60 protein-coding genes (1 of these 60 only partly in view) are annotated in these 57,671 nt (G+C 42.7%); 59 read left to right on the forward strand and 1 reads right to left on the reverse strand.

The window, feature by feature from the left end:
- The 14 genes from gmk to spoVM all read left to right on the forward strand — a co-directional run.
- Positions 1–365: the 3' portion of a guanylate kinase gene (gene gmk / locus BQ5796_RS05930; protein WP_071459394.1), read on the forward strand. It extends 250 nt beyond the left edge of the window; only the last 365 of its 615 coding nucleotides appear in the window; its start codon lies beyond the left edge, outside the window; its stop codon occupies positions 363–365.
- Position 366: 1 nt separating this feature from the next.
- Complete coding sequence (rpoZ, locus tag BQ5796_RS05935) at positions 367–579, forward strand: DNA-directed RNA polymerase subunit omega (protein WP_071459395.1); 213 nt, start codon at positions 367–369, stop codon at positions 577–579.
- A 191-nt stretch (positions 580–770) separates the two neighbouring features.
- Complete coding sequence (gene coaBC / locus BQ5796_RS05940) at positions 771–1,982, forward strand: bifunctional phosphopantothenoylcysteine decarboxylase/phosphopantothenate--cysteine ligase CoaBC (RefSeq protein WP_071459396.1); 1,212 nt, start codon at positions 771–773, stop codon at positions 1,980–1,982.
- Positions 1,979–4,393: a primosomal protein N' gene (gene priA / locus BQ5796_RS05945; RefSeq protein WP_071459397.1), complete on the forward strand. Its 2,415-nt coding sequence runs from the start codon at positions 1,979–1,981 to the stop codon at positions 4,391–4,393. Before coaBC ends, priA begins: the two co-directional genes overlap by 4 nt.
- A gap of 62 nt (positions 4,394–4,455) precedes the next feature.
- Entirely contained in the window at positions 4,456–4,941 is a 486-nt protein-coding gene (gene def, locus BQ5796_RS05950) for a peptide deformylase (RefSeq protein ID WP_071459398.1), read from the forward strand.
- Positions 4,938–5,891, forward strand: a complete 954-nt coding sequence (fmt, locus tag BQ5796_RS05955) for a methionyl-tRNA formyltransferase (RefSeq protein ID WP_071459399.1) — start codon at positions 4,938–4,940, stop codon at positions 5,889–5,891. Before def ends, fmt begins: the two co-directional genes overlap by 4 nt.
- Positions 5,884–7,239 carry a 16S rRNA (cytosine(967)-C(5))-methyltransferase RsmB gene (gene rsmB / locus BQ5796_RS05960; RefSeq protein ID WP_071459400.1) on the forward strand — a complete coding sequence of 452 codons (1,356 nt, stop codon included), beginning with the start codon at positions 5,884–5,886 and terminating at the stop codon, positions 7,237–7,239. The genes fmt and rsmB overlap by 8 nt, the downstream gene beginning before the upstream one ends.
- A gap of 1 nt (position 7,240) precedes the next feature.
- Entirely contained in the window at positions 7,241–8,326 is a 1,086-nt protein-coding gene (gene rlmN, locus BQ5796_RS05965) for a dual-specificity RNA methyltransferase RlmN (RefSeq protein ID WP_071461170.1), read from the forward strand.
- Positions 8,327–8,330: 4 nt separating this feature from the next.
- Positions 8,331–9,080: a Stp1/IreP family PP2C-type Ser/Thr phosphatase gene (locus tag BQ5796_RS05970; RefSeq protein WP_071461171.1), complete on the forward strand. Its 750-nt coding sequence runs from the start codon at positions 8,331–8,333 to the stop codon at positions 9,078–9,080.
- A gap of 5 nt (positions 9,081–9,085) precedes the next feature.
- Entirely contained in the window at positions 9,086–11,080 is a 1,995-nt protein-coding gene (pknB, locus tag BQ5796_RS05975) for a Stk1 family PASTA domain-containing Ser/Thr kinase (protein WP_071459401.1), read from the forward strand.
- Between the two features lie 17 nt (positions 11,081–11,097).
- Positions 11,098–11,976: a ribosome small subunit-dependent GTPase A gene (gene rsgA / locus BQ5796_RS05980; protein ID WP_071459402.1), complete on the forward strand. Its 879-nt coding sequence runs from the start codon at positions 11,098–11,100 to the stop codon at positions 11,974–11,976.
- 2 nt (positions 11,977–11,978) lie between these two features.
- Positions 11,979–12,623 (forward strand): ribulose-phosphate 3-epimerase, encoded by a 645-nt coding sequence (gene rpe, locus BQ5796_RS05985; protein WP_071461172.1) that lies wholly within the window; start codon positions 11,979–11,981, stop codon positions 12,621–12,623.
- Positions 12,624–12,664: 41 nt separating this feature from the next.
- Positions 12,665–13,312, forward strand: a complete 648-nt coding sequence (locus BQ5796_RS05990) for a thiamine diphosphokinase (protein WP_071459403.1) — start codon at positions 12,665–12,667, stop codon at positions 13,310–13,312.
- Between the two features lie 89 nt (positions 13,313–13,401).
- Complete coding sequence (gene spoVM, locus BQ5796_RS05995; RefSeq protein WP_071459404.1) at positions 13,402–13,482, forward strand: stage V sporulation protein SpoVM; 81 nt, start codon at positions 13,402–13,404, stop codon at positions 13,480–13,482.
- Positions 13,483–13,632: 150 nt separating this feature from the next.
- Here the strand turns inward: spoVM and rpmB are convergent, their stop codons facing one another.
- The gene (rpmB, locus tag BQ5796_RS06000; RefSeq protein WP_071459405.1) at positions 13,633–13,821 is read right to left on the reverse strand and encodes a 50S ribosomal protein L28; all 189 of its coding nucleotides are present in this window, start codon (positions 13,819–13,821) and stop codon (positions 13,633–13,635) included.
- Between the two features lie 279 nt (positions 13,822–14,100).
- On the opposite strand from rpmB, the gene BQ5796_RS06005 reads away from it, so the two are divergent.
- From BQ5796_RS06005 to BQ5796_RS06225, 45 genes are all read left to right on the forward strand, one after another.
- Positions 14,101–14,463 (forward strand): Asp23/Gls24 family envelope stress response protein, encoded by a 363-nt coding sequence (locus tag BQ5796_RS06005; RefSeq protein WP_071459406.1) that lies wholly within the window; start codon positions 14,101–14,103, stop codon positions 14,461–14,463.
- A gap of 16 nt (positions 14,464–14,479) precedes the next feature.
- On the forward strand, positions 14,480–16,141 hold the full coding sequence (locus BQ5796_RS06010; protein ID WP_071459407.1) for a DAK2 domain-containing protein: 1,662 nt from the start codon (positions 14,480–14,482) through the stop codon (positions 16,139–16,141).
- A gap of 254 nt (positions 16,142–16,395) precedes the next feature.
- A complete protein-coding gene (gene recG, locus BQ5796_RS06015) occupies positions 16,396–18,444 on the forward strand; it encodes an ATP-dependent DNA helicase RecG (protein WP_071459408.1) in 2,049 nt (682 codons plus the stop codon).
- A 141-nt stretch (positions 18,445–18,585) separates the two neighbouring features.
- Positions 18,586–19,161 carry a transcription factor FapR gene (gene fapR, locus BQ5796_RS06020; protein ID WP_071459409.1) on the forward strand — a complete coding sequence of 192 codons (576 nt, stop codon included), beginning with the start codon at positions 18,586–18,588 and terminating at the stop codon, positions 19,159–19,161.
- Between the two features lie 7 nt (positions 19,162–19,168).
- The gene (gene plsX, locus BQ5796_RS06025) at positions 19,169–20,146 is read left to right on the forward strand and encodes a phosphate acyltransferase PlsX (RefSeq protein ID WP_071459410.1); all 978 of its coding nucleotides are present in this window, start codon (positions 19,169–19,171) and stop codon (positions 20,144–20,146) included.
- A 32-nt stretch (positions 20,147–20,178) separates the two neighbouring features.
- Positions 20,179–21,120 carry an ACP S-malonyltransferase gene (gene fabD, locus BQ5796_RS06030; protein WP_071459411.1) on the forward strand — a complete coding sequence of 314 codons (942 nt, stop codon included), beginning with the start codon at positions 20,179–20,181 and terminating at the stop codon, positions 21,118–21,120.
- A 1-nt stretch (position 21,121) separates the two neighbouring features.
- Positions 21,122–21,865: a 3-oxoacyl-[acyl-carrier-protein] reductase gene (gene fabG / locus BQ5796_RS06035; RefSeq protein ID WP_071459412.1), complete on the forward strand. Its 744-nt coding sequence runs from the start codon at positions 21,122–21,124 to the stop codon at positions 21,863–21,865.
- 76 nt (positions 21,866–21,941) lie between these two features.
- On the forward strand, positions 21,942–22,175 hold the full coding sequence (locus BQ5796_RS06040; protein WP_071459413.1) for an acyl carrier protein: 234 nt from the start codon (positions 21,942–21,944) through the stop codon (positions 22,173–22,175).
- A 163-nt stretch (positions 22,176–22,338) separates the two neighbouring features.
- Positions 22,339–23,118: a ribonuclease III gene (gene rnc, locus BQ5796_RS06045; protein WP_071459414.1), complete on the forward strand. Its 780-nt coding sequence runs from the start codon at positions 22,339–22,341 to the stop codon at positions 23,116–23,118.
- Between the two features lie 16 nt (positions 23,119–23,134).
- The gene (gene smc / locus BQ5796_RS06050; protein ID WP_071459415.1) at positions 23,135–26,701 is read left to right on the forward strand and encodes a chromosome segregation protein SMC; all 3,567 of its coding nucleotides are present in this window, start codon (positions 23,135–23,137) and stop codon (positions 26,699–26,701) included.
- 21 nt (positions 26,702–26,722) lie between these two features.
- Complete coding sequence (gene ftsY, locus BQ5796_RS06055; RefSeq protein ID WP_071459416.1) at positions 26,723–27,712, forward strand: signal recognition particle-docking protein FtsY; 990 nt, start codon at positions 26,723–26,725, stop codon at positions 27,710–27,712.
- An 82-nt stretch (positions 27,713–27,794) separates the two neighbouring features.
- Positions 27,795–28,124: a putative DNA-binding protein gene (locus BQ5796_RS06060; RefSeq protein ID WP_071459417.1), complete on the forward strand. Its 330-nt coding sequence runs from the start codon at positions 27,795–27,797 to the stop codon at positions 28,122–28,124.
- 12 nt (positions 28,125–28,136) lie between these two features.
- Complete coding sequence (ffh, locus tag BQ5796_RS06065) at positions 28,137–29,486, forward strand: signal recognition particle protein (RefSeq protein ID WP_071459418.1); 1,350 nt, start codon at positions 28,137–28,139, stop codon at positions 29,484–29,486.
- 132 nt (positions 29,487–29,618) lie between these two features.
- Positions 29,619–29,891, forward strand: a complete 273-nt coding sequence (gene rpsP / locus BQ5796_RS06070) for a 30S ribosomal protein S16 (protein WP_071459419.1) — start codon at positions 29,619–29,621, stop codon at positions 29,889–29,891.
- Positions 29,892–29,902: 11 nt separating this feature from the next.
- Positions 29,903–30,133: a KH domain-containing protein gene (locus tag BQ5796_RS06075; RefSeq protein WP_071459420.1), complete on the forward strand. Its 231-nt coding sequence runs from the start codon at positions 29,903–29,905 to the stop codon at positions 30,131–30,133.
- A 131-nt stretch (positions 30,134–30,264) separates the two neighbouring features.
- Positions 30,265–30,657: a YlqD family protein gene (locus BQ5796_RS06080; protein WP_071459421.1), complete on the forward strand. Its 393-nt coding sequence runs from the start codon at positions 30,265–30,267 to the stop codon at positions 30,655–30,657.
- 5 nt (positions 30,658–30,662) lie between these two features.
- Complete coding sequence (rimM, locus tag BQ5796_RS06085; RefSeq protein ID WP_071459422.1) at positions 30,663–31,181, forward strand: ribosome maturation factor RimM; 519 nt, start codon at positions 30,663–30,665, stop codon at positions 31,179–31,181.
- Positions 31,181–31,915, forward strand: a complete 735-nt coding sequence (trmD, locus tag BQ5796_RS06090) for a tRNA (guanosine(37)-N1)-methyltransferase TrmD (protein ID WP_071461173.1) — start codon at positions 31,181–31,183, stop codon at positions 31,913–31,915. Before rimM ends, trmD begins: the two co-directional genes overlap by 1 nt.
- 130 nt (positions 31,916–32,045) lie before the next feature.
- Positions 32,046–32,390: a 50S ribosomal protein L19 gene (rplS, locus tag BQ5796_RS06095; RefSeq protein WP_071459423.1), complete on the forward strand. Its 345-nt coding sequence runs from the start codon at positions 32,046–32,048 to the stop codon at positions 32,388–32,390.
- Between the two features lie 159 nt (positions 32,391–32,549).
- Complete coding sequence (lepB, locus tag BQ5796_RS06100) at positions 32,550–33,104, forward strand: signal peptidase I (protein ID WP_071459424.1); 555 nt, start codon at positions 32,550–32,552, stop codon at positions 33,102–33,104.
- Positions 33,105–33,176: 72 nt separating this feature from the next.
- Positions 33,177–34,040 carry a ribosome biogenesis GTPase YlqF gene (gene ylqF / locus BQ5796_RS06105; RefSeq protein ID WP_071459425.1) on the forward strand — a complete coding sequence of 288 codons (864 nt, stop codon included), beginning with the start codon at positions 33,177–33,179 and terminating at the stop codon, positions 34,038–34,040.
- Between the two features lie 90 nt (positions 34,041–34,130).
- The gene (locus BQ5796_RS06110; RefSeq protein WP_071459426.1) at positions 34,131–34,901 is read left to right on the forward strand and encodes a ribonuclease HII; all 771 of its coding nucleotides are present in this window, start codon (positions 34,131–34,133) and stop codon (positions 34,899–34,901) included.
- A gap of 17 nt (positions 34,902–34,918) precedes the next feature.
- Positions 34,919–36,547: a hypothetical protein gene (locus tag BQ5796_RS06115; protein ID WP_071459427.1), complete on the forward strand. Its 1,629-nt coding sequence runs from the start codon at positions 34,919–34,921 to the stop codon at positions 36,545–36,547.
- Positions 36,548–36,573: 26 nt separating this feature from the next.
- The gene (locus BQ5796_RS06120) at positions 36,574–36,876 is read left to right on the forward strand and encodes an EscU/YscU/HrcU family type III secretion system export apparatus switch protein (RefSeq protein ID WP_234969313.1); all 303 of its coding nucleotides are present in this window, start codon (positions 36,574–36,576) and stop codon (positions 36,874–36,876) included.
- A gap of 175 nt (positions 36,877–37,051) precedes the next feature.
- Positions 37,052–38,212 (forward strand): ADP-forming succinate--CoA ligase subunit beta, encoded by a 1,161-nt coding sequence (gene sucC, locus BQ5796_RS06125; protein ID WP_071459429.1) that lies wholly within the window; start codon positions 37,052–37,054, stop codon positions 38,210–38,212.
- A gap of 56 nt (positions 38,213–38,268) precedes the next feature.
- Complete coding sequence (gene sucD / locus BQ5796_RS06130; protein ID WP_071459430.1) at positions 38,269–39,171, forward strand: succinate--CoA ligase subunit alpha; 903 nt, start codon at positions 38,269–38,271, stop codon at positions 39,169–39,171.
- A 79-nt stretch (positions 39,172–39,250) separates the two neighbouring features.
- Positions 39,251–40,063 (forward strand): DNA-processing protein DprA, encoded by an 813-nt coding sequence (dprA, locus tag BQ5796_RS06135; RefSeq protein WP_071459431.1) that lies wholly within the window; start codon positions 39,251–39,253, stop codon positions 40,061–40,063.
- A 299-nt stretch (positions 40,064–40,362) separates the two neighbouring features.
- Positions 40,363–42,438 (forward strand): type I DNA topoisomerase, encoded by a 2,076-nt coding sequence (gene topA / locus BQ5796_RS06140; RefSeq protein WP_071459432.1) that lies wholly within the window; start codon positions 40,363–40,365, stop codon positions 42,436–42,438.
- 144 nt (positions 42,439–42,582) lie between these two features.
- Complete coding sequence (gene trmFO / locus BQ5796_RS06145; RefSeq protein WP_071459433.1) at positions 42,583–43,890, forward strand: FADH(2)-oxidizing methylenetetrahydrofolate--tRNA-(uracil(54)-C(5))-methyltransferase TrmFO; 1,308 nt, start codon at positions 42,583–42,585, stop codon at positions 43,888–43,890.
- Between the two features lie 61 nt (positions 43,891–43,951).
- Positions 43,952–44,854, forward strand: coding sequence for a tyrosine recombinase XerC (gene xerC / locus BQ5796_RS06150; RefSeq protein WP_097677981.1), 903 nt, complete (start codon positions 43,952–43,954; stop codon positions 44,852–44,854).
- A gap of 23 nt (positions 44,855–44,877) precedes the next feature.
- On the forward strand, positions 44,878–45,420 hold the full coding sequence (hslV, locus tag BQ5796_RS06155) for an ATP-dependent protease subunit HslV (RefSeq protein ID WP_071459435.1): 543 nt from the start codon (positions 44,878–44,880) through the stop codon (positions 45,418–45,420).
- A 24-nt stretch (positions 45,421–45,444) separates the two neighbouring features.
- On the forward strand, positions 45,445–46,845 hold the full coding sequence (gene hslU / locus BQ5796_RS06160; protein WP_071459436.1) for an ATP-dependent protease ATPase subunit HslU: 1,401 nt from the start codon (positions 45,445–45,447) through the stop codon (positions 46,843–46,845).
- A 139-nt stretch (positions 46,846–46,984) separates the two neighbouring features.
- Positions 46,985–47,764 (forward strand): GTP-sensing pleiotropic transcriptional regulator CodY, encoded by a 780-nt coding sequence (codY, locus tag BQ5796_RS06165; protein ID WP_071459437.1) that lies wholly within the window; start codon positions 46,985–46,987, stop codon positions 47,762–47,764.
- A 633-nt stretch (positions 47,765–48,397) separates the two neighbouring features.
- A complete protein-coding gene (gene flgB / locus BQ5796_RS06170) occupies positions 48,398–48,793 on the forward strand; it encodes a flagellar basal body rod protein FlgB (RefSeq protein WP_071459438.1) in 396 nt (131 codons plus the stop codon).
- A gap of 2 nt (positions 48,794–48,795) precedes the next feature.
- Positions 48,796–49,236, forward strand: coding sequence for a flagellar basal body rod protein FlgC (gene flgC, locus BQ5796_RS06175; protein WP_071459439.1), 441 nt, complete (start codon positions 48,796–48,798; stop codon positions 49,234–49,236).
- Between the two features lie 71 nt (positions 49,237–49,307).
- Entirely contained in the window at positions 49,308–49,559 is a 252-nt protein-coding gene (gene fliE / locus BQ5796_RS06180) for a flagellar hook-basal body complex protein FliE (RefSeq protein ID WP_487246422.1), read from the forward strand.
- A 70-nt stretch (positions 49,560–49,629) separates the two neighbouring features.
- Positions 49,630–51,219, forward strand: a complete 1,590-nt coding sequence (gene fliF / locus BQ5796_RS06185; RefSeq protein WP_071459441.1) for a flagellar basal-body MS-ring/collar protein FliF — start codon at positions 49,630–49,632, stop codon at positions 51,217–51,219.
- An 11-nt stretch (positions 51,220–51,230) separates the two neighbouring features.
- Positions 51,231–52,247, forward strand: coding sequence for a flagellar motor switch protein FliG (fliG, locus tag BQ5796_RS06190; RefSeq protein ID WP_071459442.1), 1,017 nt, complete (start codon positions 51,231–51,233; stop codon positions 52,245–52,247).
- The gene (gene fliH, locus BQ5796_RS06195; RefSeq protein WP_071459443.1) at positions 52,231–52,992 is read left to right on the forward strand and encodes a flagellar assembly protein FliH; all 762 of its coding nucleotides are present in this window, start codon (positions 52,231–52,233) and stop codon (positions 52,990–52,992) included. Before fliG ends, fliH begins: the two co-directional genes overlap by 17 nt.
- A 1-nt stretch (position 52,993) precedes the next feature.
- Positions 52,994–54,307, forward strand: coding sequence for a flagellar protein export ATPase FliI (gene fliI, locus BQ5796_RS06200; protein ID WP_071459444.1), 1,314 nt, complete (start codon positions 52,994–52,996; stop codon positions 54,305–54,307).
- 5 nt (positions 54,308–54,312) lie between these two features.
- A complete protein-coding gene (gene fliJ / locus BQ5796_RS06205) occupies positions 54,313–54,759 on the forward strand; it encodes a flagellar export protein FliJ (RefSeq protein ID WP_071459445.1) in 447 nt (148 codons plus the stop codon).
- Positions 54,760–54,763: 4 nt separating this feature from the next.
- Positions 54,764–55,372 carry a MotE family protein gene (locus BQ5796_RS06210; RefSeq protein ID WP_071459446.1) on the forward strand — a complete coding sequence of 203 codons (609 nt, stop codon included), beginning with the start codon at positions 54,764–54,766 and terminating at the stop codon, positions 55,370–55,372.
- Positions 55,373–55,399: 27 nt separating this feature from the next.
- Entirely contained in the window at positions 55,400–56,614 is a 1,215-nt protein-coding gene (locus BQ5796_RS06215; protein WP_071459447.1) for a flagellar hook-length control protein FliK, read from the forward strand.
- Positions 56,615–56,626: 12 nt separating this feature from the next.
- Positions 56,627–57,262: a flagellar hook assembly protein FlgD gene (gene flgD, locus BQ5796_RS06220; RefSeq protein ID WP_071459448.1), complete on the forward strand. Its 636-nt coding sequence runs from the start codon at positions 56,627–56,629 to the stop codon at positions 57,260–57,262.
- Between the two features lie 13 nt (positions 57,263–57,275).
- A complete protein-coding gene (locus BQ5796_RS06225) occupies positions 57,276–57,662 on the forward strand; it encodes a TIGR02530 family flagellar biosynthesis protein (protein ID WP_071459449.1) in 387 nt (128 codons plus the stop codon).
- Positions 57,663–57,671: the final 9 nt, after the last annotated feature.

The raw sequence follows: 57,671 nt of genomic DNA on the forward strand, positions 1-57,671 counted from the left end.
CGCCGGTTGAATATGTACAAAAAACGCTTGATGCAGGGATAGATGTCTTCCTGGAAATCGAGGTGCAGGGAGCAGGCCAGGTACGAAGCAAGTTTCCAGAAGGCCTTTTTATCTTCCTTGCTCCACCCAGTTTATCCGAATTGGAAAACCGTATTGTAACAAGGGGAACGGAATCGGAAGAAATTGTAAAAAGCAGGATGTCGGCAGCACGCGAAGAAATCGAGATGATGGAACTTTACGATTATGTTGTTGAGAATGACCGGGTTGAATTAGCCTGCGAGCGAATTAAATCCATTGTTGTGGCGGAACACTGCCGCAGGGAAAGAGTGCAATACCGATATAAAAAAATGCTGGAGGTAGATTAATATGCTATACCCTTCTATAGATTCTTTGCTTGATAAGATTGACAGCAAGTACTCTCTAGTTTCCGTGGCGGCAAAAAGAGCGCGGAACATGCAGGTGAAGCATGACAAGCAGCTTGACAAATATGTTTCTCATAAGTTTGTTGGTAAATCTTTAGAGGAAATTTATGCAGATAAGCTGCATTATAAAAATGTGGGACCGAGCGATTCAGAGTAAGGGAAACAAGATGACAACCCATCAAGGGTTGTTATTTTTTATGCAGTGATATTTTCTCGCTAGAAATGAATAGACACATTAGTTTGTATGAGGACTAGAATGGAATTTTGGGTAATCAGAAATAGATGAAAAAATATTTTCTTTGAAGCATAATGGAAATAAAATGATGAGAAGTAATGGGGGTAAGTGCAATGCTGAAAGGGAAGAAGATTTTACTTTGTGTTACAGGTGGAATAGCTGTTTACAAGGCTGCAGCTCTTACAAGTAAACTTACGCAGGCAGGAGCTATTGTGAAAGTCATGCTTAGCGAATCTGCCACCAAGTTTGTCACACCATTGACCTTTCAATCTCTTTCGAGGAACGAAGTATATACAGATACTTTTGATGAAAAGGACCCAGCCAAGATTGCTCATATTAATCTTGCGGATTGGGCAGATTTGATTCTTGTGGCACCTGCAACAGCAAATACAATTGGAAAGCTTGCAAACGGGATAGCAGATAATATGATCGTGACAACGTTGCTTGCTGCAACTGCTCCAGTCTGGATTGCACCGGCGATGAACGTTCATATGTATGCACACCCCTCGGTTGGAAGAAATATGGAAACGTTAAAAGGGTATGGCTATACTTTCATAGAACCTGGAGAAGGTTATCTTGCTTGTGGTTATGTAGGAAAAGGCAGGATGGAGGAACCTGAGAATATTGTTCAAATATTATCATCCTCTTTTTCAACTGAAAACAAAGCGCTCGCTGGGAAGAAAATCATCGTAACAGCTGGTCCAACAAGGGAAAAAATCGATCCGGTGCGCTTTCTGACGAATCGTTCGACCGGAAAGATGGGTTATGCGATTGCGTTAGAGGCAGCCAAAATGGGAGCAGATGTAACCCTTATCTCAGGACCAGTTCACCTCAATCCTCCGAACGGGGTAAAAACAATAATGGTTGAAAGTGCGGAAGAGATGTTTGAAATGGTAGTATCAAGGTTTGAAAGCAGTGATATTGTTATAAAAACTGCTGCTGTCGCGGATTACCGCCCTAAATATGTTCATTTAAATAAAATGAAGAAACAGCAAGGGGAAGCAATGATTGAGCTTGAGCGGACGAAGGATATTCTTTTAGAGCTTGGGAAGAGAAAGTCAAGCCAACTATTGATTGGATTTGCAGCCGAAACGGATAAGGTAGAAGAATATGCTAAGGGAAAACTGGCCAAGAAAAATGCCGATTTCATTGTTGCGAACAATGTTACGAAAGACGGTGCAGGATTCGGAACAGAAACCAATATTGTAACTATCTTTAAAAGAAATGGAGATTCAGTGGAATTGCCGATCATGACGAAGCAAGATGTTGCACGCTGTCTTCTGGAGGAAATTAGCCGTGAGCTTGAGAAGGATGATAGGAAATGAGCATTGCTAGTGTCATTGTGGATGTTCCGGCAAAGCAAACAGACAAGTCTTTCGACTACTTGATACCTGCCCATTTGGAAGGATATATCCAACCCGGCATGCGAGTGAAGGTACCATTTGGACCGAGGCATGTCCAAGGATTTGTCGTTGCTATTAAGGAAGATTCAGATTGGAAACAATTAAAAAAGATAAGTGAAACACTTGATCTGACCCCCGTCCTTAACAAAGAACTGCTAGATTTAGGGGACTGGCTGACGGAAAGAACGTTATGTTATAAAATCTCCGCTTTCCAAGCAATGCTGCCTGCGGCTTTAAAGGCTAAGTATGAAAAAAAGCTCGTTCTGGCAAAAGGAGTCGAGCCTTATGAACTTCAAGAATCATTAAGCATGCTGTTCATGGGAAAAAGCGAAGTAAGGTGGGAGGAATCAAACCTGAAGCCAATTCTTCCGAAAATCTTAAAGGAAGTATCGGAGGGAAGAATTGAGGTTATATATGAAGTAAAAGATAAAGTTAGGAAGAAGAAAGTAAAATATGTTTTGCCTGCACAAGGAAATGAAGTGCTTCAAGCGGAAAAAGAAAATGTAGGAAACAGGGCGAAAGGACAAGCAGCGTTACTGGACTTTTTTCTTCAAGCTCCTCTGCCAATCGAACGCAAAAATTTGACAGGAATTCTTGGATTTTCACCTTCAGCAGTGAAGGCGCTTGTCGACAAAGGGATGCTGAAAGAAAAAATGGTCGAAGTATACAGGGATCCTTTGAAGGATCGTATTTTTAAGAAAAAGGAAGCTTTGCAGTTAACTGTTTTACAGCAGCAAGCAATTCAGCCTATTCTTTCTTCCATTCATGAAGCTAGGCATGAAACTTTCTTGCTCTATGGTATAACCGGGAGCGGGAAGACAGAAATTTATTTGCAATCGATTCAGAAAGTACTAGATCAGGGTAAGGAAGCGATTGTCCTCGTTCCCGAAATTTCTTTAACACCTCAGATGGTGACAAGGTTTAAAGAAAGGTTTGGAGAACTCGTAGCAGTGATGCACAGCGGACTTTCCGCGGGAGAAAAGTATGATGAATGGAGAAAAATTCAACGTCAGGAAGTAAAGGTAGTTGTTGGAGCCCGTTCTGCAGTTTTTGCACCTTTTCAAAATGTCGGTATTATCATTATTGATGAAGAACACGAAACAAGCTATAAACAGGAAGATAATCCAAGATATCATGCGAGGGATGTGGCAATCAAGAGGGCGGAGACCCACAGGTGTCCTGTTGTTTTGGGAAGCGCAACTCCTTCACTCGAATCCTTCGCGCGTGCACAAAAAGAGGTCTATACACTCCTTAAGCTCTCTAAGAGATTAAACGATCAGCCGCTTCCACCTGTCGACATCGTGGATATGAGAGAAGAATTAAGAGAAGGAAACAGATCAATGTTTTCGAGAAATCTTTTTGAGAAGCTTCAGGACAGGCTGGAAAAGGGAGAACAAACGGTATTGTTCTTGAACAGGAGGGGTCACTCTTCTTTCGTCATGTGCAGGGACTGCGGTTATGTTGCTAATTGTCCTCATTGTGAAATCACCCTTACCTACCACCGTTATAATGACAGCATGAAATGTCATTATTGTGGGTATGAAGAGGGGGTTCCGATTGTTTGCCCTGAATGCGGAAGTGAGCATATACGTTACTTTGGAACTGGAACACAAAAGGTAGAAGAAGAAATTGCCAAGCTGCTGCCTCAGGCAAGGGTTATACGCATGGATGTAGATACGACCGGAAGGAAGGGCGCTCATGAAAAGCTTCTGACTGAATTTCAGGAAGGCAAGGCAGATATTCTTTTAGGAACGCAAATGATCGCCAAAGGACTCGACTTTCCTAATATCACGTTAGTTGGTGTCTTAAGCGCTGATACAATGTTGCATTTGCCTGATTTTCGATCTTCTGAGAAAACCTTCCAGCTTCTTACACAGGTAAGCGGAAGGGCAGGGAGGCATAAACTCCCAGGGGAAGTGGTGATTCAAACATACACACCTGAGCATTATAGCATCGTATTAGCAGGACAACAGGATTATGACGCATTTTACCAGCAAGAAATGATATCTCGAAAAATACATCAATATCCGCCCTTTTATTATATTTCTCTTGTAACGGTTAGTCATCCTGAATTGATGAAGGCTGTTTCTGTCACCGAAAAGATAACTGCAAGAATCATATCGAAATTATCTGGAGAAGCGGTGGTTCTTGGCCCTGCGGCATCACCTATCCCCAGGATCAATGATAGATATCGCTATCAATGTTTGATAAAATACAAAAGGGAGCCCGAACTCGAAAGTATACTTAAATCCATACTGGGGCACTATCAACAGGAAGCTGCGTCGGGACAGCTGCAAATATCTGTGGATATGAACCCTTATATACTTATGTAGAAGTATAGTGTATCTTTAGAGCAGAAAATCATGTTAGGTATAGAGAAAATGGAGGAAGAATCTTGTCAATACGCAAAATAGTGGAGTATCCAGCAGAAGTACTGGAACAGCAGTGTGAAAAAGTTTCCGTATTTGATAAAAAGCTTGCAAAGCTACTTGATGATATGTACGAAACAATGGTGGAGTTTGATGGAGTTGGTCTTGCAGCGCCGCAAATTGGAATCAGTAAGCAAATCGCCATCGTTGATATTGAAGATAAACATGGAACGATAGAGCTCATTAATCCTGAAATCATCAGTGCTGCTGGAGAGCAGACAGATCCAGAAGGCTGTCTCAGCTTCCCAGGTCTTTACGGGGAAGTCAGCCGCTCAAACAATATTACTGTCAAGGCATATAACCGAAAAGGGAAGCTTTACGAACTGAAAGCGGAAGGCTTTCTTGCTAGAGCAATTCAGCATGAGATTGACCATCTCCATGGTATTCTATTTACTTCCAAAGTCAGCAGGTACTTGGATGAAAAAGAGTTAGAGGAGTTGGGCACAGAATGACAAAAGTTATATTCATGGGTACGCCAGATTTTTCCGTTCCTGTGTTAAGAAGGCTGGTTGAAGACGGATACGAGGTGGTCGCAGTTGTTACACAGCCTGATCGTCCTGTCGGAAGAAAAAAAGAGATGACACCGCCACCAGTAAAAGTGGAGGCAGAAAAGCATGGAATCCCTGTTTACCAGCCGGAAAAAATCAGGGAGCAGTCAGAACTGGAAAAGATTCTTCGTATTGAGCATGATTTGATTGTGACAGCGGCTTTTGGACAAATTTTACCGAAAGCTCTTTTGAATGCACCTAGGCTTGGCTGTATTAATGTGCATGCATCGCTCTTGCCAAAACTGCGCGGAGGGGCACCGATTCATTATTCTATTATTAGAGGATATGAAAAAACAGGAATTACGATCATGTATATGGCAGAAAAGCTAGATGCAGGTGATATCCTTACGCAGACGGAAGTTATGATAGAGGAAGAGGATAATGTAGGCACACTTCATGACAAGCTGAGCAAAGCAGGAGCGGATTTGCTGTCAGAAACATTGCCAAAGCTGATTGAGGGCAGGATTAACCCTGCACCGCAAAATGATGAAGCTGCCACATATGCATGGAATATTAAAAGAGAAGACGAGCGGATTGATTGGTCCAAAACGGGGAGCGAAATATACAATCATATTCGCGGTTTGAATCCATGGCCTGTAGCCTTTACCACGCTATCAAGTTCTGTCTTGAAGGTTTGGAGAGCGGAAAAGGTTTCGGGACTTGCAAATGGAATACCTGGAACCATTTTAAAGGTGGAAGAGGATGGCTTCATTGTTGCGACAGGCGATGACACCGGGATTAAAATTTTGGAACTTCAGCCTTCCGGGAGGAAAAGAATGTCGGCAGGCCAATACCTCCGTGGAGCAGGCAGCGGCATCAAGCCAGGATTGAAGCTGGGAGAAAGAGATGAATAAACAAAGGAAAAACGTGAGGGAAGCAGCGCTTGATATGCTTGAATCTGTGGAGAAAAACCAGGCATACAGCAATCTTCTCCTCAACAGTATTATAAGTAAGAATCAAATAAGTACAAAGGATACAGGCCTCCTTACAGAGCTAGTATACGGTACTTTACAGCGGAAAATGACTTTGGATTACTATCTTTCTCCTTTTATTAAAAATGCGAAAAAGATGCAAAATTGGGTTTTGCAGCTATTGAGGCTCACTCTATATCAAATGCTTTATCTTGATCGTATACCTGCCCGGGCTGCGATTTTCGAAGCTGTTGAAATCGCCAAACGAAATGGGCATAAAGGGATTGGCGGTATGGTGAACGGTGTCCTGAGAAGCATTCAGCGGGAAGGAGTTCCGTCACTTGACTCCATTAAGGATAAGGCTGAAAGAATTTCTATCGAAACAAGTCATCCGCTATGGCTAGTGAAAAGATGGATTGACCAATTTGGGGCGGAAAAAACGAGAGAACTATGTTTGATTAACCTTTTACCACCAGTTCAAACAGCAAGGGTGAATCTTACAAAGACGACTCGTGAAGAATGTATGGACCTGCTGACGCATGAGAACTTTGCTGTTGAGGAAAGCCCCATGCTTCCGGAAGCAATCAGGTGCCTGAAGGGAAATTTGGCAAATTCAGGAGCTTTCAAAAGTGGGTTGCTCACTATCCAGGATGAAAGCTCTATGTTGGCTGCATATGCACTTGGAGCAGAAAAGGATGAGCAAATATTAGACGCGTGTGCAGCTCCAGGCGGGAAATCTACTCATATTGCCGAGAAGTTAGAGGGGAGCGGTAAGGTTATCTCTCTCGATTTGCACGGACACAAAGTAAAATTGATTGCCAAAAATGCTGAAAGGCTAGGATTACAAAATATAGAACCAAGAGAAATGGACAGCAGGAAGGTTCAAATGTATTTTGAAAAAGGAACTTTTGATCGTATTTTACTCGATGCACCATGTTCTGGTCTCGGTGTGCTTAGAAGAAAACCAGATATGAAGTATTCGAAGCGGGAAGAAGACCTTGACAGGCTTCAGGAAATCCAACTGAGTCTGCTCGATTCGGTTGCCCCTCTGCTGAAGCAGGGAGGGAAATTAGTTTATAGCACATGTACGATTGATCACAGGGAAAATGAAGATACTGTTTTATCATTTCTTTCAAAACATAGTGAATATGAGCCAGACCATTCGTTGGCGGAGAGAATGCCCGAAAGTACAAGGCCATTCATCAATGGATTTTACACTCACATATTGCCACAGTATTTTGGGTCAGACGGTTTTTATATTGCCAGCATGAACAGGAAGGCGGATGATTAAAATGGAAATGAAAAAAACAAATGGCGGCGAAACAGCCGAAAGAAAGCCTTCGATCTATTCTCTTCAGCTTGAAGAATTGAAAAATTGGCTTGAAGAAAATGGAGAAAAGAAGTTTCGTGCTGTCCAGGTTTTCGATTGGCTCTATAAAAAAAGAGCAGTATCCTTTGAGGAAATGTCGAACCTTTCAAAAAGCCTGCGGGTTTTATTAGAGGACAACTTTGTTCTGACAACACTAAAGACTGCTGTAAGGCAAACCTCTTCTGACGGAACTATCAAGTTTTTATTCGAGCTTCATGATGGGTATACGATTGAAACAGTTTTAATGAGACACGACTACGGTAATTCAGTCTGCGTCACAACCCAAGTAGGGTGCAGGATTGGTTGTACCTTTTGTGCTTCAACACTCGGCGGGTTGAAACGAAACTTAGAAGCAGGTGAAATTGTAGCACAGGTCGTGAAAGTGCAGCAGGCACTTGATGAAACAAACGAACGCGTAAGTTCCGTTGTTATCATGGGAATAGGGGAGCCTTTTGACAATTATGACGAGATGATGAGTTTTCTGAGAATCATTAACGATGATGAAGGTTTAAATATTGGAGCGAGACATATTACGGTTTCAACAAGCGGGATAGTCCCGAAGATTTACAAGTTTGCTGACGAGAACATGCAGATAAACTTTGCCATTTCCCTTCATGCGCCAAACACTGAAATTAGGAGCCGGTTAATGCCGATTAACCGAGCCTACAAACTACCTGAACTGATGGAAGCAGTGAAGTATTATACCTCTAAGACAGGAAGAAGGATTAGTTTTGAATATGGTCTTTTCGGAGGCGTAAACGATCAAATCGAACATGCGGAAGAGCTTGCTTCACTCGTAAAAGGCTTAAAATGTCATGTCAATCTCATTCCTGTTAACTATGTACCTGAACGTGATTATGTCCGCACACCGAAGGCGCAGATTTTTAAGTTCGAAAAAGCGCTTAAGGATCGAGGGGTAAACGTGACAATTCGTCGAGAGCAGGGACATGATATCGACGCGGCTTGCGGCCAATTAAGAGCGAAGGAAAGAAAAGAAGAGACGAGGTGAAGTGATGGAAGCCGTTTTCCTGACGGATAAGGGGAGAATTCGTATTCACAATGAAGACAATGGTGGGATATTCTTTAACCAAGCCGGTCAAAACCTAGCCATCGTTGCCGATGGTATGGGAGGGCATAGGGCTGGGGACGTTGCAAGCGAGATGACTGTCAAGAGTCTAAAGGATGCTTGGGAATCTGTTGAAGTCATTGAAACAGCAGAAGATGCAGAGAAATGGCTGAAAGAAACCACTCTTGCCATTAATAAAAATCTTTTTGAGCATTCTAAGAAAAATGCTGAATGCGAGGGAATGGGAACGACTGTCGTAGCCGCAATTGCTACAGAACTGTTTTCCTGTATTGTAAATATCGGCGACAGTCGGTGCTACCTGCTTAATGAATCTGGTTTTAAACAAGTAACCGAAGATCATTCGCTAGTAAACGAGCTAGTAAGATCCGGTCAAATTTCAAAGGAAGATGCAGAACATCATCCGCGAAAAAATGTCCTTCTCCGAGCACTTGGAACAGAAGAAACAGTTGAAATGGATATCAGGACAATCATGTTTGAAGAAGGAGACATCTTGCTGCTCTGTTCAGACGGATTGTCAAACAAGGTTTCTCTCACCGAAATGGAAGAAATCATGAGAAGCGAAGCTACCTTGAAGGATAAGGCATCGGAGTTTGTTACGCGCGCAAACCAGTATGGAGGCGAGGATAATATAACCTTAGCAATTGTACTGTATAAAGAGAGCAGCGAGGGCAGGTGACAGACATGATGATTGGTAAAAGGCTTAGCGGGAGGTATAGAATTCTCGATATGGTTGGCGGAGGCGGAATGGCTAACGTCTATCTTGCCCATGATATGATTCTTGACCGCGATGTGGCTGTCAAAATGCTGCGACTCGATTTTGCGAACGATGAAGAATTCATCCGGAGGTTTCGTCGCGAGGCACAATCCGCTACCAGCCTTGTACACCCTAATATTGTTAGTATTTATGATGTAGGGGAAGAAGATGGTTTATATTATATTGTCATGGAGTATGTGGACGGGCAGACGCTAAAACAATACATACAGCAGCATGCACCTGTCCCTGTTGCTAAGGCAATTGACATTATGAAGCAGCTAGCTTCTGCAATTGCGCATGCCCACCAAAATCATATCATCCATCGCGATATCAAGCCGCATAATATCCTTGTTGATAATGAAGGAAACGTTAAGATTACAGACTTCGGAATTGCGATGGCTTTGAGTGCCACAAGCATCACTCAGACCAATTCTGTTCTTGGCTCTGTTCACTATCTGTCTCCGGAGCAAGCCCGCGGAGGGATGGCGAACAAGAAATCCGATATTTACTCGATTGGCATCGTAATGTTCGAACTTCTCACAGGAAGGCTCCCATTTTCTGGGGAATCTGCTGTTTCGATTGCATTAAAACACTTGCAGTCAGAAACACCTTCTTTGAGGAGGTGGACGCCCTCCATCCCTCAAAGCGTGGAAAATATTGTTCTGAAGGCAACAGCCAAAGATCCATTCCACCGCTATAATGACGTGGATGAAATGGAAGAAGACTTGAGGACAGCACTTCAGCCCGAAAGGTTAAATGAAGCCAAATTCAATGTTCCTCTTGATGACGAGGCGACGAAAGCTATCCCCGTTATAACGGATGATAGGATTGCGGAAAGCTTTGATGAAACAAAAGTGCACGGAGCCGGGGAAAACCCAAAAGAAAGTGACGCAATGCCAGTCAAAAAGACAGGGAAAAATAAGCAGGCAAAAAAGAAATCAAATAAAAAAGAGAAAAAGAGAAAGTGGCCTGTTATCCTTGGCATTTCTACAATGATTGCTGCGCTTCTCGCGGCTTTTGCCATTTTTGTCCTTCCGGGATTGCTAGGCCCTCAAGATAAATCTGTACCAGATGTGAGCGGCAAAGAAGTAGAAGATGCAGTAGCAGATTTGATTTCCGCTGGTTTTAAGATTGATGAAAAGAAAAAGATCCCGAGCGAGGAAGTGGAAGAGGGCCGAATTATCAAGACGAATCCTGAAGCTGGTTCCGTTGCTAAAGAAGGAGCTGAAATCGACCTGTACATCAGTTCGGGTAAAAAGAAGTTTGAACTTGATGACTATACGGGTCGTTCAATAGCGGAAGTGGAACGCCTTCTTGAGAGAAAAGGATTCAAGGAAATTATTAAAAATGAAGAATTTGATGAAAGTGAAGCAGGAACAATCCTTAATCAATATCCTTCCGCAGGCGAAGAAATGGTACCTGACGAAACTGAAATCGAATTTATTATTAGTAAGGGGCCGGATTTAATCGTTCTGAAGGATCTTACGGGATTTAATAAAAAGGGAGTAGAAGATTACGGAGAGACTGCTGGATTCGCTATTGATATTACGGAGGAGTATAGCGAAAGCATAGCAGAAGGCCTTGTTATCAGGCAAAATCCGGCTCCCGGAACGAGCTTGAAAAGAAACAGCCGTATCGCTGTTGTCATTTCGAAAGGAAAAGAGGAACTGCCGCCAAAGACGGTATATGAAGAAATTGTGATTCCGTATGAGCCTGAAATAGAAGGTGATCCACAGGAAGTTCAAATTTTCATTGAAGATGCTGACAGAAGTATGACAGAGCCAGCTGAAACTTTTAAAATAACAGGACAAACAAAGAAACGTCTTCAATTTCGAATTGTACCAGGACAAAAGGCGGGTTACAAAGTAATTAGAGACAATACAGTGATATTGGAAGATGTCAAACCTTATCCTGAGGATTAACAGACAGGGGTGTTGCTATGCCGAAAGGTAAAATTATCAAAGCGTTAAGCGGTTTTTATTATGTACTCGGAGAAAATGGGGTTGTCCAATGCCGCGGTCGAGGTGTTTTCCGAAAAAACAAGATAACCCCTCTTGTTGGCGATGAAGTTGTCTACCAGGCAGAGAATGAAGTTGAAGGGTATATCATGGAAGTACAAGCAAGGAAAAATGAGCTTGTCCGGCCTCCGATAGCAAATGTAGATCAGGCTATTCTAGTTTTTTCAGCTGTTGAACCAAGCTTCAGTACTGTGCTTCTTGATCGTTTCCTCGTTTTAATTGAGTACAATAATATCGAGCCGCTCATTTGTATTACAAAAATGGATCTTGCAGAAGACACGAGTAAAAGGCTAGAACGTTATGTAAATGATTATCGCAATGCCGGCTATCATGTCATCATGACCTCATCTGAAACATTGCTAGGTATTGAAGAACTGACACCGTATCTTGAAGGGAAGATTTCCGTATTTGCAGGTCAGTCAGGTGTTGGTAAATCTTCGCTCTTAAATGCATTGTGCCCAGAACTTGATTTACGAACGGATGATATTTCTGCACATTTGGGGAGAGGAAAGCATACAACCAGACATGTGGAGCTCATTAGAGTAGAAAGCGGACTTGTTGCAGATACACCTGGATTCAGTTCCTTGGAATTTACTGAAATAGATGCTCCTGATTTGAACTATTGTTTTCCGGATATTGAAAAGTGGAGCGAGCATTGTAAATTCAGAGCATGCCAGCATATTGCAGAGCCGAAATGTGCTGTTAAGAAAGCAGTAGAAGATGGCGAATTGCCAGCTTACAGATACGAACATTACAAAGATTTTCTTGAAGAAATTAAAGATAGAAAGCCGAGGTATTGAATATGGTGAAAATCGCACCTTCTATTCTGTCTGCGGATTTTTCCAGGCTAGGAGAAGAAATACAAGATGTAGAGCGTGGAGGAGCGGACCTAATCCATGTGGATGTAATGGATGGGCATTTTGTGCCAAACATTACAATTGGACCCCTTATTGTGGAAGCAATCCGGCCTGTAACAAAGCTGCCGCTCGATGTCCATCTCATGATTGAGAATCCGGACAGCTACATCGAAGCCTTTGCAAAGGCGGGAGCCGACTATATTACTGTACATGTTGAGGCATGCAAACATCTTCACAGGACAATACAGCTCATTAAATCTAATGGAGTAAGAGCAGGAGTTGTATTAAATCCTGCAACTCCGGTTTCCTCTATTGTGCACGTACTCGAAGATCTTGATATGGTCCTGCTTATGTCTGTTAACCCAGGGTTTGGGGGTCAGAAATTCATCCCATCCGTTCTCGGAAAAATTAGAGAAGTAAAAGAGATGGCAGAAAGCATTGGGGCAGAAATTGAAATAGAAGTAGATGGCGGTGTAAATAAAGAAACTGCACCGCTCTGTATTGAAGCAGGTGCAACCATGCTAGTTGCAGGTTCGGCTGTATACAATGAAAGTGACAGGAAAAGGGCAATTGAAGCATTAAAAAGATAATGGCCAGCCTTAGGGCTGGCTTTTTAAGACGGGAGGTTAATATGGTTATTAATATTGTAGCAGGGGGGCCTGATGAGTTTCTACCCGAGTTAAAGTTATATAACGAAAAAGATACCACTTGGGTTGGTGTAGACAGAGGGGTAATCACGCTATTATCAAAAGGAATCCAACCTAAATATGCTTTCGGGGATTTTGATTCAATTGAATCGTCTCAATTGGAGGAAATCAGAAGTAAGGTGGGAGGGGTTCGAAGTTATATTCCGGAAAAAGACGCAACCGACATGGAGCTTGCCTTAGAGTGGGCTTTGACGGTACATCCCGAAAAGATAAGACTTTTCGGAGCCACCGGAGGCAGGATTGACCATATGCTTGCGAATATCCAACTGCTTGTGAGAGGGATTGAACAGAAAAGTCTTGTACCGATTGAAATCATTGATTCCCGTAACAGTGTTTTTGCAGCGAGTCCAGGTGAGCACGAAATCGCTTTTGATGAAAAATATAAATACGTTTCCCTTATTCCCATTACCATGGCGGTGAAAGGCATAACACTAATAGGTTTTAAGTATCCCCTTAAAGATCAAGATATCCGAGTTTCCTCTACTCTGTGTATTAGTAATGAACTCACAGGAAAAACAGGTACTTTTTCTTTTAAGGAAGGCATAGTATTGGTTGTAAGAAGCAGTGATTAAAAAATGCAGGCAAATATTGAACATTCCTGAATAGAATGATAGGGGAGCCGAAAAAACGAAGCTGGGTTTGTGAATGAGGAGGGACACTGATGAAATTTTATACAATCAAACTGCCCAAGTTCCTGGGAGGCATCGTTAGGGCGATGCTTGGAGCTTTAAAAAAAGGCTGAGTGAAGTGAATTGGTAGCGGCCCATAGATAAATGGTTAAATTGAAAAAGGTTGGGCACCCTCGTAATAGGGTGCCTTATTTATGAAGGAAGAAAAAAGACATCCCTGACCGGATGTCTTTTAGAAACGGCGGCGAATTTCGCCCCGCTGATTAAACGCGCTCTACCTTGCCGGATTTAAGAGCCCTTGCAGAAACCCAAACACGTTTAGGTTTGCCGTCTACAAGAATCCTTACTTTTTGAAGGTTTGCACCCCATGTACGCTTGTTGGCATTCATTGCGTGGGAGCGTTTGTTTCCGGAATGGCTTCCTTTGCCTGTCACTACACATTTGCGTGGCATTTGTTTCCCTCCTAACTTACGAAAACTATCCTATTTTACAATGCAAATTAGCATTACTTGTCAGAACAGCAGTTTAAACATGTCTCTGACATCCAAAGATACCTTAATAATTTATCATACAAACATAGGGATTGCAACATTATTCCTTTAAGGTTTCAAGAAAAATCCCTTGACACTTCTCTGCTTTTTAACCTGCTTTATTGGAATAGCTTTTAAAATTGGCCGCTTTATAGTAAAATAATGTAGCCTAATGTAATTTTCCAAAGGGGGAACGATTTTATGTCCATCGAGCTAAAAACCAAGTACGGACAAATTGATATATCGAATGATGTCATTGCTACAGTCGCCGGCGGTGCCGCGGTTGATTGCTACGGTATTGTTGGGATGGCCTCCAAGCAACAGTTGAAAGATGGAATTGCTGAAATTCTGCGCCGGGAAAACTTCACGCGCGGAGTAGTCGTCCGCCAGGAAAACGAAGAGGTACATATCGATATGTATATCATAGTCAGTTACGGAACGAAAATTTCTGAGGTCGCGCATAATGTCCAGTCGAAAGTCAAATACACACTTGATAAAACTGTTGGACTTGCAGTTGACTCGGTCAATATTTACGTTCAAGGAGTTCGTGTGACGAACCCGTAGTGAGGAGGAAGGTTTTGTGTCAATTAAGAATCTAGACGGACAGCGTTTTGCGGAAATGGTGATACAGGGTGCCAGCCACCTGTCTGCCAACGCCAAAATGGTCGATGCCCTTAACGTATTCCCTGTTCCTGATGGAGATACCGGAACGAACATGAACTTGTCAATGACCTCCGGTGCCAAGGAAGTTAAAAACAATGTTCAAGATCACATTGGAAAAGTGGGTGTAGCGCTTTCCAGAGGTCTGCTAATGGGGGCAAGAGGTAATTCGGGCGTCATTCTTTCCCAGCTTTTCCGCGGATTTTCGAAAGCGATTGAACAAAAACATTCAATCAATGCAAAAGAATTCGCAGAGGCGATGGAAGCAGGCGTCAAAACAGCATACAAAGCGGTTATGAAACCGGTCGAGGGTACCATTTTAACTGTGGCAAAAGACGCTGCTAAAAAAGCCGTACATGCTGCTGGCAAACAGGATGATATTGCATTATTGATGGAGGATGTTCTTAGAGAAGCTAAAGCATCATTAAAGAGGACCCCTGATTTGCTACCGGTTTTAAAGGAAGTAGGAGTAGTGGATTCCGGAGGACAAGGACTTGTTCTTGTCTATGAAGGCTTTCTTGCACAATTAAAAGGGGAAAAGCTGCCTCAAACTCCCTCTATGCTTGCTGCAATGGATGACCTTGTCAGTGCAGAGCACCATAAAAATGTGCAGGGGCATATTAATACGGAAGATATCGAGTTTGGATATTGTACAGAATTCATGGTTAGGCTTGAAGGCAAAAGACCTTTCACTGAAGATTCTTTCCGTAATGATTTAAGCGGGTATGGGGATTCCCTACTCGTGATCTCCGACGAGAAAATTGTTAAAGTTCATATTCACTCAGAGCAGCCAGGAGAAGTATTGTCCTATGGACAATCTTATGGAAGCTTAATCAATATGAAGATTGAAAACATGCGTCAGCAACACACAAATATTGTTGGGGAACAAAACAACGCTCCAGTCCAGCCTGTTAGTAAAGAAAAGCAGGAATACGGAATAGTTACCGTATCAATGGGCTCTGGAATCGCAGACCTTTTCCGGAGTATTGGTGCAAACGCAGTAATCGAGGGTGGCCAGACGATGAACCCTAGTACGGAAGATATCGTGAAAGCCATCAAGGAAGTGAATGCAAAGAAAGTGATTATCCTTCCGAATAACAAGAATATTATTATGGCTGCAGAGCAAGCAGCAGAAGTGGCAGAAGAAGAAGTGCTTGTCATCCCTTCTAAAACTGTTCCACAAGGTATGAGTGCGCTTCTAGCATTCAATCCAGGTGCAGATGTTGAGATTAACAAGGGATTCATGATGGAAGCAATGCAGCATGTCAAGACTGGCCAATTAACCTTTGCGGTCCGGGATACGACCATCGATGGCATTGACATAGATAAGGGAGACTTTATGGGCATTGCCGATGGAAAGATTGTATTGAAGAACAAACAATTGCTCTCTGCAGCTAAAGAACTGCTCCAAGCTATGGTTGATGAAAATTCTGAAATCCTTACCATCTTGAAAGGTGAAGACGCTTCGGAAGAAGATGTAGAGGAACTGGAAGGCTTTATTTCCTCTGAATTCAAAGATATCGAAGTGGAAATCCACAATGGTGGACAGCCGTTATATGCGTTCATTTTTGCGATAGAATAAGAAAGTTTATCACTTTGCGATATCTAAAGCATTTATGCTGGACAAACAAATTCATACTGTGTTACTAAGGAATAGAAGGGTTGTTGCCCTTCTATTTCGTTGTTTAAAGAACGCCGATGGTCTTGCATAAGCATGGCTCAGAAGGAGTGGAAAAATGAAGTACAAAAGTGTTTTTGATACGCAGGGAGGTTTAGCGGTTACTCCACCAGGAAAAGAGCTGGAAGCCAACATTTTTGGAATGCCGCTGAGTAAGAGTGAATGATAGACTGAAACAGCCTGTTAATATTTTAAAAGGCATTGGATCCGAAATAGGAGAGACGCTCCACAGTATGGGCATCGATACAATAGGTGATTTATTAGGGCACTTTCCTTATCGTTATGAAGACTATACGCTGAAAGACTTGGCAGAGGCAAAGCACGAGGAAAAAATAACTGTGGAAGGAAAGGTCCATGGTGAGCCTGCCCTTGTCTATTACGGCCGCAAAAAAAATCGGCTTACCGTTAGACTGCTCGTTGGCAGGTATTTGATTTTAGTTGTGTTTTTCAATCAGCCTTACTTGAAACAAAAAATTCATTTGAATGAAACGATTACCGTTACCGGAAAATGGGATCAGCACAGGCAAACGATTTCCGCAACAGAAATGAAACAAGGACCAGGGAGCGAAAGCAATCTTTTTGAACCGATCTATACAGTAAAAGGAAAACTTTCCGTTAAAGCAATCAGAAGGTATATCAAACAAGCTTTTGAACAATATGGCGAAGATATTGAGGAAATTCTTCCGGAAGAGCTCCTATTGCGGTATAGGCTGATGAAGCGAAAGGATGCTTACAGGATGATGCACTTTCCGCAAGCACCTTCCGATTTGAAGCAGGCCCGTCGAAGGCTAGTTTACGAAGAATTCCTTCTCTTTCAGCTAAAAATGCAATCATTGCGAAAACTGGAACGGGAAAATTCACCAGGGCTATCTCAAACATATGATGTAGCAAAAATCAAGCGTTTTACAGATAATCTTCCCTTCCCGCTAACAGGTGCACAAAAGAGAGTTGTCAATGAGATTCTTGAAGATATGAAATCCCCTTATAGAATGAATAGGCTTCTACAAGGAGATGTAGGTTCAGGTAAAACCGTTGTTGCAGCTATAGCGCTATTCGCAAGCATCACTTCGGGATTCCAAGGAGCCCTCATGGTGCCTACTGAAATCCTTGCAGAGCAGCATGCTGTTTCACTCGAAGCACTGCTGTCTCCATTAGGAGTTAAGACTGCAATGCTGACAAGCTCAGTCAAAGGGAAAAAACGCAAAGTAATTCTTGAAGAGCTTAGAAGTGGAGAAATTCATGTAATCATTGGAACGCATGCGTTAATTCAGGACGAGGTGGAATTTAAGCGGCTTGGCCTTGTGATTACAGATGAGCAGCATCGGTTTGGCGTGGAACAGCGGCGAGTGCTTAGGGAAAAGGGAGAGAGTCCAGATGTTTTATTTATGACAGCAACCCCTATTCCGCGAACATTAGCGATCACCGTTTTTGGGGAAATGGATGTTTCCGTTATTGATGAAATGCCAGCTGGAAGGAAGAGCATTGAAACGTATTGGGCGAAACAGGAAATGTTAGAAAGAGTGCTCACGTTCATGGAAAAGGAACTGAGAATGGGGCGTCAGGCTTACGTCATTACTCCGCTGATTGAAGAAAGCGATAAACTTGATGTCCAGAATGCCATTGATGTCTATCAAAATCTATTTTTATACTTCCAGAATCGCTTCAAGGTGGGACTGATGCACGGGCGTCTTCCGGCTGAAGAGAAGGATTCCGTCATGAAAGCTTTCAGTGCAAACGAAATCCAAGTTCTTGTCTCCACAACCGTTGTGGAAGTTGGTGTCAATGTACCGAATGCGACACTTATGCTCATCTATGATGCAGAAAGGTTCGGCTTAGCACAGCTCCACCAGTTGAGAGGACGGGTGGGCAGGGGCAGTGAGCAGTCTTATTGCATCTTGCTCGCCGACCCGAAGAGTGAAGTTGGCAAGGAACGTATGAACATCATGACCGAAACGAATGATGGTTTTGTGGTTAGTGAAAAAGATTTGGAATTAAGAGGCCCCGGCGAGTTTTTCGGAAGGAAACAAAGCGGACTCCCGGAATTCAAGGTTGCCGACATGGTACATGACTATCGTGCACTTGAAACAGCGAGGAGCGATGCATCTGTCCTTGTTCAATCGAAGGCTTTTTGGAAAAGCTCGAAATATCAATTTCTCCGTGAATTTTTGAAAGAGTCCGGAGCGCTTTCTACGGAAAAACTAGACTGAAAAAACAAAGTATTTTGATTAGCGGTGTCTGAAAAAAGGCATTGCTTTCCCTAATATACGTTTCTTCTTGCAATCCCCTTTTATTTTATATATATTACTATTAGTACCTAGTCATAATACTGCGAATGGTAGTGATAATTCGTGAGGAAAAACAAGCGAGAGCGGCAAAGGCTGCTTGCTGAAACAATTAAAGTTAACCCGTTCGTTACGGATGAAGAGCTGGCAGAAACATTTTCTGTCAGCATACAGACAATCAGGCTAGATAGGCTTGAACTTTCCATCCCGGAATTGCGGGAACGGATAAAGAATGTTGCAGAGAAGCGATTCGAAGATGAGGTACGCTCCCTGCCAATCGAGGAAGTAATCGGGGAAATCATTGATATTGAATTAGATCATAATGCTATTTCCATTTTGGATATAAAAGCAGAGCATGTTTTCCGCCGGAATCAAATTGCAAGGGGCCACCATCTTTTTGCCCAGGCTAACTCCTTGGCAGTAGCTGTCATCAATGATGAGCTTGCACTCACGGCAAAAGCAGGAATACAATTTACGAGATCGGTTATCGAGGGTGAAAGGGTTGTTGCTAAAGCAAAGGTGACCAGCATTGACAAGGAAACCGGCAGGACATTTGTCGAGGTAAACAGCTACGTTAATAATGAGCTCGTATTCAAGGGCGATTTTCAAATGTATCGATCAAAAAATGAAAAGAATGGATGACCACCATATGAAAATAGCGATTGACAGCATGGGCGGCGACAATGCGCCAAAGGAAATAGTCCTTGGGGCAATGAGGGCTGTCAGGGAATTTAAGGATATTAAGATGATTCTTGTCGGTGATGAAGAAGAAATAGCGAAACATCTTACAAGCAATGAAAGAATTGAAATAGTACATACGAAAGAAGCAATTCTTGGTACAGACGAACCTGTCAGGGCGGTAAGGAAAAAAAAGGATGCTTCCATGGTGCTTGCGGCTAGATTAGTGGCAGAAGGGAATGCGGACGCTTGTCTTTCGGCTGGTAACACAGGTGCTCTCATGGCATCCGGCCTCTTTGTTGTCGGTCGAATCAAAGGAATTGAAAGGCCGGCGCTCGCCCCGACACTCCCGACAATCGGCGGAGAAGGATTCGTACTTCTTGATGTCGGCGCTAATGCAGATGCCAAACCAGAACACCTTCTACAGTACGCTTTGATGGGTTCTATCTATAGTCAAAAAGCTCGCGGTGTCACGCATCCAAGAGTTGGGCTCCTCAATATTGGAACAGAGGAAAAGAAAGGGAATGACCTAACCAAACAAGCTTATGCATTGTTGAAGGAAGCAGATATCAACTTTATTGGAAACATAGAGGCACGAGACCTTTTGCAAGGAGTAGCAGACGTCGCAGTTACGGATGGTTTTACCGGAAACATGATTCTGAAAACGATTGAAGGCACTGCAATGTCTGTTTTTGGGATGCTGAAAACTGCATTGACTGGCAGTATGAAGAGTAAACTCGCGGCTGCCGTGCTGAAGCCGGACTTGCGCGTTTTGAAAAATAAAATGGACTATACAGAGTATGGTGGAGCTGGTTTGTTCGGATTGAAAGCTCCGGTAATTAAGGCGCATGGATCATCTGATGCTAACGCAATTTTTAATGCAATTCGGCAGGCAAGAGAAATGGTATTACACGATGTTTCCGGCACAATCAGGGATGCTATTGAATAGATTGGAATTTTTATTAAAGTGGGGGTATGAATATGGGGAAAATTGCATTTCTGTTTCCAGGTCAAGGTTCGCAGACTGTTGGAATGGGAAAAACACTGGCACAAAGTGATCAGCGTGTGATGGGGTATTATCAAAAAGCAGATGAAGTGCTGGGATTTTCTCTTTGTGACCTTGTGTTCCATGGACCTCAAGAGAATCTAACTAGAACCATCAATGCTCAGCCTGCACTGCTTGCGACAGGCATAGCGCTTCAGCATTATTTTAGGCGTTCCGGTATTAGGCCTGATTTTGTTGCAGGGCATAGCCTTGGAGAGTATTCTGCACTTGTTGCTGCTAAAGCCTTTTCTTTTGAAGAAGGAATCCTGGCCGTCAGGAAAAGAGGCGAGCTGATGGAAGAAGCGGTACCGCACGGGGAAGGTGCAATGTCTGCCGTTCTTGGCCTGGAGAGAACCAGATTGCAGGAAGTGGTGGAGAAAGTGGATGCAGCTGGGGATCCAGTGCAGCTTGCCAACATGAATTGTCCTGGACAGATTGTTATATCCGGATCTACAACAGGGGTTAAGGAAGCAGGGGAAAAAGCAAAAGAAGCTGGAGCAAAACGAGTCATACCGCTAGATGTCAGCGGCCCGTTCCACTCATCACTCATGAAGCCTGCTGCAGAGCGTTTCGGGGAAGTGCTAGATAGCATGGATATACGTGATGCAGCTATTCCGGTCATTGCCAACGTGAATGCTTCACCAATGACCAATGCAGCTGATATAAGGGAGCTCCTTGTTCAGCAGCTCTACTCTCCGGTCTTATGGGAAGATTCTGTTGTCAAAATGATAGAATCTGGTGTAGATACTTTTATAGAATTCGGCCCAGGAAAGGTGCTATGCGGGCTTGTTAAAAAAGTGGACAGGTCAGCGAAAACATATCCTGTCTTTGATGAAGAAAGCTGCGCGTCTGCCGTGCGAGCAATTAGAGGTGAATAGGATGAAATTACATGGAAAAGCAGTGCTTGTAACAGGTGCGTCAAGGGGAATAGGTAGGGAAATTGCGCTTGAACTTGCAAGGGAAGGTGCTGATATCGCTGTTAACTATTCTGGCAGTGAACAGCGCGCAATCGAAACAGCGGAAGAAATTAAGCGGATGGGAAGGCAAGCAATTGTCGTAAAAGCGGATGTTTCCGATGCTTCCGATGTAGAAAAAATGGTGAAGGATACCATCCAGGCTTTCGGAAAATTAGATATCCTTGTAAACAACGCAGGTATTACGAGAGACAATCTTTTGATGAGGATGAAAGAGAGCGATTGGGATGATGTCATGAACATCAACCTCAAGGGCGTTTTTCTCTGCACAAAAGCGGTAACAAGGCAAATGATGAAGCAGCGCAGCGGCAGGATCATCAATATTTCATCTATTGTTGGTGTGATGGGCAATGCGGGACAGGCAAACTATGTTGCCGCTAAAGCAGGCGTTATTGGTCTAACTAAGACAGCTGCAAAAGAGCTGGCTTCGAGAGGGATTACCGTGAACGCCATTGCCCCCGGTTTTATTACAACAGACATGACGGATAAACTCCCGGATGAGGTTAAAGAAGGAATGCTGAAAACTATTCCGTTGGCAAGATTGGGAGAACCATCAGACATTGCCAAGACTGTTCTCTTCCTTGCATCCGAAGACAGCCGATACATAACTGGGCAGACTCTGCATGTTGATGGCGGAATGGTCATGTAAATTTCCGTTGCAAATTTTTTAACATTTATTATTGCTTTGCAATCTACTATAATGACTTGAGGGGAGGTGAACAAACATGGCAGACGTATTAGAACGTGTTACGAAAATTATCGTAGACCGCTTAGGTGTGGAAGAGTCCCAAGTGAATTTAGAGGCTTCTTTCAAAGACGACCTCGGCGCCGATTCCCTTGATGTAGTAGAATTGGTGATGGAACTGGAAGATGAATTCAGCATGGAAATCTCTGATGATGATGCGGAAAAAATCGGTACAGTCGGTGATGCTGTAAATTACATAAACGGCAAAATGTAATTCGGCTAATTTTTGAAGCTCCGTTCCTTAACGGGGCTTTCTTCTATTTAAATGAAAGGAAGGAATATTTTGTTTTAAAAAATGTTAAGGTTTTTTTGCGTTTAGGTGGTTATTTTTTGTAAACTTACAGTAGTGTGTAAATTTTGAGCAAGGTGGAGTCATAATGCGCTATTCCGGAAGGGAAAAAGAACGAAAATCAATTCGAGCAATAGAACTGAAATTTAAAGAATTTCAAGATGCACTCGGTTTGAAATTTAATAATGAAAAACTTTTGAAGCAGGCTTTCACGCATTCATCCTATGTGAATGAGCATCGGCGCAAACCATATGAGGATAACGAGAGGCTAGAATTTCTCGGTGATGCTGTGTTGGAATTGACAGTTTCCCGATTCTTATTCATGAAATATCCAATGATGAGCGAAGGAGAACTGACGAAACTCAGGGCAGCGGTAGTTTGTGAACCTTCTCTTGTCTCTTTTGCAAATGAACTGTCATTCGGCAAGTTTATCCTTCTTGGAAAAGGGGAGGAAATGACAGGAGGGCGCTCACGTCCCGCATTGCTTGCCGACGTGTTTGAAGCATTTATTGGAGCGCTTTATCTTGATCAGGGAATTGACATAGTAACAGCTTTTCTAAAGAAAGTGGTTTTCCCTAAAATTGATGCGGGTGCTTTTTCTCATGTGATGGATTTCAAAAGTCAGCTGCAAGAGCTAGTACAACGAGACGGGACCGGTGTGCTCGTATACAAGATCATGGAAGAGACGGGACCGGCGCACAATAGAGTGTTTGAATCGAGAGTTACATTGGACGGAAGAGAGCTGGGAACAGGCAAGGGCCGTTCGAAAAAAGAAGCAGAACAGCATGCTGCCCAAAAGGGGCTTGAGAAATTAAAAGCGCATATGGAAACCGTTGCGTCGCCCAATAAACAACAGGAAGCTGAATGACAAAGGGGGGATCGCAGTGTATTTAAAGCGGCTGGATGTTATAGGGTTTAAATCTTTTGCTGAAAGGGTCGCTGTTGAGTTTGTTCCAGGTGTTACTGCCGTAGTCGGTCCAAACGGCAGTGGGAAGAGCAATATCACAGATGCAGTTCGCTGGGTTTTGGGAGAACAATCGGCCAAATCACTCCGAGGTGCAAAGATGGAGGACATCATTTTTGCAGGCAGTGATTCAAGGAAAGCGCTGAATTTTGCCGAGGTTACCTTAACGCTTGATAATGAGGACCAGGCGCTTCCGCTTGAATATAATGAAGTCAGCGTAACAAGGAGAGTCTATCGTTCTGGAGACAGTGAGTATTTAATCAACGGGAGAACTTGCCGATTAAAGGATATTATCGACCTTTTCATGGACTCTGGTCTTGGGAGAGAAGCCTTCTCTATCATCAGCCAAGGGAAGGTAGAGGAGATCCTTAATAGTAAACCGGAAGACAGACGGACTATTTTCGAAGAAGCTGCAGGGGTCCTTAAATATAAGACAAGGAAGAAAAAAGCGGAATCAAAGCTTTTGGAAACACAGGAGAACTTGAACAGGGTCTCTGATATCCTCCATGAGCTTGAATCCCAAGTAGAACCTTTAAAAATGCAGGCATCCATTGCCCGTGATTATCTGGCGCAAAAAGAGGAACTTGAGAGAATTGAAGTTGCGCTCACTGCTTATGAAATTGAAGAGCTTCACGAAAGATGGAAGGCATTGTCGGATGAACTGGAAGACAACAGGAAAAAAGAGTTGGCAATGTCATCGGAATTGCAGAAAAAAGAGGCCGAAATAGAGCAGTACCGGGACCAGTTAACAGCTCTTGATGAGTCGGTCAGCAACCTTCAAAATGTCTTGCTTGCGACAAGTGAAGAGCTGGAAAAGCTTGAAGGTAGAAAGGAAGTCTTAAAAGAACGGAAGAAAAATGCATCTCAAAATAGAGAGCAGCTAGAAAAAAACATATTAGAAATAACAGGTAAAACAAAAATACTCCAAGCTGATGCAAAAAGCCAGGAAAACACCCTTCAGTTGTTGGAGAGAGAAACACGTAAACTGGAAGAAAGCTTGCGTAAGAAATTGGAGGAGCATAAATTATACAGCGAAGATATCGAATCCAAAATCGATTCGCTGAAGAGTGAGTATATCGATCTCTTAAATCGCCAGGCAAGTGCAAGAAATGAACTTGCATTGATTGACCGGCAATTGGGGCAGGATGATGCTAAAAGTGCAAGGCTGAAAGAAGAAAACGCTAAGTTCCTTGAAAGCAGGGAGGATATTGGCAATAAAAAGGAAGCGTTAACTGCAAAGCTCCATAAAACTTCAAAAGAGTTAGCAGTTCAGGCAAGTCGTTATCGTGACGGTCAGGAAAAACTTCAAAAGCTCAAGCTGCGTTGTGAAGAACAGGAAAACACCTTATACAAAGCATATCAGTTCCTCCAACAAACAAAGTCGAGGAAAGAGGCCCTTGAAGATATGCAGGAAGATTATTCAGGGTTTTTCCAGGGAGTGAAGGAAGTCCTGAAAGCGCGAGGGAAGAAACTTGATGGGATAGAAGGGGCTATTGCTGAGCTAGTGAAGGTTCCTAAAGAAATGGAAACCGCTTTGGAAACTGCGCTGGCAGGTGCGATGCAGCATATTGTGGTGGAGAAAGAAGAAAATGCCCGTGCCGCAATTGCATACTTGAAAAAGGAATCCTTTGGCAGGGCGACTTTCCTTCCACTCTCTGTTATTCGCGGTAAAGCAATCGCTTCATCGATGCTCATGACGATTGCCTCTCATCCTTCCTACATTGGCTGTGCAGCCGACCTTATTGAATATGACCATCGTTATGAGAATATTATGAAGAACCTGCTTGGCAATGTGGTGATTGCTAAAGATTTGAAAGGTGCGAATGAGATCGCTCGTCTTCTTCAATACCGCAGCAGGGTGGTCACGCTTGATGGCGACGTTGTAAATCCAGGTGGATCTATGTCTGGCGGTGCAGTGAAGCAAAAGTCATCATCGCTTTTAAGTCGAAAAAGCGAGCTTGAAGAGCTGAAGGCAAAGCTTTCTGATATGGAATCAAAAACGGCAGTGCTCGAAAACTCTGTCAAAAAGACAAAGGCAGCACTGTCGGAAATGGAAGAGTCGCTTGACGCTATGAGAAAAGCGGGAGAAATGCTCAGGATGGAAGAACAGGAAGCGAAGAGCGGCCTGCGCGAAGTGGAAATAGAAGAGCGAAATATCAATGACAGGCTCGCTGTCTATGATTCGGAAAAGAAGCAAGTCGACCAGGATAGAAAAAGCCAGCATGCTAGAAAAGAATCGCTTAAGAGTGAATTAGAAAAAGTCAGTGAGGAAATCAGCAGGCTTGATAAGGAAATTAATAGGCTGACTGAAAGAAAGAATACAAATTCCGCTTCAAAGGAAACAACTGCTGCCGAAATAAGCGAACTAAAGATCGGTCTTACGGCTAAAAGAGAGCAGCTCCACGCACTCAGCGAAAAACATGATTATACGCTCGCTGAACTGGATAATCACCAATCTAAGCTTGATTCTATGACGGAGGATCTCAACTTTTTGCGTCTTGAGATGCAAGACAGCTTTTCAGGTGAAAACACGCTTGAAGAAGCCGCGAAAAATAAGCTGCGTGATAAGAACAATACAATTGAACTAATCGCAGAAAGAAGAAAAGAACGTGTTGCTCTGCAATCGAAGCTGGAAGAAAGTGAAATTGAGGGGAAAGAACTTAAGCGGCAGTATAGAGGCATGACGGAGATTTTGAAGGACGAAGAAGTAAAAATCAACAGGCTGGAAGTGGAACTTGATAACCGTATTGCCCATCTCCGGGAGGAATATTTACTATCATATGAAGCAGCAAGAGAACAATATCCGCTGCAAATTCCTCCGGATGATGCCAGAAGAAAGGTCAGGCTAATCAAGCTGGCAATCGAGGAGCTTGGACCTGTAAACCTTGGGGCGATTGACGAGTACGAGAGAATCTCTGGACGTTATGAATTTCTTCTTGGACAAAGAGAAGATTTACAGGAAGCGAAGGATACGCTGTTTACTGTAATAGGGGAAATGGATGAAGAAATGAGGAGTCGGTTTAGCCATACTTTCAAAGAAATTCGCTCTCACTTCGATCCTGTATTCAGGTCGCTGTTCGGTGGAGGAAGAGCGGATTTAAAGCTGACCAACCCAGACGATTTGCTGAATACCGGAGTGGAGCTTGTTGCACAGCCACCAGGGAAAAAACTGCAAAACCTTGGTCTGTTATCCGGCGGAGAACGCGCGTTGACTGCAATCGCTTTGCTTTTTTCCATTCTTAAAGTCCGCCCTGTACCTTTTTGTATACTTGATGAAGTGGAAGCTGCGCTAGATGAGGCTAACGTTTCAAGGTTCAGTCAATACTTAAAAGGGTACAGCGGTGAAACGCAGTTCATCGTTATTACACATAGAAAAGGAACAATGGAAGGTGCGGATGTTCTGTATGGTGTGACAATGCAGGAAAGCGGAGTATCTAAGGTTGTTTCTGTAAGACTCGAAGAAACGAAGGAACTGGTAAAAAACTAACAAATAGGGGTAGTGATCGTTTTGAGTTTTTTTAAGAAATTGAAAGAGAAGATTACACATCAGACAGAAAGTGTAACAGATAAATTTAAGGATGGACTGACAAAAACCCGGAATAGTTTCTCTGGCCGCATGAATGACCTTGTCGCACGTTACCGCAAAGTGGATGAGGATTTTTTCGAAGAACTGGAAGAGATACTGATCCAGGCAGACGTTGGATTTGACACGGTAATGGAATTGATCGAGGAACTGAAAATGGAAGTCAAACGCAGGAATATTAAGGATTCCTCGGAGGTTAAGTCTGTCATTTCAGAGAAGCTTGTGGAAATCTATAATGGGAACGAAAAGGAAGATTCCAGCCTGCGGTACGGGAAAGATGGCCTTACAGTTATCTTGTTTGTTGGAGTGAATGGTGTAGGAAAAACAACAACAATCGGCAAGCTTGCACATCGTTTTAAATCAGATGGAAAGTCTGTTATGATGGCCGCCGGAGACACTTTCCGCGCAGGTGCAATCGACCAGTTGGAAGTGTGGGGCGAGCGTGTGGGCGTTCCGGTTATTAAGCAAGCAGAAGGTTCAGATCCAGCGGCAGTTATGTATGATGCAATCAGAGCAGCTAAATCTAGGGGGGCGGATATTTTGCTCTGCGATACGGCTGGAAGACTGCAGAATAAAGTGAATTTGATGAAGGAGCTTGAAAAAGTCAAACGTGTTATTGAGCGGGAAGTACCTGGCGCACCACATGAGGTTTTGCTCGTTCTTGATGCCACAACAGGTCAGAATGCTCTTATTCAGGCGAAAACTTTCAAAGAAGCGACAGACGTGAGCGGCATCGTATTGACAAAGCTGGACGGAACCGCAAAGGGCGGTATCGTGCTCGCGATTCGAAAAGAACTGAACATTCCTGTGAAATATGTAGGGCTTGGTGAAAAAATGGATGATCTCCAGCAATTTGATGCGGATCGGTATGTATATGGTTTGTTCGCTGATGCAATCGAGGAAGAAGCGGAATAGCCCCTTGTTGCCTTGACATAGGAAGATTTCGTGTGTACACTATTTTTATGTAAAGGAATTTCACTTAACACGGGGGTGCAATATGCTTGAAAAAACGACCCGTATCAATTATCTATACGATTTTTATCAGGCATTGCTGACTCCTAAACAGCGAAGCTATATGTCCCTATATTATCTTGATGATTACTCTCTCGGTGAAATTGCGGATGAGTATGATGTCAGCAGGCAGGCAGTCTACGACAATATCAAGCGGACAGAGGCAATGCTGGAGGAATACGAGGAAAAACTTCGTCTTTTCAGGAGATTTGAAGACAGAAACATAATCCTTCAAAGCATGAAGGAAAACCTTGAAGCTGGCGGCAGCCGGGCAGAGCTTCTCGGGATGCTGGAAGCGCTGGAGAAACTAGATTAGGAGGCGGCAAATATGGCATTCGAAGGATTGGCCGACCGACTGCAAAGCACCATGCAAAAAATCCGCGGGAAGGGCAAGGTTTCCGAAGCGGATGTGAAAGAAATGATGCGTGAAGTCCGTCTGGCCCTGCTTGAGGCAGACGTCAATTTTAAAGTGGTGAAAGAATTTGTCAAGAAGGTAAGTGAGCGTGCAGTTGGACAGGAAGTGATGAAAAGTCTGACTCCTGGTCAACAAGTCATCAAAGTGGTTAAGGAAGAACTAACCGAACTGATGGGCGGGGAACAAAGCAGGATTGCTGTTTCTAATAGACCACCGACAGTCATTATGATGGTTGGGCTTCAAGGTGCGGGTAAAACAACAACTACTGGCAAGCTTGCCAATCTCCTTCGCAAGAAGTACAACCGAAAGCCACTGTTAGTAGCTGGAGATATTTACAGGCCAGCTGCTATCAAACAGCTGGAAACGTTGGGCAAACAGCTGAGCATGCCTGTCTTTTCTCTCGGTGACAAAATCAGCCCTGTGGAGATTGCGAGACAGGCCTTGGAAAAAGCGAAAGAAGACCACCACGATTATGTTCTCATTGATACTGCCGGAAGGCTTCATGTTGATGAAAAGCTGATGGATGAGCTAAAAGACATTAAAGAATTGGCAAAGCCAGACGAAATTTTTCTAGTGGTGGATGCCATGACTGGGCAAGATGCCGTCAATGTTGCTCAAAGCTTTAATGAACAGCTTGGCGTTACGGGCGTAGTCCTTACAAAACTTGATGGAGACACTCGTGGGGGGGCGGCGCTCTCTATTCGTTCCGTGACAAATACCCCAATTAAATTTGTCGGTTTAGGCGAGAAGCTGGATGCTCTTGAGGCGTTCCACCCAGAAAGGATGGCGTCAAGAATCCTTGGAATGGGAGATGTCATGACGCTGATTGAAAAAGCGCAGGCGAACGTGGATGAAGAGAAGGCGAAAGAGCTCGAAAAGAAAATGAGAACAGCAAGCTTTACTCTTGACGACTTCCTTGACCAGCTAGGACAAGTGCGGCAAATGGGTCCGCTAGACGAACTTTTGAAAATGATGCCTGGTGCGAACAAGATTAAAGGGATGAACAACCTGCAAATCGATGAAAAGCAAATCTCGCATGTTGAGGCAATCATTCAGTCAATGACAAGCGATGAAAAAACCCACCCGGAAATCATTAACGCAAACAGACGGAAGCGGATTGCCAAAGGGAGCGGTACAAGCATCCAAGAAGTCAACAGACTTTTAAAGCAGTTTGAGGACATGAAAAAAATGATGAAGCAAATGACTGGATTCCAGCAAAAAGGGAAGAAAAAAGGATTTAAGCTTCCATTCAACCCTTTTTAAGGTGATTTAACTCGTTCATTCTGTCCCGGAAGTAATATTTTTTTAACGTGTAAAGAAAAAAACCTTTACAACCTAAAGCAGATTTGTTATTATTCTATCTTGTGTGAAACTATTCGGAGGTGCTTATTTAAAATGGCAGTAAAAATTCGTTTAAAACGTATGGGAGCAAAAAAATCTCCTTTCTATCGTATTGTAGTAGCTGATTCCCGTTCACCACGTGACGGACGCTTCATCGAGACAGTTGGAACTTACAACCCTGTTGCTAATCCAGCAATTGTTGAAATCAACGAAGAGCGTGCTCTTGAGTGGATGCAGAACGGTGCGAAACCATCTGACACAGTCCGCAACTTGTTCTCAAACGAAGGCATCATGGAAAAATTCCATAATGCTAAACATAGTAAGTAATAGTGAATAGTATGAAGGAATTAATTGAGACGATCGTGAAGCCTCTCGTCGAATTTCCAGAGGACGTTAGAGTGAGCTCCCAAGAGGAGGATCACCGTATCATCTATCAACTTTCCGTCAATAAGAGTGATATGGGAAAAGTCATCGGAAAACAGGGGCGCGTGGCAAAGGCAATCAGAACCGTTGTATACGCAGCAGGATCATCACAGGCTAAAAAAATATTCCTTGAAATAGTTGAATAAGTTCCAGGGGGCTTTCTCCTGAACAGAAAAAATGGAGGGGAAACCCTCCGTTTTTTCTATTTAATGACATCTTCCTTTATAATGAATATGGAATGGAATCAAGAGTTTGGCATGGATGGGGAGGAATGAACGTGAAAGTGCTTCAAACGGTCATTGTGAAACAGGTCCTGACAGAGAATAGCAGGAACAAACTGCTTGATCAATACGTTGGGCGGAAGCGGCAGCTAAAGAAGGAGTGCGAACAGTTGAAGTTTGAAAGCAAACGCCTTGAAAAGACGAGGAAATTCCCGCCGGAAAGCCTTAAAAGGCATTTTGACCATGAGATTCGAATCCATATGGAAAAAATAAAACTGCTGGAGTTCCAAATCGAACAGCTCCATATTCTCTCGATAGGAAGTGAGCTAAAAGAAGCCGAACTCCAGGGAATTGTGGAAGTCAATGAAGGGGACAATTGGGATGAGTTTTTGGCAGGTAAAACAGTTGTGGTGAAAGACGGCATCGTAACCGAAATACGCGAGAGGTGATAGTGATGGAAAAATGGCTGAATATCGGGAAGATTGTTAATACTCACGGGATCAAAGGGGAAGTTAGAGTGATTTCCAGGACGGACTTTCCTGAAGAAAGGTATCGGAGTGGAAATAAACTTTACTTATTCCTGCCTAGCGAAAAAAAACCAATGGAACTGATTGTAACGAATCATAGGAAACATAAAAATTTTGATTTGCTGTTATTTGAAGGTTATGGAAATGTAAATGATGTTGAGAAGTTTCGAGATGGCATACTGAAGGTTCCTTCGAGTGATAGGGGGACACTTAAAGAAGGTGAATACTACTTTCAAGACATCATTGGCTGTACGGTTTCCACTCTTGAGGGTGCAACGCTCGGGAAGGTTTCGGAAATACTGACACCTGGAGCAAATGACGTTTGGGTTGTGAAGGGAAATGGCGGGAAGGATATACTGATTCCCTATATTGAAGATGTTGTAAGGAAAGTAGACGTAAAAACCAAGGAAATTTTCATCGAGCCGATGGAGGGACTTCTTCCGTGATGAAGATAAATGTGCTGTCCATTTTTCCGGAAATGTTTGAAGGCGTTCTTGGACACTCGATCTTAAACAAAGCGAGAGAAAAAGGCGCTGTGGAATACAGTCTTGTTAACTTTAGAGAATATGCCGATAACCGGCATAAAACAGTCGATGACTATCCATACGGCGGAGGAGCGGGCATGGTATTGAAGCCACAGCCGATTTTTGATGCTGTTGATGACTTGGTAAAGAATGCTGAGGGAAAGAAACCGCGCGTTATTCTCATGTGTCCCCAGGGGGAGCGCTATACGCAGCGAAAGGCAGAAGAACTAGCGCAGGAAAATCATTTAATTTTCATCTGCGGTCATTATGAAGGATATGATGAAAGAATTCGGGAACATCTTGTGACAGATGAAATATCCATCGGTGATTACGTTTTAACAGGTGGAGAGCTAGGTGCGATGGTCGTAATCGATAGTGTTGTTCGCCTTTTGCCTGGTGTCCTAGGCAAAGAAGAATCCCATATTCAGGATTCGTTCAGCACAGGATTGTTAGAGCACCCTCATTACACTCGGCCAGCGGATTTCAGGGGAATGAAAGTGCCGGATGTTCTCGTTTCCGGAAACCACAAACATATTGACGAATGGCGGATGAGGGAATCACTTAGAAGGACATTTGAACGCAGGCCAGACTTGTTAGAAACATTTCAACTGCCGGAAATGCAAAAAAAATGGCTGGAAGAGTTTAAAAAACAATGATGAAGCTGTTGCAGGAAGCCTTTCTTTGTGGTATGATATTTTTTGTGGCTCGGCCTTGATGCTAGAGCTTTATAACGATGTTCCGCTGCACCAAGTGATGCAAGAGCATCCGTAGGAGGAGTTGAAAACGATGCAACAATTGATTGAAGAAATCACAAAAGACCAGCTTCGAGCAGATTTGCCATCGTTCCGCCCTGGTGATACTGTACGTGTACACGTAAAAGTTATCGAGGGAACACGCGAACGTATCCAGATCTTCGAAGGTGTTGTCATCAAACGCCGTGGCGGCGGAATCAGCGAAACATTCACAGTCCGTAAGATTTCTTATGGTGTGGGTGTTGAACGTACATTCCCTGTTCACACACCAAAAATTGCGAAACTTGAAGTACTTCGCCGTGGTAAAGTACGTCGTGCGAAGCTTTACTACCTACGCAGCTTGCGTGGTAAAAAAGCACGTATCAAAGAAATTCGCTAAGAAAAATGATCAAAAAAGGAGCTGCTTGTTCAAGCAAGCTCCTTTTTCTTAGGAAAAAAGAACGATGCAAGCCAATTAACCGCTCTAGGGGTTTAACTGGCGAAAAATCTGTTAATAAATCAATGTGTTATACTTAATTCCTAGATTGGTGGGGAGAGAATGGCGAAAAACAAAAGTGAATTGTGGGAATGGATAAAGGCGCTATTAATAGCAGTTGTACTTGCAGCTGTTATAAGGTATTTTCTTTTTGCGCCCATAGTAGTTGATGGCCTTTCCATGATGCCGACACTTCATGACCAAGACCGAATGATTGTCAACAAACTTAGCTATAAAATTGGTGAACCCGAAAGGTTCGATATTATCGTCTTTCATGCACCCGAAAACAAAGATTACATAAAGAGAGTGATTGGTTTGCCCGGCGATACTGTAGAGTATAAAGATGATACACTATATATTAATGGGAAAGCATACGAAGAACCTTATTTGGAAAAGTATAAGAAAGAAGCACTAGACGGTCCATTAACTGATCCATTTACATTAGAGGAGAAAATTGGCAGAAAAACGGTGCCGGAGGGACACCTTTTTGTGATGGGGGATAATCGCCGCTTCAGTAAGGATAGCAGGCATATTGGAACAGTTCCAATGAAGAAAGTGCTTGGGAAGACGAGCATAATTTATTGGCCGATAAGTGATATTCGGTCTGTCAATCAGTGATGGCGCTTAGCTGACTCCTATTTTCATAAGGGGAAAGCAGGCGCTTGATATTTTTTAGGACGGTGAGTATACATGACAATACAATGGTTTCCTGGACATATGGCAAAAGCAAGAAGGGAAGTAACAGAGAAGCTTAAGCTTGTTGATATTATTTTTGAATTGGTAGATGCAAGAATTCCTCAATCTTCCAGGAATCCGATGATTGATGAAATCATCCAGCATAAACCGAGGATCGTACTGCTTAATAAAGCTGACATGGCTGATAGGGATGTAACAGCCCAATGGATCAAGTATTTTAATGATCAAGGCATTACCGCCTTAGCAATCAATTCTCAGGCTGGGACAGGCTTAAAACAAATTGTGACGGAAGCAAAAAAGCTTTTGGCTGAAAAATTTGACCGGCTCAGGTCAAAAGGTGTCAAGGCGAGGGCTATTAGAGCAATGATCGTTGGTATTCCAAATGCCGGGAAGTCTACGCTGATTAATCGGCTAGCTGGAAAGAATTTGGCTAAGACAGGGAATATGCCTGGTGTTACGAAGGCACAACAGTGGATAAAAGTGGGCAAAGAACTCGAGTTATTAGATACGCCGGGTATTCTTTGGCCGAAATTTGAAGACCAAGAGGTTGGTTTAAAGCTTGCTGTCACTGGTGCCATCAAGGACGCAATCCTTAATTTGCAGGATGTAGCAGTGTATGCGATAAGATTCCTAGATGAACACTATCCTGGCCGTCTTGAAGACCGCTATGAAGTTGATCTCATATCGGAAGAAATTGCTGAAGTTTTTGATGCTATTGGCGGGTCCAGAGGCGCGAAGATGTCAGGTGGAGAGACAGATTATGATAAAGTGGCTGAACTTGTAATTAGAGATTTAAGAGGCGAAAAGCTAGGTGCTGTTTCCTTTGAGAGACCACTTAATAAGAACAGTGCAGAATAATTCTTTGGGCCCGTATAACGGGCCTTTATTATGATGATAAAACTGCCGATACATATAAAAAGCGATGTGTATGGAGAGGAATAAGGCAAAATGAAATTGACGATCGAAGAGATTGGAAAGCGTCTTGCGGGGAATTCAGACCCTGACTCGGAATTTATCAGGGAAATTAGCCAAGATGAACGGGCAGGTGTCCAACGTGTGCTGAAAAAATGGATGAAGCTCCGGGAGCTTGAAAAACATCAAAATGAAAAGTTTCTCGAAATGTCTCAATTCGAATTAGATTTAAGGAATAAAGGTTATAGGAACATTGCGGGAATCGATGAAGCTGGTAGAGGTCCTCTAGCAGGTCCTGTTGTGGCTGCAGCCGTAATCTTACCGGAACAGTTCTTTCTGCCAGGCATTGATGATTCGAAGAAATTGACCAAGGTAAAGCGGGAATCATTTTGTAAGATAATCAAGGAGAAAGCTGTAGCGTGGGGAGTCGGAATTGTGAGCCCTGCAGAAATAGACTGCATCAACATTTTGAATGCGGCTAAGAAAGCTATGGTCCAAGCTGTAGGTAATCTTGAAGTTGTTCCAGACTTTCTGTTAATCGATGCGGTGCAGATTGCTACACCATACCCTTATGAAGCATTGATCAAAGGGGATGCAAGAAGTGTTTCCATTGCTGCTGCATCTATTATCGCAAAGGTAACACGGGACAATCTGATGGAGGAGCTTGATGCTCTGCATCCAAAGTATGGTTTTGCTAAAAATCAAGGCTATGGAACGCAAGAACATATTGATGCTATCAAAAAGTACGGGATTACATCATTTCATCGAAAAAGCTTTGAACCAGTAAAATCATTAGTGGCAGACTAATTTAGGGGGATAAAGAGATGGAGATTCAGTTTGGAATAGGTTCCTTCCTTGGCAGTCAAAATCAGTGCAATAAAGCGCCTAGTCTCCATTCAGGTCAGATGGTCTATGCAAAAATAGCAAAGCTTTTTCCCGGGCAAAAGGCTCTTGTTATGATTGGGGGCCAAACGATCATAGCGAGGGTGGAAGCGCAGCTTTCTGCAGGGCAAGATTATTGGTTTAAGGTAGACCGGAGCAATGGAGAAATTCGTTTAAGAATTGTTAGCGGCAATAATACGATTCTGAGCAGCCTGCCCTCTGAAATGCTCTCAGAGCTATCCTTGCCGGCGGGAAAAGGAAGTGAGGAACTCATTCGGTGTTTCCTTCGTAATAAACTACCAATATCAAGTGAAACTGTTATTTTTGGTAAAGAAATGGTGATAAACGGAAAATTTGGAACTACCGATGACGTTCTGAAAACGATGAAATGTCTATTGGATCGTGCGCTTCCCCTTAAGCAAGAGGTCTTTTCTGCGGTCCATCAAGCCATGAAGGGCAAAAACCTCATAGAACTGTTACAGGAACTAAGAGAGGCTGTCAGAGGATCAGCGTATGAGCCGAGGGTTGGCCAAATAAATGATAGATTGATCAACCATCCTCCATATAAAGGGGATCAGGTTTATCGGAGAAATCCAATAGGTGCTAGCTTGATAAAGGCAATATCAGGACAAGAAGCGCCTTTATTTCCCATAGATTCAGAACGTTTTTCCTTGATGGGCAGGATACGCAGTGAACTAATGGCAGGCCGGTTAGAAGACGTGCTTCAAATTTTGCAAGAGAATCATCATAAAGGCAATAAACCAATTTACCTTGAAAAACAAGATTTGCAACTTTGGCAAACGAGGATTACTGATAGTGACTCTCTCCGTTTTAATAATATTGAAGCTAGGCATTCGTTAATAGCAGAAAACGACAATATTGCTTTAATCAATGAGGAAGCGGAGTATATACAAGAGGCTGCGAAAGTTCCGTTGGAAAACCTCCATGCAGGGGAATTAGCATCGAAGATAAAAGGGGTCTTGGCAACTATAGGCTATTTGCACAAACATACATTACCTGAAATAGCCGGGGCAGAATCCAGGATGGCACAAACAAACTTGAAAACGGAACTGTTCCAACTTCTTTCAAGCAACCCTCCGCAAGGAATAAAGGAGTCAGCCGAAGCTTGTTACGAAAAGATAGTTGGTTTGCAGCTCCTAAGTGAGGATGGTCCAATCCAACAAATGTGCTTTCAGCTGCCGTTTCCTTTGCCAGGAAACCATAGTGGTGTCACGATGCAGTGGAGCGGGAAAAAAAGAGAGGATGGTTCCATTGATCCTGGCTATTGCAGTGTCTCATTTTATTTAAGGCTCGAACATTTGGGTGACACGATGATAGATATGCAGGTGCAGAACCATATAGTCGGACTGACGGTATACAACGAAAGAGACTTAGGGGATGCAGCGATCCCTTATATAAAATTATTGAAAAATGCACTATCGCAAAATCATTATAAATTATCTTCTGTAAAATTTAGAACTACGAGCAGTGATGCTGTAAACGGGGAGCGAATGAATACCGAACATCTTATGCACAAAGAAAAGTATAGTGGGGTGGATTTGAAAATATGAAGGAAAAAGGGTGCAAAGAGGACATAATGGCCGCTGTGGCTCTAGGTTATACGCCTGGAACTGAGGATGCTCCAAAAATCTTGGCATCCGGAAAGGCGCTTGTAGCTGATAATATCATTGAGACAGCCAAAAAAAACCATATTCCTATTAAAAAAGATAGCAGTCTAGTAGAGCTTTTGAGCCAACTCAATATCAATGAAAATATACCGGAAGAACTTTATGAGGCTGTTGCAGAGGTATTCGCCTTTATATATAGGTTGGATAGAAGGGCTGGCAATGAGAAAACGGTATATCAGAATAACGGAAATCCTCCGTTTCATCATACTTGAATATTGAAAAAGCCTCAACAATTAAATCTTATTGGTAGACAATGATTATATCATTATATACAATGAAAGCGCAGTCTATTTTAAATATTGAATCGAGAGAGCTGTCGGTTGCAAAATAGCGAAAGCATTTCAAGCTTTTAAGCAGCGGCGCTTTTCTATGACAGGAGGATGGGACATGAATATCCATGAGTATCAGGGAAAAGAGATCCTCAGAAGATATGGGGTAACTGTACCAAATGGAAAAGTCGCTTTTTCCGTGGAAGAAGCGGTAGAAGCAGCAAAAGAACTTGGCACCCAAGTGTGTGTCGTCAAAGCACAAATCCATGCTGGGGGTAGGGGAAAAGCAGGCGGTGTTAAAGTCGCCAAGAATCTTGAAGAAGTACGTACATATGCAAGTGAAATCCTTGGCAAAACGCTTGTCACTCATCAGACAGGACCTGACGGCCAGGAGGTCAAACGCCTGCTGATAGAAGAAGGCTGTGACATCAAGAAAGAATACTACGTAGGATTAGTCCTCGATCGCGCAACTTCAAGGGTCGTCCTGATGGCTTCTGAAGAAGGCGGTACGGAAATTGAAGAAGTGGCAGAAAAAACACCGGAGAAAATCTTTAAAGAAGAAATCGATCCGGTTATCGGCCTTTCTCCATTCCAGGCTCGCAGAATCGCTTTTAATATCAATATTCCAAAAGAACTGGTAAATCAGGCTGTTAAATTTATGATGGGCCTATACCGTGCATATATGGAAAAAGACTGTTCAATCGCGGAAATCAACCCGCTTGTTGTTACTGGAGACGGCAAGGTGATGGCACTTGATGCGAAATTGAACTTTGATGATAATGCGCTATTCCGTCAGAAAGATATCCTAGAATACAGGGATCTGGAGGAAGAGGATCCAAAAGAAGTGGAAGCATCTAAATACGATTTAAGCTATATCTCCCTTGATGGAAATATCGGTTGCATGGTGAACGGTGCCGGTCTTGCGATGGCGACGATGGATATCGTTAAGCATTATGGCGGAGATCCTGCAAACTTCCTTGATGTTGGGGGCGGTGCTACTGCAGAAAAAGTAACCGAAGCTTTCAAAATTATTTTATCCGATTCGAACGTGAAAGGAATCTTTGTCAATATCTTTGGCGGAATCATGAAATGCGATGTTATCGCGACAGGTGTCGTCGAAGCTGCCAAGCAAATTGGCCTAGAAGTTCCGCTCGTAGTACGACTTGAAGGTACAAATGTCGAAATCGGCAAGAAAATTTTGAACGAATCCGGCCTTAATATCATTGCAGCCGAATCCATGGCGGACGGCGCCCAAAAAATCGTCTCGCTGGTAAAATAAGTAATAAAATGCAGGCATATATAGTCCTGCGCCCAGCCAAGGAAGGAGAATAGAACGTGAGCGTATTTATCAATAAGGATACAAAAGTTATTGTCCAGGGTATTACTGGATCTACAGCCCTGTTCCATACAAAACAAATGCTTGAATACGGTACGAAGATAGTTGCAGGTACAACCCCTGGAAAAGGCGGGCAGGAAGTGGAAGGCGTTCCTGTTTTCAATACCGTCAAAGAAGCAGTAGAAGCAACTGGTGCCACTGCATCGGTCATTTATGTTCCTGCGCCGTTTGCAGCAGATGCAATCATTGAGGCCGTCGATGCGGAGCTTGACCTCGCCATCTGTATCACAGAGCACATTCCGGTCCTTGACATGGTGAAAGTGAAACGGTACATGGAAGGCAAGAAGACACGCCTTGTAGGTCCTAACTGCCCAGGCGTTATCACTCCAGAAGAGTGCAAAATTGGTATCATGCCTGGCTACATCCATACAAAAGGGCATGTTGGTGTAGTTTCCCGTTCTGGAACTTTGACTTACGAAGCGGTACATCAATTAACCCAAGCTGGAATCGGACAGACAACCGCAGTAGGAATCGGCGGAGACCCTGTTAACGGTACAAACTTCATCGACGTTCTCAAAGCTTTTAACGAAGACCCTGAAACTTATGCTGTCATCATGATCGGCGAAATCGGCGGAACAGCAGAAGAAGAAGCTGCAGAATGGGTTAAAGCAAATATGACAAAACCTGTTGTAGGCTTTATCGGCGGACGCACTGCACCTCCAGGAAAGCGTATGGGCCATGCTGGTGCCATCATTTCAGGAGGTAAAGGAACAGCAGACGAAAAAATCCGTGTCATGAATGAATGTGGAATCAAAGTTGCTGACACTCCATCCGTAATGGGTGAAACTCTGATTGAAGTATTAAAAGAAAAAGGGCTTTACGACAAGTGTAAAACCCACTAATTTCTTATTTGGAACAGTCCCTCTTTTGAGGGACTGTTTGGCTTGGTTTTATCTATATTGATAATAAGGAGGCCGTCTAGTGCACGATTGGAATAGAAAACTAATTTTGCTGGCACATATAAAAGGAGTAAGCTGGAAAGCAATTTGGCGCACAATGAAGGAAGAAAGTGAATTTCGGCATATAGAAACATTTTCCCCCAATGCTGTCCCCCTAAGCGAAATCCTCGCCAACTATGAAGAAAACCACATCGAAGTAATCACCATCTTTGATAAAAAGTATCCAAAGCAACTGAAAACGATTTATCAACCACCATGGGTGCTCTTCGCAAAAGGCAATCTATCCATGCTTGAAGATACCTTTCTTTTAGGGGTGGTAGGCAGCAGAAATGCAAGCTGCTATGCTAACAAAGCGTTAGCGCGAGTCCTCCCGGGTATTATAGAAGCCAAAGGAAGCATTGTCAGCGGCCTTGCCAGAGGTGTAGATACAATTGCCCATAAAGAGACAATAAGACTGGGTGGAAAGACTATTGCAGTGATCGCAGGCGGTTTTCAGCACATTTATCCTAAGGAAAACAAGGGGTTGGCTGAGTATATGATGCAAAAGCATTTGCTGTTGTCTGAGTATCCTCCAGATACAAGGCCGGAAAAGTGGCATTTTCCGCAGCGAAACAGAATTATCAGCGGCCTCTCAAGAGGAGTATTGGTAGTCGAAGCCGGAAGGAGAAGTGGCTCCCTTATTACCGCCGATTTTGCACTCTCTGAAGGAAGAGAAGTTTTTGCCATTCCGGGTACCATTGATGATGCACGCTCGCTTGGAGCAAACTGGCTTATTCAGCAAGGTGCGAAGCTTGTAGCAAGCCATGACGATATACTGGAAGAAATAAAATTATAGTGATACTTTTTTTCCGTAAATCCCCTAAGTTTTGAGTCGGTTTGAAAGAAATTGTTACAAAATGGTTGAAATTCTTCGGAAACTGTTATACATTTTTGCAACAGGAATAAAAATTTGGAAGTAATCCCGTCTCCAATTACTAGACGATTAATATTAAGGTTAATAACAAGGAAATCAGGCGTAAAAAAGTGATGAGGATTAATCCCTGTAACCGCTTACTTGCATGCCTGGATTGACAACAGGGATTTCTATACTTAATAATAGTGGTAATTTGAATCCCTCTAAGGAGGATAAACGGAATGTCGGAATTTTTAGTCATCGTTGAATCGCCTGCAAAGGCCAAGACGATTGAGCGCTATCTTGGTAAGAAATATAAAGTGAAAGCCTCTATGGGCCATGTCCGCGACTTGCCGAAAAGTCAAATGGGAGTTGATGTGGAAAATCATTTTGAACCTAAGTATATCACCATCAGAGGAAAAGGGCCTGTCTTAAAAGAACTTAAGACAGCCGCAAAAAAAGCAACAAAAGTTTTCCTCGCAGCTGACCCTGATCGTGAAGGGGAAGCAATAGCATGGCACTTGGCGCATAGCCTTGATGTCGATATTCACTCCGACTGCCGTGTCGTTTTTAACGAAATCACGAAGGATGCGATCAAAGAATCCTTCAAATATCCACGACCAATCAATACGGATTTAGTAGATGCCCAGCAAGCACGCAGGGTTCTTGACAGGCTTGTCGGCTACAATATAAGCCCGTTGCTATGGAAAAAGGTAAAGAAGGGTCTAAGTGCAGGAAGAGTGCAATCTGTTGCCTTGCGACTGATTATTGATAGAGAAAATGAAATAAAGGCTTTTGAGCCGGAAGAGTACTGGAGCATTACCGGAGAATTTATGAAAGGGAAAGCTGTCTTCGAAGCAGGTTTCTATGGAATGGATGGAGAAAAGGCGGAGTTAAAGTCAGAGGATGATGTGAAGAATATTCTCCAAAGACTTAATAGCAATGAATTTTTTGTTAAGTCGGTGACGAAGAAGGAACGTAAGCGAAACGCAGCACCTCCGTTCATTACCTCATCGCTGCAGCAGGAGGCTGCCAGGAAGCTGAACTATCGTGCCAAGAAGACAATGATGCTTGCCCAGCAGCTCTATGAAGGGATAGATTTAGGAAAAGAAGGAACAGTCGGTTTAATAACCTATATGAGGACCGACTCTACAAGAATATCTGAAACCGCCCAGACTGAAGCCGAGGGGTATATTGAAAAAGTATACGGTAAAGAATACTTGCCGACAGAAGCAAGGAAGGAAAAGAAAAAGGGAAACTCCCAAGATGCACACGAAGCGATTAGACCGACAGGTATTTTAAGGGAGCCAAACAGTTTAAAGGAGTTTCTTAGCAAAGATCAATTCAGGCTCTATAAGCTTATATGGGAACGTTTCATTGCAAGTCAAATGGCACCAGCGGTTATGGATACAATGAGTGTTGATTTAGAGAACACTGGAGTTATATTCAGGGCAACAGGATCGAAAGTGAAATTTCCCGGCTTTATGAAGGTTTATGTGGAGAGCAGTGATGACCAAGTTGAAGAAAAAGACAGGATGCTGCCAGACCTTCGAGAAGGGGATAAGGTTATTAAGAAAGATTTCAATCCTAAACAGCATTTTACCCAACCGCCTCCGCGTTATACGGAAGCAAGGCTGGTCAGGACCCTGGAAGAACTGGGAATTGGGAGGCCTTCCACTTATGCACCTACCCTTGATACGATCCAGAAGAGAGGTTACGTTGCCCTCGATAATAAGCGGTTTGTCCCGACAGAACTGGGAGAGATTGTCCATATTCTAATGCTAGAATTCTTTCCGGATATCCTCAATGTCGACTTTACCGTGAAAATGGAACAGGACCTTGATGATATTGAAGATGGAAAAGTAGCGTGGGTAAATGTTATCAAAGATTTTTACAAAGATTTTGAGAAGCACTTGGATAAAGCAGAACAGGAAATGGAGCATGTGGAGATTAAGGATGAACCTGCTGGGGAAGACTGTGATCAATGTGGGAACCCAATGGTTTATAAAATGGGCAGGTACGGCAAGTTCATGGCTTGCAGTAATTTCCCTGACTGCCGAAACACAAAGGCAATTGTGAAAGAAATTGGCGTGAAGTGTCCAAAGTGTAAGGAAGGCAACATTATTGAACGAAAGAGCAAAAAACGCCGTATTTTTTACGGCTGTGATACTTATCCTTCATGCGACTTTCTCTCATGGGATAAGCCGATTGCAAGACCATGTCCGAAATGCGAATCGCTTCTTGTGGAGAAAAAGCTTAAAAAAGGGGTGCAAGTCAGCTGTACAGAATGTGATTACAAAGAAGCCCCTCAGTCTTAGAGTGAGCAATTAGCTCACTCTTTTGCATGCAGCGACAAAAGAGGAGTTGAAACTTTTCTCTTTACATAACGTATGTTAAAGTGCAATATAGAAAAGCGAAAGCGCCGTCATGATGGCGCCACGAAAAGTAATGGAGGCACGAAAATGACAGAAACGATGGTAACGGTTGTAGGCGCTGGCCTTGCTGGAAGTGAAGCTGCCTGGCAACTGGCAAATAGAGGTGTAAAGGTAAAACTTTATGAGATGAGGCCAGTAAAACAAACACCGGCACATCACACGGATAAATTTGCTGAGCTGGTCTGCAGCAATTCACTAAGGGCTAACACGCTAACAAATGCAGTTGGTGTATTAAAGGAAGAAATGCGGAAACTTAACTCGGTTATTATTGGAGCAGCAGATGCATGCGCAGTTCCTGCCGGAGGAGCTTTAGCAGTGGACAGGCATGAGTTTGCCGCAAGAGTAACAAGCATGGTAAAAGAGCATCCAAATGTCACTGTTGTTAATGAAGAAATTACGGAAATACCGGAAGGAACTGCTGTCATTGCTACCGGTCCGCTCACAAGTGAAAGACTTGGAAGCAGGCTAAAGGAATTGACTGGGGAGGAGTACCTCTACTTCTATGATGCCGCTGCTCCAATTATTGAGAAAGACAGTATAGATAGGGAGAAGGTTTATCTCAAATCTAGATATGATAAAGGAGAAGCTGCGTATCTTAACTGTCCGATGACGGAGGAAGAATTTGATCGATTTTACGAAGCGTTGCTTGCTGCTGAAACAGTCCCTCTAAAGGAATTTGAAAAAGAGATTTTCTTTGAAGGCTGCATGCCGATAGAAGTTATGGCAGGCAGAGGGAAAAAAACAATGCTTTTTGGCCCCATGAAACCTGTAGGTTTGGAAGATCCAAAAACAGGAAAACGGCCGTATGCGGTGGTGCAGCTGAGACAGGATGATGCAGCAGGAACGCTTTACAATATTGTTGGTTTTCAGACACATCTTAAATGGGGGCCGCAAAAAGAAGTAATCAGGTTGATACCTGGGCTGGAAAATGTAGAAATCGTTCGCTATGGTGTTATGCATCGAAATACTTTCATCAATTCCCCAAAAGTTCTAAAAGCAACATACCAGTTTAAAGATAGAAGTGATTTATTTTTTGCAGGACAGATGACGGGTGTGGAAGGCTATGTGGAGTCTGCTGCAAGCGGGCTGATTGCCGGAATAAATGCTGCTAGGCTTGCATTAGGAAAACACCCTGTGGAATTTCCTTTTGAAACAGCGATGGGAAGTATGGCTAGGTACATTACCACAACCAACGCTAAAAATTTTCAGCCGATGAATGCAAACTTTGGTCTTTTTCCTGATTTGCCGGTTAAGATTAGGGGTAAGCAAGAAAGAAATGAGCAACATGCAACAAGAGCATTAGAAACAATTCAGAACTTTGTGAAAAATTTGTAAATAGTGTTGCGAGAGCTGCTTTAATATGATACTATTTAGTAGCCCTTGTGAGGTGAGCGATTTGAAAGCAGATGTGAACAATTTTTTAACTTTATTTATTGAATATTTACAAATAGAAAAAAACTATTCACAATATACAGTTGAGCATTATCATCATGATATTAGTGACTTTTTTTTGTTCATGTCTGAACAAGCAATTCCCGGGATTGCAGACGTTAGGTTCCAAGACGTCCGGATATACCTGACAAAACTCTACGAAAACCGGCTCTCAAGAAAGTCTGTTGCGAGAAAGGTTTCCTGTTTGCGTACTTTTTATAAGTTTCTTCTCCGGGAGAACTTAGCACAGGAAAACCCTTTTTCGCTTATATCCATCCCCAAATCTGAAAAGAGACTGCCGGGTTTCTTTTATGAAGAAGAGCTGCAATTAGTATTTGAGGCATGCGAAACTGACACGCCACTAGGGATAAGAAACCTTGCCATTCTTGAAATTCTTTATGGTACAGGGATGCGTGTTGGGGAGTGTGTGAATGTCCGAGTAACGGATATTGATTTTCACATGTCAACGGTACTTGTTCACGGCAAGCGAAATAAAGAGCGATATATACCTTTCGGCGAATATGCCCATCAAGCCCTCGAACAATACATAGCAACAGCAAGGTGCGAGCTTCTGAAAGGGAAGCAGGATCATGGCATGCTATTCGTCAACCATAGGGGTGGGCCGCTGACGGACAGGGGCGTACGTGAAGTTTTAAACAAGCTTATGGAAAAGTCGGCAATTAACGGAAAAATCCACCCACATAAGCTTAGGCACAGCTTTGCAACCCATCTGCTTAACAATGGAGCGGATATGAGGACCGTTCAGGAACTACTTGGACATTCCTTTTTATCTTCGACTCAAGTTTATACGCATGTGACCAATGAACATTTGCGGAACACTTATCGATCCCATCATCCCAGGGCTTAGTCTCCAAAGGAGGTAATTTCTCAATGTCGCAATTTCACGCAACGACGATATTTGCTGTACGCCATAATGGTGAATATGCAATGGCGGGTGATGGCCAAGTCACATTTGGCAATGCCGTAGTGATGAAACATACTGCTCGGAAGGTTAGAAAGCTGTTTAATGGAAAAGTTATCGCAGGATTTGCCGGTTCGGTCGCAGATGCCTTTACCTTATTTGAGATGTTTGAAGGGAAGCTTGAGGAATATAACGGCAACCTTCAAAGGGCAGCAGTGGAGCTTGCCAAACAATGGCGAAGCGACAAAATGTTAAGGCAGCTTGAAGCCATGCTCATTGTAATGGATAAGGAAGATATGCTTCTTGTTTCCGGTACAGGTGAAGTCATTGAACCAGACGACGGTATCCTGTCGATTGGCTCAGGAGGCAATTATGCTCTATCTGCCGGACGGGCTTTGAAGGAATTTTCGGGGAACAACCTTTCTGCAAGGGAAATAGCAGGTGCTGCGTTGAAAATAGCAGCGGATATTTGCGTTTATACCAACTCAAACATCATTGTGGAAGAACTTTAACTTTAAATGGGGGGCTATTTTTGAATGAAAGACAATAGCAGCTTGACTCCAAGGCAAATCGTTGAGCGTCTCGATCAATATATCATCGGGCAAAAGGAAGCGAAAAAAGCGGTTGCGGTAGCTTTAAGGAATCGTTACAGGAGAAGCCTTCTTCCGGAAAAATTAAAGGATGAAGTTATCCCGAAAAATATCCTGATGATTGGACCGACAGGCGTGGGCAAAACAGAAATTGCAAGAAGGATAGCAAAGCTGGTCAAGGCGCCTTTTGTTAAAGTGGAAGCCACAAAGTTTACGGAAGTAGGTTATGTTGGGCGAGATGTTGAATCTATGGTCCGCGATTTAACAGAAACTTCTATCCGAATTGTCAAAGAAGAAAAAATGGTGGAAGTAAAGGATCGAGCCGAAGAAAATGCAAACCAGCGTTTGGTAGAACTGCTTGTCCCGTCATTAAAGAAGCAGTCATTCAAAAACCCGCTTGATATGCTATTCGGGGGGAATGGGCAGCAGCAACAAGAAACACCGCCTCAAGAAGAAAGTGGGATTGCTGAAAAGCGAACTGCTATTTCACGCAAGCTTGCAGCAGGTGAGCTTGAAAATGAAATGATCACGATTGAAGTGGAAGAACAGGCTCCTTCGATGTTCGATATGCTACAAGGATCAGGCATGGAGCAAATGGGGATGAACATGCAGGATGCGCTAGGTGGCTTAATGCCGAAGAAGCGAAAGAAACGAAAGCTGAAAGTGAAAGAAGCTAGAAAAGTGCTTGCAATGGAAGAAGCACAAAAGCTGATCGACATGGACGAAGTCTCCCAGGAAGCGGTTTATCGAGCAGAGCAGGCAGGTATTATTTTCATTGATGAAATTGATAAAATCGCAAGCAAGAATTCGGGCGGGTCTTCTGCTGATGTTTCCCGAGAAGGAGTACAGCGTGATATCCTTCCTGTTGTGGAAGGTTCTACTGTTGTTACAAAATATGGACCTGTTAAAACAGATCATATTTTGTTTATTGCTGCAGGTGCTTTTCATATTGCTAAGCCATCGGATTTAATTCCAGAGCTTCAAGGCCGTTTTCCAATCAGGGTTGAACTGACAAAGCTTACTGTCGAGGATTTTTACAGAATTCTCGTTGAACCTGATAATGCCTTAACGAAACAATATGAAGCATTATTGGAAACGGAAGGTATACAAATTGAATTTTCTGACGAAGCTATTCGTAAGATTGCCGAAGTTGCTTATGAGGTGAATCAAAACACGGATAATATTGGGGCACGACGTCTTCAGACTATCCTTGAGAAGTTGCTGGAAGATTTAAGCTTCGAAGCGCCGGATATTAACCTTGAGAGGATTTCAATCACACCGCAATATGTCGAAGAGAAGCTTGGTGCTATTTCCCGAAACAAAGATTTAAGCAGATTTATTCTATAGGCCTTTGTTTCATCATTCTCCTGTGAGGGTAGAGAGGGAATGGGCCTCTGCGATGCCGGATTTCAATCAAACACTCACAATAAATCTACAACAAGGAAATAAATATTTAGTTGCTTTTACCATTAGGAGGAAGAATCAAATGGATTTACTAACAAAAACAAGAAAGATCAATGCAATGCTGCAAAAAGCTGCAGGAAAGCCTGTTAACTTCAAGGAAATGGCAGAAACGCTAAGTGATGTTATTGAAGCGAATACTTTTGTTGTTAGCCGTCGCGGTAAGCTTCTTGGTTATTCGATTAACCAACAGATTGAAAATGAGCGAATGAAAAAAATGCTTGAAGATCGCCAGTTCCCTGAAGAGTATACGAAGAGCCTTTTCAACATCCAGGAAACTTCTCCAAACCTTGATGTTGAGAGTGTATATAGTGCATTTCCTGTGGAAAATCGCGATTTGTTCAAAACGGGCTTAACTACTGTCGTTCCAATTATTGGTGGTGGTGAAAGGCTGGGAACTTTAATTCTTGCACGTGTTGAAGAGCAATTCCATGATGACGAACTCATTCTTGGTGAATACGGTGCGACGGTTGTTGGAATGGAAATTCTTCGTGAAAAAGCTGAGGAAATTGAAGAAGAAGCAAGAAGCAAAGCTGTTGTACAAATGGCAATAAGCTCTCTTTCCTACAGTGAATTGGAAGCAATTGAACATATCTTTGAAGAGTTGAATGGAAAAGAAGGTCTTCTTGTAGCTTCAAAAATTGCTGACCGAGTAGGTATTACGCGATCTGTTATCGTCAATGCACTCCGCAAGCTGGAGAGTGCAGGAGTCATTGAATCTAGGTCACTAGGAATGAAAGGGACATACATTAAAGTATTGAATGATAAGTTCCTTCTAGAACTAGAAAAGCTTAAAACAAACTAATGTCAAAAACCCGCTATTTTAGCGGGTTTTTTTTGCCTGAAGAATGAAAGGGAAATAATTCCAAACCCTTTTTTTAGAGCTGTAAAAAGCAAAATTTTTCTGTACTAAAGAATGGCTTTGGAAAGCAAGTCGTCTGGAAAATAGTATTATAAATACTTCAGAATTTTCGCTATTTTTTGCGGTTTTTTGCTTGATTTCTAAAGAAATTATAGAATAGGCAGGGAACGAGTAATTTAAATCATAAATTGTGACAATTATGTTACAAAGCTGATATAGCAATCGCTTTAATATCACAAAAATGCCATAATTATCATGGTAGTCTATTAGGTTCGGTTTTTGTATATAAAAGGGTAAAAAGAAGGATATAAAGAGTTTTTAAATAATGTAAAACAAGGATAATATACCTATTTATTGGAATAAAAATACTATAAGAGGAATGTATATCCAGTGTTTATAGGGGAAAATGGAAAATAGGTATTTTGCCCCTGCAAATAAAATGAGCATATGGCACGAGGAAAAATAACAGAAAGGACATAGACAGATTTTTGCAGATTCATTACAATGAGATAGAAATCCACAAATACCAACAAATTTTTACATGCCTATAATTTTCCATGAAAGAAGGTGTATGTTTTGAAGCTTTTTTCCGATACTTTTTCCATCCTTGAAAAAGGAATGGATTACTCTTCTCTTCAGCAGAAAGTGATTTCGCAAAACATTGCGAATGCGGATACACCAAATTACAAACCGAAAGGCGTAGCTTTTAAATCCTTTTATGAGGAAGCACTGAGAAATCCAATGGAAGCGTATAAGACGAATGTTAAGCATTTTGATTTTCAAGGAACGAGTGCACAATCAAGGAAAATAATAACAAGGAGTAATGTGAATTATAATGCGAATGGAAATGGAGTGGATTTGGATAAGGAAATGTCCAATCTGGCGGGGAATCAAATCTACTTTAATGCTCTGACAGATAGAATAAGCGGAAAATTCAATTCCCTGCAAACAGTTATAAGAGGTGGAAAATAATAATGACGATTTTTCATAGCATGAATACGACCTCTTCTGCACTTACGGCCCAACGTATGCGCATGGATATTATTTCATCCAATATGGCCAATGTCGACTCGACGAGAGGGGCAAACGGAGAGCCATACCGCCGGAAACTGGCAGTGCTTCAGCCGAAAGAAAATGGATTTTCATCATTTCTTGACAAAGCAATTGGCAAAGAAGCCTCAGGTGATGGCGTGAAAATTGCACGAATTGCAGAAGACACACGCACACCATTAAAGCTTGTATATGACCCAGAACATCCTGACGCCGGAAAGGATGGATATGTGAGGTATCCAAACGTGGACCCGCTAAGAGAAATGGTTGACCTTGTAAGTGCTACCAGGTCGTATGAAGCTAATGTTACTGTTTTCAATGCTTCTAAAGGCATGATGATGAAAGCCCTCGAAATCGGCAAGTAAGGGAGGATACCATGGAGAGCATTTCATTTAAACCAACGGAAGGTTTAATAAAACCATTAGAAAATAGAACGATGAATAATTCCGCTACAGTATTCGATACGCAAAAAAGTTTTTCGTCCGTCTTAAAGCAAGAAATTAATAAAATTAATGATACGCAAATAAAGGCTGATAGACTGACAGAACAGCTAGCAACTGGTGGAAATGTCGACTTGCATCAAGTAATGATTGCTTCACAAAAAGCAAGTATCACAATGCAAGCTGCCCTTGAAATAAGGAATAAAGCTGTAGAGGCTTACCAGGAAATGATGAGAATGCAAGTGTAGTAGAGCTAAAACTGCTGAATGGACGGTTATTAGCCATTACCACAGATGAAATAATAACCGGGGGATTGTGATGAAAGAAACATTTTTAAAATATATGGACAAATTCAAAAACTACTGGAGCAAAAGGGGGAAGAAAAGTAAAATCATTACTATTTCCGTCATCTTCTTCGTGCTTTTGACTGGGGTACTTACTGGGTTATTCATGAATAGAACAACATTCGTACCTCTCTATAGCAATCTGTCTCCGACTGAAACAGGGGCAATTAAGGAAAACTTGGATGGCCGTGGTATTCCTTCAGAGATTGCTGATGGGGGGGCAACCATTAAAGTCCCAGAGGAATCCGTTGATACTTTAAAGGTTGAACTTGCTGCTGAAGGACTCCCTAAATCCGGAAGCATCGACTACTCCTTTTTTAGTCAGAATGCGGGAATGGGAATGACGGATAATGAATTCAATGTTTTAAAGGTAGAAGCAATGCAAACAGAACTTGCTAACCTGATGAAAGGTGTAGAAGGTGTCAAGGATGCAAAAGTAATGATCAATTTACCAGAAAAGAGCATTTTTGTAAACGATGCTCCTGAGAAGGCTTCAGCATCCATTGTGCTGAATACTGTTCCCGGTGTTGAGCTTGGAGAGCCGCAAGTACAGGCATTATACCGATTGGTTGAAAAAAGCGTTCCGAACCTGCCGCCTGAAAACATTGTTATCATGAATCAGTATTCCGAGTATTTCGATCTTAAAAATAAGAGTAATTCAGCTCAAGATACGTTTGCTTCGCAACACGAAGTAAAACAACAAGTTCAAAAAGATATTCAGCGCCAAGTTCAGTCCATGCTAGGAACGTTAATGGGACAAAATAAAGCCATAGTTTCAGTTACTGCAGATATTGATTTCACCCAGGAAAAAAGAGAAGAGAATTTAGTTGAGCCAGTTGATAAAGAAAATATGGAAGGGATTGAAATAAGTGCCCAAAAGCTAACTGAAACCTTCTCTGGAAACGGAAAGCAGGCTGGTGGCGTCCCATCAAGTCAGGATCCTGCAGATTCTCTTGGTTCGCAATATTTAGAATCAGCAGATAGCAACGGCGATTATGAAAAGAAAGAAGAAACCATTAACAAGGAAGTTAATCGAATCAGGAAAGAGATAGTAGAGAGTCCTTATAGAATAAAAGATCTTGGCATCCAAGTAATGGTTGAACCGCCTAAACCGAATGATCCCAATTCTCTTCCACAGGAGCGAATTGACGATATAACAAAGATTCTTGGCACGATAGTTCGAACCACTATTGCTGATAAAGAAGGAACCGAACTGACGGATGACGCAATTGAAGATAAAATCGCTGTCTCCATTCAACCGTTTGCTGGAAAAGTTCAGTTTAATGAAACAGCAAAGACATCATTGCCATGGTGGGCTTATGTCATAGGTGTAATACTCATGGCGGCAGTCCTTATCCTTCTGTTCTTCTTCATCAAATCCCGCAGGAACAAAATAAATGACGAAGAGGAAATGGCTTCAGAAGAAATACCGGTATATGTTCCTGACGTAAATAATGAAATTGAGAACGAAGGATCTTTAAAAAAGAAGCAGCTTGAAAAAATGGCCAAAGAGAAGCCGGAGGATTTCGCCAAGCTTCTCAGGACATGGCTCAGTGAAGAATAGGGGGCAGTAGCATGGTAAAAAGAGAAAATAGGCAGCTTACTGGAAAGCAAAAGGCAGCCATCCTCCTAATTTCCATGGGTCCGGATGTCTCGGCGTCGGTCTATAAACATTTAAGTGAAGAAGAAATCGAAAAATTGACATTGGAAATATCAGGAGTCAGGAAGGTTGATTCGGCAGCAAAAGAGGAAATAGTGGAAGAATTCCATAATATCGCATTAGCTCAGGATTATATTTCGCAAGGTGGAATTGGTTATGCGAAAACGATTCTTGAGAAGGCACTTGGTCCTGATCAGGCTTCAGTGATTATCAACAGGTTGACATCCTCCCTGCAAGTCAGGCCGTTTGACTTTGCAAGAAAAGCGGATCCGGGACAAATTCTTAATTTTATTCAAAATGAACACCCGCAAACGATTGCATTAATCCTTTCATACCTCGATTCTAGCCAAGCTGGACAAATTCTTTCAGAATTGCCGCAAGAAATGCAAGCGGACATTGCTAGGAGGATCGCGATGATGGACAGCACCTCTCCTGAAATAATCAGCGACGTAGAGCAGGTGCTGGAAAGGAAGTTATCTTCAACGGTCACACAGGACTATACTCAAACAGGAGGCATTGAGTCAGTCGTAGAGGTGTTAAACGGTGTGGATCGATCGACAGAAAGAACAATTCTTGATGCCTTAGAAATACAAGATCCAGAGCTTGCGGAAGAAATTAAGAAACGGATGTTTGTATTTGAAGATATTGTTACATTGGATGCCCGTGCAATTCAGCGTGTTATTAGAGATAGCGAAAATGAGGATCTTATGCTCTCGCTTAAAGTTTCTAGCGAGGAAGTGAAAGAGATTGTCTTCAAGAATATGTCCCAACGCATGGCAGAGACTTTCAAAGATGAAATGGAATATATCGGACCAGTCCGTCTCAGGGATGTGGAAGAGGCACAATCTAGAATCGTTTCTACAATCAGGCGTCTTGAGGATGCTGGTGAAATTGTCGTAGCCCGTGGGGGAGGGGATGACATTATTGTCTAGGCTTTTCAAATCACCTAAAGAAATGCAGAGCGGAAAAGTCATCGGTATTCGTCATGTCGGATTTCCAGTAACAGTAACAGAAGGTATAGAGGACAGAGAATGTCATGTTGCAACAGAGACAATGGAATTGGCAGAAGCGAAAGCAAAAGAATTAATCAATGCCGCAAAAATGGAAGCTGATTCTATCCGAACCGCTATCAATGCGGAAAAACAGGTATGGGAAACAAAGCAGGCTAAGGCTTTCGAGGAGGCAAAGGAAGCTGGATATGAGGCAGGCTTAATAGAAGGGCGTCGAGTTGGTCATGAGGAGTATCGGGAAAACATCGACTTTGCGAGAAATTTAGTCGATTCCGCTAGGAAGGACTATGGCGATAAAATTCAAGATGCTGAAGGCGTCATACTTGATTTGTCGTTAAAGGTTGCCGGGAAAATTATCGGACAAGCGTTAAAGGAGGATAAAGATTACTATATTACCTTTGTCAAACGAGCGCTTAAAACGGCAAGAGACCAAAAAGAAGTAGAGCTTCATATCCATCCGGACCACTACGACTTCCTTCTTTCACACAAAGAAGAATTAGAAGCTGTTTTTCCAAGAGATACTGATTTCTTTATTTACCCTAATGAAGAATTGGAGGATTCGAGCTGTCTGATTGAATCAGCAAACGGCAGGATTGATGCAACTGTTGATAGTCAATTGGCCGAAATAAAACAAAAACTGTTGGATTTGCTGGAGAGTGAGGATTAAGTTGAACGCACGAAAATTAATTGATCATGTGGATTCTGTAGATTCCTTCAAGCGTTACGGAAGAGTCAATAAGGTTGTTGGGCTTATGATCGAATCCCAAGGCCCGGAAAGCTCAATTGGCGACGTGTGTTATATCCATGTGGGTTCAAGGGTTAAAAGAAAAATCATGGCGGAGGTAGTAGGTTTTAAAGATTCTAATGTTATCCTGATGCCATATACTGCCACACATAATATATCTCCGGGAAGCCTTGTTGAAACCACCTCCAAGCCATTGGAAATAAAGACAGGGCAAGCGCTGATCGGAAAAGTAGTTGATTCTCTGGGAAGGCCGCTAGATGGTTCCCCAGTTCCAAAGGGACTTGCTTCTGCACCGACAGATCAAGATCCTCCTAATCCTTTAAGCCGTCCACCTATCTCCGAGCCTATTGAAGTAGGAGTGACGATGATTGACAGTCTATTAACGGTAGGGAAAGGACAGCGTGTAGGAATTTTCGCCGGTAGCGGCGTGGGCAAGAGCACATTGATGGGGATGATTGCAAGGAATACGACCGCAGACCTGAATGTCATCGGGCTAATTGGAGAGCGAGGCAGGGAAGTTCGGGAGTTCATTGAACGGGACCTTGGAACTGAAGGTTTGAAAAGATCGATTGTTGTGGTTGCTACTTCTGATCAGCCTGCATTAATGAGGATAAAAGGCGCTTTAACTGCAACGGCTATCGCAGAGTATTTCAGAGACAAGGGATTAAATGTCATGCTGATGATGGACTCGGTTACACGAGTTGCAATGGCTCAGCGAGAAGTGGGCCTTGCAATCGGGGAGCCGCCCACCACTAAAGGTTATACTCCTTCCGTTTTTGCTGTACTATCAAGGCTGCTTGAAAGAACAGGAACAAATATAGCTGGATCAATCACGGCATTCTATACGGTACTCGTCGATGGCGACGATATGAATGAGCCGATTGCTGATACAGTTAGAGGAATATTGGATGGCCACTTTGTGCTCGATCGGGATCTTGCGAACAAAGGACAGTACCCTGCTGTTAATGTGCTGAAAAGCATCAGCAGAATCATGAACAATATTGTCGATGAAAAGCATAGACAAGCGGCGGAACGGTTAAGAGATTACTTAGGGACTTATTTGAAGTCCGAAGACTTAATCAATATTGGAGCCTACAAAAAAGGCACATCAAAAGAAATAGATGAAGCGATTTTGCTTTATCCCGAAATCATTCGTTTCCTGAAACAAGGGACAGAAGAAAAGGTTTCGATGCCTGAAAGTATCGAAAAATTGTTAGGACTAACATCCAGAGGGTGATGAGCATGCATTATCAGTTCAAATTCGCCAAAATCCTGTCGCTGAAAGACAAGGAGAAAGAGGAAGCGCTTGCAGTCTACCAGGAAACCGTCAAAAGGTTTGAAGATGCGGCAGAACACCTATACAGCCTGTTAAAAAAGAAAGAAAACCTTGAATTATATCAAGCTGAAAGGCTCCATGCCGGCCTGCCAATACAGGAAATCAGACATCATCAACAGTTTGTCGGCAACCTTGAAAAGACGATTGAACATTATCAAAAAATTGTATATAACGCTAGAAAGCATATGAGTTTTCAGCAGGATAAACTGATGGAAAAGAATATGGAAGTAAAAAAGTACGAAAAAATGAAAGAGAATCATTATTTGCGATTTCTTTCCGATGAAAAGCATGAAGAAGGAAAACTGATGGATGAAATCTCGATTCAGCAATATATGAACCGGGAAGCTAGGTGAAAAAATGAGCAAATTGGCAGAAGAAAAAGAAATAGAAGGTCGCGGGCGTCTGAGGAGAATCCTTTCTTTCGTTATTTTGCCCGCATTATTCGCTGTCACCCTTGCGCTAATTGTTATGAGTTTTGCGGGTATCAATATTTTTGATAGCGCCAGGGAAATAGGTGCTAGGATTCCGGGAATCAAGCAACTGGTACAAAAGAGTGAAACTCCTTCTATTAAGGAAGCGGAAAAGAGAATGATCGGGTTGGAAGCGGAGATTAAAAATCAAGAAGCAAAAATGGAGCAATTGCAATCGAAGCTTGACAACAAAGAGAAAGAGAATGACCGAATCCAGCTTGAAAAACAGCAGCTCGAAGAACAAATCGATGAGCTTGCTGCTATACAGGCAGAGAACAAACGGGCGTTCAAAGATATTGTTAGAACCTATGAAACAATGTCACCAAAAAGTGCTGCCCCCATTATAGCTAAAATGGAAGATGGAGAAGCGCTCAAAATTCTGAAGAATGTCAAACCCGATTCGCTTTCAGCCATCATGGAAAAAATGGTACCTGAAGATGCAGCCAAATATACTGAATTGCTTACAAGCGATAGTAATACTTCAGAAAAAGACTGAGATTCCTTCAGCAAAGGAGGTGAGAAAATGGAAATGGGAGGATTAGGAAGACTAAACTCTCTCGTTCAAAACAAAAGCCTTTTACAGTCAGAAACTAAACCAACAGGTTTTGCCGCATTATTCTGCACGGTCACTCAAGACATTTCTCCTAGCAACCTGGCCGAATGTGTTTCCGGAGTGATAGATTCAAATAATGTAAATGATACTATCAAATTTTTAAAGCAGTCAGATTTGTTAGGCATGGAAGAGGGATTCAAGCTGGCGGATATTGCAATGACAACAGAATTGGAAAGCCTCTTTAAAGCAGCATTAAAAGTAGTGGGAATGGAATCAGAGCAGCTGGAAGGCTTCACTTTTCCTGATTTGGTTGATCTAAATGAAGCGGATGTTGAAAAACAATTGGAAGATATGACAGCTTTTCTAGGTGCTCTCTTGTTAATGCCGGAAAAACAGCTGGTCATGTCAATGGATAAACAGCAACAAGCGGTTTTAAAAGCAATCAAGCTTTTCGATTTGCTTTCCCAATATAAAGCTGGCGATGGGAGCGAAGGAAAGCTCAAGGACGCATTGCTGAAAATAGCTGACAAGCTGGAAGCAGCCGTGCAGAACAAGGATGCAGGAAGAATGGAATCTATTCAAGCTAAGTTTAAAGATACTGCAGCCCAAATCAATGACCGGCTGTCGAAAGAATCAATCCAAAGTAAGTATAGTGGAGCAGTTAGAAGCGGGGCAGGTGAAGATGGGAAACTAATTCTTCATGGTCAGTTCCTTTCAAGACCAGAACAGTTGCAGCTTATGCAAGGAAATGCAAGCAAGCTGGTAGATCCGCAACAGCTGCTCCGGCAATTTGAATCCGCCTTGGCGAGCTCAAAGTTCAGTAACGATGGCGGAATCCAAAAGCTTGCTTTTAGACTGTTTCCAGAGCACCTGGGGAGTATCCGGATTGAATTGATTCAAAAAGAACATGGATTTATCGCAAGGATTATCACAACTACCAGTACAGCCAAGGAAACGCTTGATGCTCACTTAAATGGTTTGAAAACGGCATTTACATCGCAAAACCTGCAAATTGACAAAATTGAAGTTACTCAACCTGAATCAAGTCAGCAACGCCCTTCTCATAGGGAATCTGGACAGGAAAAGGAAAACAGAGAGCAAAACAGACCAAGAACCGAACAAGAACAGGAAGAGGTTGAACCAATTTCCTCTTTTGATGAAATTCTTACGCATCTAAAAGTATAGGAGTGACTGCAAATGGCTGGTGCAATCGATACAAAATATTTGTTGTCTTCCGTCCAGGAAAGGATGGGAACAGGAAAAAGTGAATTAGGAAAAGACGATTTTCTTCAGCTTCTAATGACCCAGCTGCAAAATCAGGATCCAATGAATCCCCTTCAGGATAAAGATTTCATTGCGCAGATGGCTACATTTTCATCGCTTGAACAAATGACCAATGTTGCGAAATCAATGGAGAATCTTCTTCAATCACAGGAACAAAACAAAATGATTGCATATTCCCATTTTGTTGGGAAGCAAGTGAAGTGGCATAAACTTGAAGAAGGAGAAGTAGGTTCCACACCCGCTTTGAAAGAAGGAAGCGGTAAGGTCGAAAGAATTGAATTTACCGGCGACAGTGTCTCCTTCCATTTAGAAGATGGTACTAAATTAGAGCCTGCGAACATTTCTGAAATCGGTCATGACACTGTAGAAAATACCATTATTCAGGCAAGCCAATTGATTGGAAGGACTTTCACTTATGTTGACGGAAATGGGACTGAAAAATCAGCAACAGTGAAGTCTGTCTCCTTTAAAAATGGCAAAGCAGAATTCATTTTGAATAATGAAGAAGGAACAAAAATTGATGCTTCCCAAATAGTACAAATACAGTAAAGGATGTGGGGAGATGGATTCAATTATTTATCGCCCGCTTCATCCTTATCCAGCTAGGGACCTTAGGAAAAACATTGTTCAGGAGAAAAGTACAACACCAAGTTTTTCAGAAAAACTAAAGGAAGAACTTGGACAGGTAAAGAAGCTTGAGCTGAGTAAACACGCAGAGCAAAGGCTAATACAGCGGGGGATAAGCATACCATCTGATCAATGGCATAGTATTGAAGCGAAAATTAGTCAGGCTAGGGAAATGGGAATCAACGATTCTCTCGTACTTCTAAAAGAAGCGGCACTTATTGTCAGTGTGAAAAATAGTATTGTCATTACGGCTATTGATCGTAAAGAAGTTGATGGACATATTTTTTCGAATATTGACGGAACCATCATGTTGGATTCTTGAACAAAAATA

Source organism: Bacillus massilinigeriensis (genome assembly GCF_900111815.1).
Taxonomy (GTDB): Bacteria; Bacillota; Bacilli; order Bacillales; family Cytobacillaceae; genus Mesobacillus_C; species Mesobacillus_C mediterraneensis.

What these genes read in the sequence shown, in the direction of transcription:
- rpoZ (WP_071459395.1), top strand. Translation starts at nt 367, where the DNA reads ATGCTATACCCTTCTATAGATTCTTTGCTTGATAAGATTGACAGCAAG.
- coaBC (WP_071459396.1), top strand. Translation starts at nt 771, where the DNA reads ATGCTGAAAGGGAAGAAGATTTTACTTTGTGTTACAGGTGGAATAGCT.
- priA (WP_071459397.1), top strand. Translation starts at nt 1,979, where the DNA reads ATGAGCATTGCTAGTGTCATTGTGGATGTTCCGGCAAAGCAAACAGAC.
- fmt (WP_071459399.1), top strand. Translation starts at nt 4,938, where the DNA reads ATGACAAAAGTTATATTCATGGGTACGCCAGATTTTTCCGTTCCTGTG.
- rsmB (WP_071459400.1), top strand. Translation starts at nt 5,884, where the DNA reads ATGAATAAACAAAGGAAAAACGTGAGGGAAGCAGCGCTTGATATGCTT.
- rlmN (WP_071461170.1), top strand. Translation starts at nt 7,241, where the DNA reads ATGGAAATGAAAAAAACAAATGGCGGCGAAACAGCCGAAAGAAAGCCT.
- BQ5796_RS05970 (WP_071461171.1), top strand. Translation starts at nt 8,331, where the DNA reads ATGGAAGCCGTTTTCCTGACGGATAAGGGGAGAATTCGTATTCACAAT.
- pknB (WP_071459401.1), top strand. Translation starts at nt 9,086, where the DNA reads ATGATGATTGGTAAAAGGCTTAGCGGGAGGTATAGAATTCTCGATATG.
- rsgA (WP_071459402.1), top strand. Translation starts at nt 11,098, where the DNA reads ATGCCGAAAGGTAAAATTATCAAAGCGTTAAGCGGTTTTTATTATGTA.
- rpe (WP_071461172.1), top strand. Translation starts at nt 11,979, where the DNA reads ATGGTGAAAATCGCACCTTCTATTCTGTCTGCGGATTTTTCCAGGCTA.
- BQ5796_RS05990 (WP_071459403.1), top strand. Translation starts at nt 12,665, where the DNA reads ATGGTTATTAATATTGTAGCAGGGGGGCCTGATGAGTTTCTACCCGAG.
- spoVM (WP_071459404.1), top strand. Translation starts at nt 13,402, where the DNA reads ATGAAATTTTATACAATCAAACTGCCCAAGTTCCTGGGAGGCATCGTT.
- rpmB (WP_071459405.1), bottom strand. Translation starts at nt 13,821, where the DNA reads ATGCCACGCAAATGTGTAGTGACAGGCAAAGGAAGCCATTCCGGAAAC.
- BQ5796_RS06005 (WP_071459406.1), top strand. Translation starts at nt 14,101, where the DNA reads ATGTCCATCGAGCTAAAAACCAAGTACGGACAAATTGATATATCGAAT.
- plsX (WP_071459410.1), top strand. Translation starts at nt 19,169, where the DNA reads ATGAAAATAGCGATTGACAGCATGGGCGGCGACAATGCGCCAAAGGAA.
- fabD (WP_071459411.1), top strand. Translation starts at nt 20,179, where the DNA reads ATGGGGAAAATTGCATTTCTGTTTCCAGGTCAAGGTTCGCAGACTGTT.
- fabG (WP_071459412.1), top strand. Translation starts at nt 21,122, where the DNA reads ATGAAATTACATGGAAAAGCAGTGCTTGTAACAGGTGCGTCAAGGGGA.
- BQ5796_RS06040 (WP_071459413.1), top strand. Translation starts at nt 21,942, where the DNA reads ATGGCAGACGTATTAGAACGTGTTACGAAAATTATCGTAGACCGCTTA.
- rnc (WP_071459414.1), top strand. Translation starts at nt 22,339, where the DNA reads ATGCGCTATTCCGGAAGGGAAAAAGAACGAAAATCAATTCGAGCAATA.
- BQ5796_RS06060 (WP_071459417.1), top strand. Translation starts at nt 27,795, where the DNA reads ATGCTTGAAAAAACGACCCGTATCAATTATCTATACGATTTTTATCAG.
- ffh (WP_071459418.1), top strand. Translation starts at nt 28,137, where the DNA reads ATGGCATTCGAAGGATTGGCCGACCGACTGCAAAGCACCATGCAAAAA.
- rpsP (WP_071459419.1), top strand. Translation starts at nt 29,619, where the DNA reads ATGGCAGTAAAAATTCGTTTAAAACGTATGGGAGCAAAAAAATCTCCT.
- BQ5796_RS06075 (WP_071459420.1), top strand. Translation starts at nt 29,903, where the DNA reads ATGAAGGAATTAATTGAGACGATCGTGAAGCCTCTCGTCGAATTTCCA.
- rimM (WP_071459422.1), top strand. Translation starts at nt 30,663, where the DNA reads ATGGAAAAATGGCTGAATATCGGGAAGATTGTTAATACTCACGGGATC.
- trmD (WP_071461173.1), top strand. Translation starts at nt 31,181, where the DNA reads ATGAAGATAAATGTGCTGTCCATTTTTCCGGAAATGTTTGAAGGCGTT.
- rplS (WP_071459423.1), top strand. Translation starts at nt 32,046, where the DNA reads ATGCAACAATTGATTGAAGAAATCACAAAAGACCAGCTTCGAGCAGAT.
- lepB (WP_071459424.1), top strand. Translation starts at nt 32,550, where the DNA reads ATGGCGAAAAACAAAAGTGAATTGTGGGAATGGATAAAGGCGCTATTA.
- ylqF (WP_071459425.1), top strand. Translation starts at nt 33,177, where the DNA reads ATGACAATACAATGGTTTCCTGGACATATGGCAAAAGCAAGAAGGGAA.
- BQ5796_RS06110 (WP_071459426.1), top strand. Translation starts at nt 34,131, where the DNA reads ATGAAATTGACGATCGAAGAGATTGGAAAGCGTCTTGCGGGGAATTCA.
- BQ5796_RS06115 (WP_071459427.1), top strand. Translation starts at nt 34,919, where the DNA reads ATGGAGATTCAGTTTGGAATAGGTTCCTTCCTTGGCAGTCAAAATCAG.
- BQ5796_RS06120 (WP_234969313.1), top strand. Translation starts at nt 36,574, where the DNA reads ATGGCCGCTGTGGCTCTAGGTTATACGCCTGGAACTGAGGATGCTCCA.
- sucC (WP_071459429.1), top strand. Translation starts at nt 37,052, where the DNA reads ATGAATATCCATGAGTATCAGGGAAAAGAGATCCTCAGAAGATATGGG.
- topA (WP_071459432.1), top strand. Translation starts at nt 40,363, where the DNA reads ATGTCGGAATTTTTAGTCATCGTTGAATCGCCTGCAAAGGCCAAGACG.
- trmFO (WP_071459433.1), top strand. Translation starts at nt 42,583, where the DNA reads ATGACAGAAACGATGGTAACGGTTGTAGGCGCTGGCCTTGCTGGAAGT.
- hslV (WP_071459435.1), top strand. Translation starts at nt 44,878, where the DNA reads ATGTCGCAATTTCACGCAACGACGATATTTGCTGTACGCCATAATGGT.
- hslU (WP_071459436.1), top strand. Translation starts at nt 45,445, where the DNA reads ATGAAAGACAATAGCAGCTTGACTCCAAGGCAAATCGTTGAGCGTCTC.
- codY (WP_071459437.1), top strand. Translation starts at nt 46,985, where the DNA reads ATGGATTTACTAACAAAAACAAGAAAGATCAATGCAATGCTGCAAAAA.
- flgC (WP_071459439.1), top strand. Translation starts at nt 48,796, where the DNA reads ATGACGATTTTTCATAGCATGAATACGACCTCTTCTGCACTTACGGCC.
- fliE (WP_487246422.1), top strand. Translation starts at nt 49,308, where the DNA reads ATGAATAATTCCGCTACAGTATTCGATACGCAAAAAAGTTTTTCGTCC.
- fliF (WP_071459441.1), top strand. Translation starts at nt 49,630, where the DNA reads ATGAAAGAAACATTTTTAAAATATATGGACAAATTCAAAAACTACTGG.
- fliG (WP_071459442.1), top strand. Translation starts at nt 51,231, where the DNA reads ATGGTAAAAAGAGAAAATAGGCAGCTTACTGGAAAGCAAAAGGCAGCC.
- fliH (WP_071459443.1), top strand. Translation starts at nt 52,231, where the DNA reads ATGACATTATTGTCTAGGCTTTTCAAATCACCTAAAGAAATGCAGAGC.
- fliJ (WP_071459445.1), top strand. Translation starts at nt 54,313, where the DNA reads ATGCATTATCAGTTCAAATTCGCCAAAATCCTGTCGCTGAAAGACAAG.
- BQ5796_RS06210 (WP_071459446.1), top strand. Translation starts at nt 54,764, where the DNA reads ATGAGCAAATTGGCAGAAGAAAAAGAAATAGAAGGTCGCGGGCGTCTG.
- BQ5796_RS06215 (WP_071459447.1), top strand. Translation starts at nt 55,400, where the DNA reads ATGGAAATGGGAGGATTAGGAAGACTAAACTCTCTCGTTCAAAACAAA.
- flgD (WP_071459448.1), top strand. Translation starts at nt 56,627, where the DNA reads ATGGCTGGTGCAATCGATACAAAATATTTGTTGTCTTCCGTCCAGGAA.
- BQ5796_RS06225 (WP_071459449.1), top strand. Translation starts at nt 57,276, where the DNA reads ATGGATTCAATTATTTATCGCCCGCTTCATCCTTATCCAGCTAGGGAC.